The following is a 57,671-nucleotide window of genomic DNA, read 5'->3' as shown; positions in this document are numbered from 1 at the left end:
CCATCGCCTCCTTGCCACCGCCGCTGCGGCCACCCTGGCCGCTACCCTGGCTGGCTGCGCACACCAGGCTCAGGCCCCAGCCACCCAAGCCCAGGCCGCGCAAGCAGGCACAAAGGCCCAGCCCCAAGTCGTGCGCCAGGCCATTGCCCCTGGCCTGTATGAGCTGGCCTACTCGCCCAAATTCAATGCCGTGTTCGTCAACTCCTCGGGCGGCTTTGGCAAGGATGCGCCGGCCTCGCGCCTGCTGCGTCTGGACCCGCAAACCCTGGCCGTGCTGGACGAAATCCCGCTTCAGCGCCGTGGCTTCGGCATGGCGCTGGACGAAGACGCTGGCCGCCTCTACATCGGCAACACCATCGACTCCTCCGTCACCGTCATCGACATCGCCAGCGGCAAGACCTTGGGCGTGGTGCAGCTGGCCAAGAAAGTCCAGGCCCCAGGCCGCGACGGCAAGATGCAAGAGCGCTATGAGCACCGTTTCCGCCAACTGGTGCTGGACAAAGCCAATGGCCGCTTGTTCATGCCCGGCATGGACTCCAAGAACAGCGCCCTGTACGTTGTCGATACGCGCGCGCTGAAGGTGGAAAAAGTCATCCCCGGCATGGGCTTTACCGCCACCGGCATTGCGCTGGATGAGGCTGCGGGCAAGGTCTATGTCTCCAACCAGCAGGGCCAGCTCTTCACCGTTGATGCGCGCACGCTCAAGCTGGAGAAAAAGCACGAGATCGCCCTGGATCAGCCGCTGAACCTGGCCTTCGACGCGAAAAGCAAGCGCCTGTTTGCCGTCGATCAGGGCCTGGACGCCTTCAACCAATCGCGTGAGCGCGCCGGCCTCAAGGACTACGTCTCGCGCGGCCGTGGCGACCGCATCGTCGCGCTGGACCCCAAGAACGGCTCGCTGCTGGCCAGCCAGCCCACCAAGGGCAAAGGCCCCGTCACCTTGCTGGCCGACGCCGAGCGCGGCCGCCTGTGGGTCACCACCCGCGAAGGCGCCAGCGTGGAAGTGTTCCATCTGAAAACCTTCCAGCCGCTGCAGCGTTTTGACCTGCCCTCGCACCCCAACAGCCTGTCGCTGGACGCGCAAACCGGCGCTGTGTACGCCACCGTCAAGAACGGCAAGAACGATGCCAAGGGCAGCAACGAAAGCGTGGTGCGCCTGAGCTTCTAAGAACCTCCTGTTCAAAGCCGCCTGCAGCCCAGGCCCTGCGCCTGGGCTGCAGGGCGCACAACACCGGCGCGCGCAAGGCAAGCCTGGCGCGCGCCGACTTGCGTCTGGCCAGCGCGTCGTGGAAACAGGGCTGGCGCGCGCTCAATGCCCGCTATCGGGCGGCTGCTTGCGCTGCGCATCGGCCGGCGCGGCCGGCGGCCACAGCAGCGCCATGGGGCCGGCGCGCAGTTGCCTGAACAAGGCCTGCAGCAGCTTGCCCAGGCTGGGGATTTCCGTATCGCGAGCGCGCAACGCCACGCGCAGCGCCAGGAAGAAGCTCAGCCACAGATTGACCATGCCAATCAGCAGCACATACAACAAGCCCAGCGCAAAGACTTTGGCGCCCAGCTCGGCACTGCTGGCCGCGTAGCTGAGGTTGGCCGATGAGAAGGCGATGTGCCGGATGTCCAGCGGCAGGTGCAGCAAGTGGCCGATGTAGGGCGTCACGCCCAGCAGCACACCGAAGTAGAAATTGCCGTGCAACGCGCCGAAATGCTCGTGCAGGTAATTGGCAAAGCGCTGCTGGCGCGCCGGCCCCAGCCAGCGCAGCGCAGGGTGCGCCGCCAGGCGCTCGCGCAACCGCACGTAATCGGCCCGATTGTCGTAATAGCCGGAGATGATGCCAGCGCAAAACAGCCACAGCGCGGCGATGGCCGCATACCACAGCGCAGGCACGGGCTTGAGGGCCTTGAGCTGGTAGGCCACTTCATCGGCCGTGAGCAGGGCCTGGCCTGCATGGCGCTGGTACAGCCATGCCACGCCAGCGGCTACGAGCATGGCCAGGCACACATTGCCCAGCACGGCCACGCTTTGTGAGCGGTGCACGCTGATGAGCAGCTCGGCCAGGTGCTTGGGCAGGTTGCGGCTGTTTTGGCCCTGCTGCACGCTCTCAGCGATGCTGGCCGCCGTCATGGCCGGCTGCTTGGTGGCGATGGTGAAGCCCAGCATGTGCACGATGGCAAAGCCGATGCCGTAATTCAGGCTGATGAGCAGCGTGCTCCACAGCGGCGCGAGTTGCCAGCGGCCAATCTCGATCTTCAGCAGGGCCATCAGGGCAATCAGCACCCCCGCGCCAGCGGCCGAGCGCAGCATGTGCCAATACTCCTGCCCGGTGGTGGTGATGTAGTGCTCGCCATGCTCGCTTTTGCTGCTGCTGATGCTCTTGCTGAGCATGCTGGCGCTGTTGCGCACGAATTCGCGGATGCTGCGCTGCTCCAGCCCGCTGTTGATGATTTGCCCCAATTGCACCAGCCAGGCGCGGGCGCTGCGCTCCGAACGCTCGCTGGTGAGCATGGTGAGAATGCCTTCGAGCCGATCCAGGCTTTGACCCAGGCGTTCGAGCAAATGGGCCGTGCTCAGCGAAGCGCCGCTTTGGTTGCCCAAGCGGCGCAGGTGGGCGACCTGCTCGCGGCTCTGGTCCAGCATCACATCCAGCTGGGCTGTGTCGGGCAGCTCGCGCCCGGCGCGCTCGGCCTCGACCAGGTTCTGCACTTCGCGCTGCAGGCTGAGAAAGGCCGAGTCCACCTCCAGCAGGCGCGGATTCAAACGGATCAGATCCGGGTTGAGGTCTTCGCCCGCAACCCACAGCGCCAGCATTTCCGCCGCGCGCAGCAACTGGTCGCGCACGTAGTGCTGGCTGGCCTCGCGCTGCTGCGCGCTGCCCAGCTGCTCGTACAGCCGCAGCCAAAGACGTGGCGCAATGCTGTTGAGCCAGTCCAGATCGCTGGGGCGAAGCACGGTCTGCAGCACATCTTCGAGCACGTCGGGCTGGCGCGGCGGCGGGTTGATGCGGTCGTACAGGCGGCGCCGAAGCTCGCGCCCGAAATCCTGGCGTGAATAAATGCCGGTCTGCACAAAGCCCGTGGCCAGGCGTGAGCTCTGCAGCCACTGATGGAACAGGCCGGCAACGTGTTCGTTGATCTCGGGCTGCTGCTGCAACGCATCGAGGAAGTCGCGCAGCGCATCGCCGGCCTGCTCGGCGTTGCGGCGCAGCTGCTGCACCAGCAGCTGCAGCACGCTTTGAAAATCGGCGCAGCCGGCAAAAGGCGTGAGCTCAGGCAGGGGCATGGGTGGGCCTTGCGGTCACGGATCGGGAAGAGTCAAAAAGCGCCCAGTCAGCGCCCAGCGGAAAAAACGCCGCAGCCAGGGCTGCGGCGCATGGATGGGGCGCAGGCCAAGGCAGCCCGCCGCACAGCATCACTGGGCCACGCAATCGGCAAAGAACTGCTTGCTGCCGTCGGGCTGCACCTGCACGACCAGGCCATGGATGTCGGTCTCAAAGCCTGGCAGTTGCTGCGCGAATTCACGCGCGAACTTCAGGTAATCGACGATCTTGCGGTTGAAGACTTCGCCTGGAATGAGCAGCGGAATGCCCGGCGGGTACGGCGTGACCAGGCCCACGGTGATGCGGCCTTCGAGCTCGTCGATGGGCACGCGCTCGGTCTTGCGGTGCGCGATGTGGGCGTAGGCATCGGCCGGGCGCATGGCGGGCTTGAGGTCCGACAGATAGATCTCCGTGGTCAGGCGCGCAATGTCGTACTTGGCGTAGAGCTGGTGCACGTGCTGGCACAGATCGCGCAGGCCCATGCGCTCGTAGCGGCGGTGCTGGTGGCTGAACTCGGGCATGATGCGCCACAGCGGCTGGTTCTTGTCGTAGTCGTCCTTGAACTGCTGCAGGGCGGTGAGCAGCGTGTTCCAGCGGCCCTTGGTGATGCCGATGGTGAACATGACGAAAAAGCTGTACAGGCCCGTCTTCTCCACCACCACGCCGTGCTCGGCCAGGAACTTGGTGACGATGGCGGCGGGGATGCCGGTCTTGTCGAACTTGCCATCCAGATCCAGCCCCGGCGTGACGATGGTGGCCTTGATCGGATCGAGCATGTTGAAGCCGTCGGCCAGATTGCCAAAGCCGTGCCAGTTGCTCGATGCCTTGCGGCTCTTGCTGCCGTTGCTGCGGATGATCCAGTCGGCCGAGCGGCCCACGCCCTGCTCGGCCAGCGCCTCGGGGCCCCAGACTTTGAACCACCAGTCGTTCTTGCCAAAGTCCTGCTCGACTTTGCGCATGGCGCGGCGGAAGTCCAGCGCTTCCTGCAGGCTCTCCTCCACCAGCGCCTGGCCGCCGGGCAGCTCCATCATCGCGGCGGCCACGTCGCAGCTGGCGATGATGCTGTACTGCGGGCTGGTGCTGGTGTGCATCAGATAGGCTTCGTTGAACAGCGCGCGATCGAGCTTTTGCTCCTGCGAGTCCTGCACCAGCACGTGGCTGGCCTGGCTGATGCCGGCCAGCAGCTTGTGGATGGATTGGGTGGAGTACACCACGCTGGTCTTGGGCCGGGCGCGCTTGCGGCCCATGGCGTGGTAGGTGCCGTAGAAGGGGTTGAAGGCCGCGTGCGGCAGCCAGGCTTCGTCAAAATGCAGGTTGTCCACGTAGCCATCGAGCATTTGCTTGATGGTTTCGGTGTTGTAGAGCACGCCGTCGTAGGTCGATTGCGTCAGCGTCAGCACGCGCGGGCGCACCTTCTTGGCATCCACGCCCTTGAGCAGCGGATGCGCCTTGATCTTTTTCTGGATGCTGGCCGGCTCGAACTCGCTCTTGGGAATGGGGCCGATGATGCCGTAGTGGTTGCGCGTGGGCTTGAGGAACACCGGGATCGCGCCGGTCATGATGATGCTGTGCAGGATGGACTTGTGGCAGTTGCGATCGACCACCACCACGTCGCCGGGCGCCACCGTGTGGTGCCAGACGATCTTGTTGGACGTGCTGGTGCCGTTGGTGACGAAAAAACAGTGGTCGGCGTTGAAGATGCGCGCAGCGTTGCGCTCGCTCTCGCCAATGGCGCCGTTGTGGTCCAGCAGCTGGCCCAGCTCCTCCACGGCATTGCACACGTCGGCGCGCAGCATGTTCTCGCCGTAGAACTGGTGGTACATCTGGCCGATGGGGCTCTTCAAAAAGGCCACGCCGCCCGAGTGCCCCGGGCAGTGCCAGGAGTAGGAGCCGTCCTCGGCATAGTCCAGCAGCGCCTTGAAGAACGGCGGCTGGATGCTCTCCAGGTAATTCTTGGCTTCGCGGATGAGATGGCGCGCGACGAACTCGGGCGTGTCCTCGAACATGTGGATGAAGCCGTGCAGCTCGCGCAGGATGTCGTTGGGCAGGTGCTGGCTGGTCTTGGTCTCGCCGTGGATGTAGATGGGCACCTCATCATTGCGGCGGCGCACCTCGCCGATGAAATCGCGCAGCTCGACAATGACCTCGGCCTCCTCATCGCCCTCGCTCTCGATCAGCTCCTCATCGTCGATGGACAGCACAAAGGCGCTGGCGCGGCTTTGCTGCTGGGCGAACTGGCGCAGATCGCCATAGCTGGTGGCGCCGACGACCTCGAAGCCCTCTTTCTCGATGGCTTCGGCCAGGGCGCGGATACCCAGGCCCGAGGTGTTGTCGGAGCGGTAGTCCTCGTCGATGATGACGATGGGAAAGCGAAATTTCATGAGGCACTCCAGACTGGCTGCGCCAGTTCGAAATGGAAAACGAATCGGGGCACAATGCCCCCGGCCAGTGCCGCTGGCCGAGCGAGCCGCGCAGTGTAAAGGAAACCGCAGGAAACGCCCGGCCCATTGCAGCGGCTCGCCCATTCATGGCCGTGCGAACCCTCCTGCAGCCCTTCCCGCATGGGCACACACTGGCCTGCCGACGCTCCAATTACCCCTATACGATGGACCAGACACCCGCACCGCCGCCAGACCAACCCCAGGCGGCTGCCGCCCAGCCCACGCGCCAGGCGCTGCTGCGGCAGGCTCAAAGCCTGCCGGGCCTGCCGGGCGTGTACCGTTTCTTCGATGCACGCGAGCAGCTGCTGTACGTGGGCAAGGCCAAAAGCCTGAAAAAGCGCGTCAGCAGCTACTTTCAGAAAGAGCATGGCGGCACGCGCATCGGCCACATGGTGGGCCAGATTGCGAGGCTGCAAACCACCGTGGTGCGTTCCGAGGCCGAGGCCCTGCTGCTGGAAAACAACCTCATCAAGACGCAGCACCCCAAGTACAACATCCTGTTTCGTGACGACAAGAGCTACCCCTATCTGAAAATTTCCGGGCACAGCCAGGCGCGCGGCCAAACGCGCAGCGCGGCTGCGCAAGGCGCGCAGGGGGAGGCAGCGCAACCGCTGCAGGCGCAAGACTTCCCGCGCATCAGCTACTACCGCGGCGGCACGGATCGCCGGCACCACTACTTCGGCCCCTACCCCAACGCCTGGGCCGTCAAGGAAACCATCGAGCTGCTGCAGCGCGTGTTCCTGCTGCGCACCTGCGAGGACACGGTGTTCGCCCACCGCACCCGCCCCTGCCTGTTGCACCAGATCAAGCGCTGCTCAGCGCCCTGCGTTGGCCTGATCAGCGCCCAGGCCTACCAGGCCGACGTACAGCAGGCCCAGGCCCTGCTGGGCGGCCAGGCCGATGCGCTGGTGCAGCAACTGCAGCAGCGCATGATGCAGCACGCCCAGCAGCTCGAATACGAGCAGGCGGCCGCCGTGCGCGATCGCATCGCCTCGCTCTCGACCGTGCTGCAGCAACAGGCCGTGGAAACCATGGGCGATGCCGACGTGGACATCATCGCCGTGCAACGCCAGGGCGGCAAAGCCTGCGTCAACCTGGCCATGGTGCGCGGCGGCCGCCACCTGGGCGATCGCGCCTACTTCCCCTCCCAGCTGGAGGCCGCGCTGGCTCTGCACGATGACGCCGATGCCGATGGCGCCGAAACGGCCGACATTGACATGCCGGAGAGCGCCGCACCTCACAATGCAGCCCCAGACACTGCCCCCCCAGCCACGGCCGACGATGCCGCATCAGGCTCCGCTCCAGAAACCAGTGTGGATGCCTTGGCAACGGACAGCGCCGAGCAAGCCATCCTCGCGGCCTTCATCGCCCAACACTATCTGAACTACCCGGCACCAGCGCTGCTGATCACCAGCCACCCGGTCGCGCCACAGCTGCTGGCCCTGCTGCGCCAGCAAGGCCAGCGCACGCTGCGCAACGTGGTGCAGCCACGCGGCCAGCGCAAGGCCTGGCTGGAAATGGCGCAAAAAAATGCCCAGCTGCAACTGGCGCGCCTGCTGGGCGAGGAAGGCTCGCAAAAAGCCCGCACCCGAGCCCTGGCGCAGGCCCTGGGGCTGGCGCTGGACGAAGCCCAGCTCGACGACTGGCGCATCGAATGCTTTGACATCTCGCACACCGCTGGCGAAGCCACGCAAGCCTCCTGCGTCGTCTTCCAGCAGCATCGCATGCAAAGCAGCGCCTACCGGCGCTACCACATCAAGGGCATCACCGGCGGCGACGACTACGCTGCCATGCGCCAGGTGCTCACGCGGCGCTACGGCAAACTCGCCCCGGCCCAGGCTCAGCCACTGGCGGCCGATGCCGACGCGGCCGCCAGCGCCGGCATGGCGCGCCTGCCCGACCTGGTACTCATCGACGGCGGCCGCGGCCAGGTGGCCGCAGCGCGCACAGTCTTCGAGCAACTGGGCCTGAACCCCAGCCTGCTGGTGGGCGTGGAAAAAGGCGCCGGGCGCAAGGTCGGCCTGGAAGAGCTGGTCTTTGCCGATGGCCGCCCCAAGCTCAGCCTGCCGCCCAGCAGCGCCGCGCTGATGCTGGTGGCGCAAATCCGCGACGAGGCGCACCGCTTCGCCATCACCGGCATGCGCGCCCAGCGCGCCCGCGTGCGCACCGGCGGCAGCCGCCTGGAAGACATCCCAGGCATCGGCCCCAAGCGCCGCGCCCGCCTGCTGCAACGCTTTGGCGGCGTGCAAGGCGTGGCCCAGGCCAGCGTGGAGGACTTGATGACCGTCGACGGCATTTCCAGCGAGCTGGCGCAAAGCATCTACCACACGCTGCGCGGATAGAGCGGGCCGCCCCAGGGCCTGCAAGCCAAGCGCATGCACCAAAGCCACTGATAATACGCAGCCATTCGATGCCACAGCACTGCTCAAGATCGATTGGCGCGCCCATTCACCATGTCATTGACCCTCCCCACCCTGCTGACCTTGAGCCGGATCGCGGCAATCCCCGGCATCGTGCTGGTGTTCTACCTGCCCACAGGTATCACGCAGGCCAACACCATCGCCGCCGCGCTGTTCGTGCTCTTTGCCCTGACCGATTGGCTAGACGGCTATCTGGCGCGCCGCCTGGGCCAGACATCGGCCTTTGGCGCCTTTCTCGACCCCGTGGCCGACAAGTTCCTGGTCTGCTCCACCGTGCTGCTGCTGGTGCACCTGCAGCGCATCGACGTCTTCGTCGCCCTGATCATCATCGGCCGCGAGATCGCCATCTCCGCCCTGCGCGAATGGATGGCCCAGATCGGCGCGGCCGCCAGCGTCGCCGTGCATATGCTGGGCAAACTCAAAACCTCGCTGCAAATGCTGGCCATCCCCTTTCTGCTCTACGACGGCCTGCTGCCGCCGGGCTGGCACAGCCGGCTGCCCGGCCAAATCCTGCTGTGGATGGCCGCCGGCCTGACCATCTGGTCCATGGTCTACTACATGCGCAAGGCCTCTTTGGCCATCCGCACCCGCCTGGGGCAGTAGAATCCGCCCCGCAAACCGGGCAGGCCAGCCCATCACACTGCGATGTGGCAGGGTTAATCCCAGGCTGGCGGGCCCGTCCCATGCTTGACACAGAGATAGGGGCATTGCTCTAATCGCCGCTTTCGGCATCCGGCCGGGCAGCGCGGTCACTGCATGGCATGTAAAAGCCACGCGCGTCTGAGAGCCTTTGCCACGCTGCAACCAGTGCACCAGCGTGCAGCGCCACAATCAATCAACGTCCGCCATCCGACCCGGCCCGGCGGTTTTCATTTCATCCAGAGAGGCATACCGTGAACAAAACAGAACTGGTCGAACACATCGCCGCCCAGGCAGACATCTCCAAAGCTGCCGCCGCCCGCGCGCTGGAAGCCACCATCGGCGCCATCAAGACCACCCTGAAAAAAGGCGGCACCGTGTCGGTCATCGGCTTCGGCACCTTCGAAGTCTCCAAGCGCGCCGCCCGCAAAGGCCGCAACCCGCAAACCGGCGAGAGCATCAAGATCAAAGCCGCCAAAGTGCCCAAGTTCCGCGCCGGAAAAGCCCTCAAAGATGCTGTAAAATGAGCGCTTTGCGGTGGGGTGCTTAGCTCAGTTGGTAGAGCGGCGCCCTTACAAGGCGTAGGTCAGCGGTTCGACCCCGTTAGCACCCACCAACACCCACCCGATCTCAACAAAAAAGGACTTGGATTTTCTCCAAGTCCTTTTTTATTGTCCATTCGCGGGTTGGAAAGGCAATCCAGCAGTCCTCTCACAGCCCGGGCTTTGGCGCGAATCAGCCCCAACTCTCGCAGCCAGGCGCGCAGCCCGGGCCTTGCACAGTGCCCACAAGATACAAGGCACCAACGAGCCAGCCAACCTGCCTCAGCCCAGTCTCACAAGCGCCACAACCGCAAACCCCCAACAGGCAGGATCGAGTCCGAAGTTCTAGCACAGCCTGACTCTGGCTTGCACTCGATGGTCATGGCCCGCCCTGAACATTCACTCATGGTCGATGGTGGGCGCCCTTCCCAATTTTCTGGGTGATGACGCTCATCATTTTCTTGGCCTTATCGGAAAGCCCCTCCCCCTTCTTGGCAATCAACTCGTATTCCTTACGCGCCAAATCCAATTTTCCTTGATCAAAAAGCGCATTTGCAAGATTGAATCTAAGACCACTATTTTCAGGTCTTATCAAGAGCCCCTTCCTGAAAAATCTCTCCGCCATCTTGCACCTACCCATTTCGCCATACACATTTCCAACGGCCATCAAGGCATCGACATCCCCAGGCCATGATTTCAGCGACCGCTTAAAGGCTTTGATGGCCAGCGCATGATCTCCACTCTTCAGAAAAATACTACCCAGTACATACCAAGAATGATTTGCATCAAATCTATAAACGCCCTTCAACCCAAACCCTTCTTCCAGCATCATGCTTTTAACAGCCAAAGCGTACTTTCCATCACCAATCATCCTATAGATCAAATCCATTTCTTTGTTGTAACCAACCTCATCCATTTTTGCCTCACAACGATAACTCTCAAATCATGATGCAAACCAATCCACAATCACCCAAAACCCAGAGATTAAAAATTCACAACACACCAGCAAAAAATCCATCACTTGGCAAAAATACAACCCTCATCAACAACACCCATCAATCATCCAAATCAATCAAAAAGTTCACATCAGCCACAACCTCATCATCCTCATCCAAATAACGCTCAAACCAATTATGATGCCGAATCAATCTATCAGGAATAAAATCAATGCCACCACAGCTTTTCTTACAGCATAAACTCTTGTTTGACTCAGCCAGATCAAAAACTACCACAGGATATCTTGAAACCAACCCATCATCAGCAACATAAATAAACATCAAGCCGTCAGCATTCATAAAAAAGCCCAAATACTTACAATAACCACCATAAACCAACCCAAAATCATAAAAATCACCACTCAACCATTCCGAGTAAAGTTTGAGTGAATCAAGCCCCATCAACATGAATTCATTCTCAATGAACCTTGCTCTATTTCTCACTTCGCACCTCCTCCGCCACTTAAAACAAACGCACACCCTATCAACACCCCTTATTGAAATTGACTTTTATAATCTACCCCTCTCAAATTACAAAATTATTTTATGACAGCATCTTAAAGCGCTCACCCTACATCACCTCATGATCGACTTTCAGAAAACCCAACATGCAAAGCCATGTATCTAAGAATTGGAGCCAGATGGATAAACATAATAGAGCAAACCGCCTCCTCACCCTCCAACATTTTTCTTAAAAAATAAATATCATCAAACAATTGACCGACAGCACACCCCTCAGGCTCCCTTTTAAGATCATACCGCTCATTCTCATGAATATCCCAATAAAAATCCTCATTCAAAACAAATTCAGAACAACCCATTTGCTCAAATTCATCGAATATCTTATTAGCCATTTCGCGCAATTCGCTGATCTTGATTCCATCTTGCATCTCTCATACTCTCCATCCCAACCCATGAAGGTTCAATCCAATTTTTCATCGATACAACACAATCCATCCAATCAACCCACATGACCCCAAAAACCAAACCCCATTACAACCCCGTCTCCGACCTCTTTAGCCTAAATGCAGAAAAATCCTTGGCCTCCACAAAAAAATCAAACAACAACACCTCAAACCCCAAATCAATCAGCCTATCAGCCAGAGAAAACACCAATGCAGTTGACCTCCCCTTACCAATTTCTAATTGAGCAAGCTCCAAAAACTCCCCATCCCCAATAAAAACAAGTCCCTGCCCACCCAAAACAAAAAACTTCAAAACATCAATACAAGCAGATGAATCAAATCGACACTTTGCGACAAAAATCAGCCATCCATCAACCGAAAAAATATATTCGTCAACCACCTCAAATTCATCAATATCAAAATATCTCCCCATCAACTTGGAAAAACAGCTTCGTCTATTGACAGAATTATCATAAAGCATAAAAGGAAAAACCAAAAATGCAGTACCAACTCCACAAAAACAATCAAATTGTTTCTCGCAAAAATATGCTTCATGACTCAACGGGATGCCATCTCCCCACAACCTAACCTCACGCACGTCGCATTCGCAAGAAAGCCTTAGCGTCTCTCGACTCAAATTCAACTCTCGAACCCCGAGAAGTTCAAGAAACTCAATATTCACGACTACTCCTTGCAAATCAACGACAAACCAAATATTGCACCGCACAAAAATACAATCTGATTTACAGCAATTCAGTCAAAAGCATACAAGATCTCGAAAAAAGCCATCACTAAACATTTTTTATTCACATCAACCTGACAGCGACTGCAAAAACCATGAAATTCCAGCAACTATTAACTTTTAACTCACCCATTCAACGAAAAATGAACACAGACTCGCTGAAACATTCTCTCTGAATCAATCAATTATTAATGAGCAAACATTCCCATCATAAGGCGCAACTACTGGATATCATACTTTTTTGCAAATCTCGATACAACCACCGCCATCACATGCAAAACAAAATAAGACAGGGCTACACAGGCAAGACAAATCAACAAGCAAACAAAAAACTCCTTTTGTCGGAAAATGAATGAAACAACCAACATCAACAGGAGAAAGAACCACTCGACAAACAAAAGCAAATCCACAGCAGGAGCATGCTTCTTGCTTCTCATCAGATAAAGATAAGCTCTGACTGGAACCCACATATTCCAAAAAGATTTCAGGACCACAAAAAATCCAGCCATTTTAAATAAAATCATCCACACACCCTTACAAGAAACAAATCCTCCAGCCAACCAGACATTTCAAATCGCAATCCCCGACATATTTCAGGCTCATGTTGCTTCGAAAGAAATTTCGCCATCGTCAGCAGCTGCTCACAATTAATTCTCAAGCAGACCAATATCAGCATCGTAACGAAGGATCTTCGTCACTTCTCTACAGGATACACGCCTGCGAGAAACCCCATCCACCTTAGCCCGAGAAGGCGCTTATCCCATCTTGATTTTTTTGGAAATTATGCACCCTTATTAAAGCAAGACAAAAGCCATCGCAATCCAAAAAATCATCAATATTTTCAATATCCAAACAAGATTAATCATCATTATGATGATTTCAGATTTCTCACAACGCCTTTGCAACAGCAATCGAAATTTATGCATGCTTCTATCCAAACCCACGTCTAGCGGCCCAGGCTTGCCAAGCCTGACATAAAGATCAGGAAAATCCCTGCGGATGGCAGCACAAACATAGAAATCCACAGCTGTCTGAAAAACAGCAATGGCAATAAAAATTATTAAAAAATAAAAATTTTCATAGCATTCAATCACAGTAATCTTCAGGTATTTTTTTCACAAAGATCGCCCCAAGAGTTCGCTCAAACGTTCTATCCAATGAAACCCTTCAACCAATCTCAGCCTCTCAATTCAGCACACATAGATTGTCTTTACAAGTCCGTCTGGCGCACCACCTGAAAACACTTTGCATTACGGCATTGGGGCATAGTCAAAAATCCACGGGGCAGCCAAGTAGATATCCGCTTTTTGCATCAATGACAAAAATTCCACAGCCTGTGAAGCCTGCCTTTGCATTTCTGGTAAAAGATCTTCCCATAGTACATCTTCATGGGTTGTCATCTCAATATAAAAATCCAGCAAATCATTTTTCGTCAACTTTCCTTCAATATATCTAAGAAACAAAAAACCCTCAAAGCAACTTTTATACTCAGCACGAGAACAATTTTTTTGCAAATCTTCTGCCAAATCGCCATTAACTTCATCAAACAAGGAATACCTTCCCTCTTTGCTCTTTATCAACGACAGGCAAACCAACCATGGTTTTGGAACTTCGCACTGAAGAATCAAACCATCCGCCCATGACACAATTTCGTTGTATGAAAAATATTCCGCCTGAAGTGCGTCGTATAAAAAACAGCAAAACCTCTCCAAGAAATCATTCATCCCCACACTCCCAATGACTACTTACCTTGCAAAAATATTCAATGACTAAAGCTCTCCACACCAATAAGAACCCCCCACCCGATTTTCCACAAAAAGAAACCAACCAAGTATCTCAGCTTATCTATCAGAGCTATTTTATTCATCTCTAAAACAATCCCCAAAAAAACATAATTCATAAAACAAGCATGCATTAAAATTTTGAGAAAATTTAGGAAAAGCCGGGCAGGCAGTTTTCACAGCAATCAGGAAATCATTCTTTTCATAGTCGCTGCGCGCTCCGTAGTAATTCCAACATAGACCTTATCTCTTTCATACAAAGAAAATATATATTCAATCAGAAATTCTTCGTCAAAGCCATCCACAATCAGTCTTTGCCTCATACCAAAAGGATAATTTTCAACCCCATAAACATCAATCAAGAATCTTTCCAATTCAGGAGCATCAATGTCATAACAACAAAAATGTTGATTGCCCCCAAACACCTTCCCCACAAAATCCTCAACCTCCAAGCAGCTTTCAGAAATCATTGAAAACCTTACGTCCGGCCCATCCAAATACTCTGAATCAACCCACACCTTAACAGCAAATCTCTTCATCATCGCCTTTGAAAGTCTTATCAACAAAACCCAGCCTCTGACATCTAGATACTTTGTCAAACCCTCAACCTGCATGACATCCGGCTCAAATCAAAATTTCTAGAAACCCATTCAAAATCAGAGCCATTACCTCACTCCTCTTGAATAGAAACCGATCAATTCCCTAGCGATTCACGCAACGATCTTGAAAACTCTTCCACCAGCCCTTCAAAATAGCCAGGCTCAAGCAAAAAATCATACAGCAAACCATCAATCGGACTTAAGCATATAAGCCTTTGTTTTTTAACCAATCCATCGTCAAATAAAATTGCAGGATATTTTTCAGAATACGACGAAGGAAAACATTCATTGAGATGGAAGAGCTTCTTCATTTTATAAAGAAGAGCTGATAGAGTCTCCGCAGCATCGCCTTTTTGTTCGTTTTTAGACACACTTCCATAAACAAATTCAAATAGTTTCGAAGATGAACTTCCATCCAAAAAACCCATGACTCTTTTATCTCTATTTTTCGAGAATTCATTTAATTTACTCCCCAACTCCAGCAAACTCACCCGCTTACCATAATCACCAATTTCAATTTCTCTAAATTTAATACAAAAGCCTCCGACAGCGCCATCCCTGCTGGCAATTTTATATTTGATCTTCAAATCACCCAACCCAATTTCTCTTTCTATTTTTGTCTTTTTTATGCTTTCCTTTTTTATTGATTCACTTTCTTTGTAAGCCCTATATGGCAAGGACTCAACAAAAGAAGAGGAAAAATCGCAGATCAATTCTTCAAAATATCCAAAATCAAGCAAGATTTCGTGCGGCACCCTATCTCTCCAAGCACCCCAAATAAATCTTTGCTTCTTCATTGAAAGATCATTGAATAAAATTCCAAAGAATTTATCCAAAAAAGAATAAGACAGATGATCGTCCAAATGAAATATCTTACCCATACGATAAAGATCGAGTAATGGCGGGCTTTCGCAGCTTTCACACCTTCCATCTGGAGTGATGAATGTCATTATTTGGAAGTAAATAAAATTGAGCAAGCTTTCTTTTGACTCACCATCCAAAAATCCAATGAATCTTTTGCTGCCTTTTTGCGAGAAGTCATTCAGCCAGTCGTGCACATCGTTCAGGTTGACAACATCATCATAGTCGCCAATCTCCACCCCGTCATGCATAAAGCAAATATTCCCGCAAAGAAAATCCATGCTACTTATTATTTTATATTTGATCTTCAGCGGGCCTGGGCCAATGATTTTCTCGACATTCATATTATCAACCAAAATATTCGTGCGCGAATGCTGACACACGGAGTTAAAAATATATTTTTATATCGTAGAAGCGTGCGGCAGCGTCATTAATGGCAGGATCATTTTCTCCCGTCGGACCACTGTAGCTCAAGAGCTCTGGTACGAATAGTTGTAGATGACGATGCGATTGGAAAGACCCGGTGGACCACTTGGACTGTAGTGGCCCGTATGTCAATCGCAGTCGCGCAGCGGGTGTGGGGCCAGTGGTTGCTTCCCGCATCCCAATGACGAAGTCTCGCCGCGCGCAGGCATTGCATTCAGTGGCCCAAATGCGCAAGGGAGTGGAGGCGAAAAAAAAGGAGCCAAATGGCTCCTTCTTGATAAGATCGCGCGCCCTGCTGGGGCGCGCAAGATGAAATTTTTGAAATTTGGAGCGGGAAACCGGTCTCGAACCGGCGACCTCAACCTTGGCAAGGTTGCGCTCTACCAACTGAGCTATTCCCGCATAATCCTCTAAAGCGCTTGCTTTGTCGGAAAGCGCGCATTCTAGCACAGGTTTTTGCCGTGGCGGGCAAGCTGCCGCACAATGCGCGCCTTCATGTGGAGCCTGCATCTGGGGCCTCTACCATCGCTGCGCACATTGCGCACACCCTCAGCGCTGCCACGCAGCAAGCAGCGCTGCACGCACCCTCACAATCATTGTTCAAGGCTTGCCAAGTCTCTTCGCCCCATGGCCCAGCAGAAAACCGCCCGCACGTCCAAACTTGCCCGCCAGCACAGTGGCAGCCCGCGCTCGCAGGCAGGGGGCCAAGATGCCGAACCCCGCCAGAGTATGCGGCTGGACAAGTGGCTGTGGTGCGCGCGCTTTTTCAAGACCCGCTCTTTGGCTGTCGAGCAAATTGACAAGGGGCGGGTGATGGTCAATGGCGTGGCAGCCAAGCCGGCGCGTGAGGTGCATATTGATGATGTGCTGTGCATCGGCCATGGCCCACAGCAGCGGGTGGTGCGCATTTTGGCCTTGAGTCAGCAGCGCGGCCCTGCGCCCCAGGCGCAGCTGCTGTATGAAGAAACAGCCGAGAGCGTTGCCGCGCGCGAGCGCCAGGCGCAGTTGCGCCAGCTGGCGCCAGAGCCAGCCAGCGGGCTGCGCCATGGCCGGCCGACCAAGAAAAGCCGGCGCGAGCTGGACCAGCTGCAGCAGCATTGGGGGCGCACGCCTGCAGCCCTGGATGCACGCTGGTCTGCCAGGCTGAGCGATGAATGACGGCCACGCCTGCTGCCGGAGCAAGCTACCGAGGCAGCGTCTGCTGCGCCTATCCAACACGCTCCCCAGGGCCGTGACGCCGCCGGCCCCTGCCCCTACAATCACAGGCTGATTGCGCCGCTAGGCCTCGCCCGACTGGTTCTGCCCGGCGGTGATTGCCGCGCACCACGTGGCCCGGCCTGTGGCCCATCACCAGCAATATCCGCCCCACCCCCATCAGCCTCTGGATACACACCATGAACCGCTGTTCCCGCCCCCACGCCATCCGCAGCCCCCGCGCAGCGTCTTGGCTGATTGCGCTGTCCTTGTTGTCTGCCGCAGCCCTGCTGGCCGCCCCAGCGGCCCAGGCGCAGCATGCCCCTTTGCAAACGGGGCACAGCCCCCAAGCCGCCCGCACCTTCCCCCAATCTGCGCTGTACGGCACGTTGGTCATCATGGATGCCTCATCGGCGCGGCTCAATGGCAAGCGCATTGGCCTGGCCCCTGGCTTGCGCCTTTACAACCAGCACCATCACATCGTGCCCGCAGCGCAACTGGCCGGTCAGCGCCTGCGCGTGCGCTATCAGGTGGAAGTGGCCACCGGCATGGTGCAGACTGCCTGGGTGCTGCGCGATGCGGAGATGCCGCCCCGGCGCTTGTTCGGCCTGTTCGGGCCGGCCACGCAGGATCCGCACGAGGTGCAGCCCGGGCCGCTGGGCGTGGGCACGGCCAAAAATGCGCTGCGCCCGGCCTCGGCCAGTGGCGCGCACAGCGGCTACGGCACCATCACTGGCCACGGCACGGCCACGATGCGCTGAGCACGCCAGCTGGCGCACCCTGTTGAGGGTCGAGCGCTTTGCCGCATCCCTTCCCGGGCGGCATCATGGCGGGCTCGCCCCTTCCCCCGGCCTAAAGCCCGCATGCCCCATTGCGCGCAAGCGTCCGGCCATCCACTGCCCCACAGTCAAGCGCCGCGCGCATCCTCATGGATGACTGGCGCTGACTTCAGCAGTCTGACAGCGCCACCCTGGCCCTGCCCCAAATCGCCGCCCCCGATCCACGCCCGCTGACACCGGGGCTGATCCCGTTCCGCATCCGACGCATTCATTGCCCAGGCTCGCGGCTTGGGCCCGCTGCTGAGAGCCCCCATTCGGGGGATCGCCCGATCGGAAAAGCGCTCATTACCTGTTCCATTGCCTTGCCATGAAAAAGAAAATCTTCATCAAAACCTTTGGCTGCCAGATGAACGAGTACGACTCGGACAAGATGGCCGACGTCATGCACGAAGCCCAGGGCTACGAAAAAACCGATCGGATGGAAGACGCCGATCTGATCCTGTTCAACACCTGCTCGGTGCGCGAGAAGGCGCAGGAGAAAGTCTTTAGCGACCTGGGCCGCGCACGCCTGCTGAAAAAGCCTGGCGCCAAAATCGGCGTGGGCGGCTGCGTGGCCAGCCAGGAGGGCGAGGAAATCATCCGCCGCGCGCCCTATGTGGACGTGGTGTTCGGCCCGCAAACCCTGCACCGCCTGCCGCAGCTGCTGGCCGAGCGCGAAGTGCAGGCCCGCCCTCAGGTGGATATTTCCTTCCCCGAAATCGAGAAGTTCGACCACCTGCCGCCCGCGCGCGTGGAAGGCGCCACGGCCTTTGTCTCCATCATGGAGGGGTGCAGCAAATATTGCAGCTACTGCGTCGTGCCCTACACGCGCGGCGAGGAAGTCAGCCGCCCGTTCGAGGACGTGCTGATCGAAGTGGCCGATCTGGCCAGCCAGGGCGTGAAAGAAATCAACCTGCTGGGCCAGAACGTCAACGCCTACCGCGGCCCCATGGGCGAGAGCGGCGAGATCGCCGACTTTGCCCTGCTGCTGGAATACGTGGCCGAAATCCCCGGCATCGAGCGCATCCGCTACACCACCAGCCACCCCAACGAATTCACGCCCCGGCTGATCGCCGCCTACGAAAAAATCGACAAGCTGGTCGATCACCTGCACCTGCCCGTGCAGCACGGCTCGGACCGCATCCTCATGGCCATGAAGCGCGGCTACACCGCCATGGAATACAAAAGCACCGTGCGCAAGCTGCGCGCCATCCGCCCCGATCTGGCCATGAGCAGCGACTTCATCGTCGGCTTTCCCGGCGAAACCGAGCAAGACTTTGCCAAGCTGATGAAACTCATCGACGACATCGGCTTTGACAACAGCTTCTCCTTCATCTACAGCCCGCGCCCGGGCACGCCCGCGGCCAATCTGCACGACGACACGCCGCACGAAGTCAAGCTCCAGCGCCTGCAAACCGTGCAGGCGGCCATCAACGCCAACATCCAGCGCATCAGCCAAGAGCGCGTGGGCAGCGTGCAGCGCCTGCTCATCGAAGGGCGCTCCAAGCGCGACGCCAGCGAGCTGATGGGCCGCACCGAATGCAACCGCGTCGTCAACTTCCCCGCCCCGCAGGGCGTGGACAGCGCCGCGCTCATCGGCCAAATGCTGGACGTGCGCATCACCGAAGCCATGACCTACACCCTGCGCGGCCAGGCCCTGGTCGAGGAGCACGCCTGATGGCCCAAGCCCCAACCCCCAACCCCATCGACACCCCAACCGCCCCCGCCGCGCCAACGCCCAGCCTGGTGGGCCGCCTGCCAAGTGGCCCGCTGGACATCGTTGGCGACGTGCACGGCGAATGGGATGCCCTGCAAGCCCTGCTCACGCACCTGGGCTACGACCGCCAGGGCCGCCACCCGCAAGGCCGCACCCTCGTGTTCGTGGGCGATTTGTGCGACCGTGGCCCCAACACCCCGGCCGTGCTCGACTGGTTTGGCGAGGTTTATGAAGCCGGGCGCTGCGCCGCCGTGCTGGGCAATCACGAAGTCAACCTCATCCGCGAAGACGCCAAGGACGGCGCGGGCTGGTACTTCGACGCGCGCACCGAGCGCGACCGCGCCAAATACGCCCCCTTCGTCATCGCCTCGCCCGCCCAGCGCGAGCGCCACGCCGCGCTGTGCAACCGCCTGCCCGTGGCGCTGGAGCGCGAAGACCTGCGCGTGGTGCACGCCGCCTGGCAGGCCGCGCCCATCGCCGCCGCGCGCGGCTTTGCCCTGGGCACGGCGCGCCGCCAGTACGACCGTTTCGAAGAACAAGCGGCCGAACAGGCGCGCAGCGGCTCGCTGCAACGCCGCATCCAGCAAGAGCGCGCCGCTTGGCCGCATGACCTGGAAGATGGCCGGCACCAGCCACCGCTGCTGCGCGCGCACGGCGAGCGCGAGCTGCTCAAGCAAACCCACAATCCCCTCAAAATCCTCACCACCGGCGTCGAAGCAGCCGCCGCCCAGCCCTTTTACGCAGGCGGCAAATGGCGCTTCACCGACCGCCAACCCTGGTGGAACGCCTACGACGAGGCCACGCCGGTGGTCATCGGCCACTACTGGCGGCTCTTTGACGCCCCCGGCCCCGGCGCGCACGCCGAAAGCGCGCTGTTCGCCGGCATCCCCGGCAACGCCTGGCACGGCAAGCGCGGCAACGTCTTTTGCGTGGACTTCTCCGCCGGCGCGCGCTGGAGCGAGCGCCTGCAAGGCCAGCACGACCCGCGTCAAAGCCGCTTTCACCTCGCCGCCCTGCGCTGGCCGGAGAAAACCCTGGTCTTTGACACCGGCGAGAGCTGGGCGACCGTGGCCGCGCCTGCCCTATAACGCCCCTCCCCAATCAAGGCTTGTTCACACCATGCAACGCGATCTCCTTACATCGTGTGAACAGGCCTGGCCCCCACCCTGCGCATACAATGCGCGCTGCCATGCCGCCTGGCGCCAGTGCGCCGGCCTGTTCATTACTTTCACCAGCGCTCAGCGCCTGCCGCCCGCAGCGCCAAGGACAACACCATGACCCAGGAAAACGACAAGGATTCGCGCATTGCACTGTTTCTCGTCTTCACCCTCATCGGCCTGATCGTCGCGGGCGTGCTGTGGTTTGCCACGGCCGGCGCGCTCAAGCGCAGCAAACCCGTTGTTGAGCAGCCTGTGGTTCAGCCGCAGGCCACCCATGCCTCCGTCGGCCCTGGCGGCGCAACAGTCGTGCCAGGCACCCTCGCTTCGGTCAGCCCGGGCAGCGCCCCTGTGGCCGTTGCGGGAGATACCCCAAGAGTCGAGCTGACTGGCTCCATGGCCACCTTCCTGTTCGCGCAAGACAGCGCCGCCGCACCTGGCAGCGCACAGGCCGGGCCTATCCTGGCCCCGCTGCTGGAGCGCCTGCGCGCAGGCGGCAAGCTGCACATCCTGCCGTTCAATGGCACCCAATCCCACACAGCAACCAATGCCCTGCTGCCCAAGCAGCGTGGCCACCAGGTGTATGAGCTGCTGCGCAGCCTGGGCGTGCCCGCATCGCAGCTGCTGCTGGCCGAAGTGCAAAGCGACCCCCTGAGCGCCGACTGGCTGCAGGCCCAGCGCGTGGAAGTGGTGGTACTGCCCCAGCCAGCCCCCGCCAGCGCCGACTCCCCAGCAACGCCTGTCGCCCCTGCGCCCACTCCCGTAAACCCTGTGCCAGCGCCCATCGCCGACGTACAGACCCCCTCGCCTACCGTACAGCCGCCTGTGGCCCAGCCCAGCAGCACGGCCCAGGATGGCCCGCGCGTGGCCGTCGAAGGCGGCGTGGTCAAGTTCTACTTTGGCGTGGCCAGCGATGCTCTGGCCGATGGCGCTGCCCAGGCGCTGGCCGAAGTGGTCACCGCCGTGGCTGCAGGGCAAAGCGCAGTGATTTCCGGCTACACCGACCCCACGGGCAATGCCGCCTTCAATGAAGAGCTGGCCAAGAAGCGCGCCCAGGCCGTGCAGCGCACGCTGCTTGAGCTGGGCGTGCCCCAGGAGCGCATCACCCTGGAGAAGCCTCAGTCTCACACAGGCAGCGGCGACAACGCCGAAGCCCGTCGCGTCGAGGTACGGCTCGCCCCCTGAACGCCGCAACTTCAACCTCCACCCAACCCAAACGCCGCGCAATGCCTGTTGTGCGGCGTTTTTTCTTGTCACACACTACCATCACACAAAGCTCACAGCGCCTATTCGCCAGGAGCGCACTTTTCAAAATCCCAGTGGCGCCAAGATGACTGGTATTCAAAGACCACTGTTACACTTGCAGCCCATTGCTTTTTTCTGCAACAGCCGGAGGAGATCCATGGCATCTAGACATATTGGCGCACTTGGCATGCTGGCCATTGGCGCTGCATTGCTCCCTATCACAGGGGCCCATGGGCAGGAAAGCCCATCACCACTGCCCCCGCACATCTACGAGCAAGGCGATTTCCGCGTGGTCTATCAAGCCCCTTGGCAAGACCTGCTGGAGAAGTTCAAGCTGTTCGACCATGTCACCTCTGGCTTTGCTGGCGGGGAAATTCAGTGGTACTACAACGATGCCAACCGGCCCGCTGCCTATGCCTCTGCCAACGAAGCCATTGCCGCGCTGCAAAACGGCATGCAGCAATGGCAGACGGTGTGCAATGTGCGCTTCGTCTACAAAGGCACGACCACCAATCTGCCGGGGCTGGCACTCGATGGCAAATTTGATGGCCAAAGCACGATCGGCTGGCACGACCCAGGCAACAACAGCGTTGCGGGCACAGGCGGCGTGGGTACGTCAAACGGCCAGGCCAAAGAAGGCGATGTCTGGCTGTCTTCGCGCTACCGGGCCAGCAACAAAACCATCATCCATGAACTGGGCCACATGATGGGCATTGCCCATTCCGATGTGGATGGTGTCGTGATGTCCGGCCCGCCGCTGACGAGTTACTCCCCAAACCCATCCCAGACTCTGCAGCCCGACGACATCGCAGCCTGCCACCATCTCTACGGCGCGCCCTCGACTGGCACGGTGATTGCCGCAGTGGCGCCCACGGTGCTGAATTTCGGCAATGTGGTGCAAGGGCAAACTTCTGCCGCCCAAACGGTGACCTTGACTAATCAGGGCACGGCCGATTTGACGCTGACGCAAGCGCCCAGCGTAGCCGCGCCTTTTGCCATTGCCGCAACCGGCACGACCTGTGCGGCCAACACCACCCTGGCAGCCAGCCAGAGTTGCACAGTCGCCGTGACGTACACGCCTACGGCACTGGGCGGCTCATCGGGCTCGCTGACCTTCAAGCACAATGCCTCGCCGGCAACCACCACCGTGCCACTGAACGGCACTGGGGTTGCTGCCCCAACGCCAGTCGTGCAGCTGACGCCCGATCCCGTGAATTTCGGGGCCGTCACCGTGGGGAGCAATGCCCAGCAAGACGTGACGGTGCGCAATAGCGGCAACGCGCCCTTGAACCTGACGCAAATCACTGCCCCAGCGCCCTTCAGCGTCATCGGAGGCAGCTGCGCTGTAGGCACTCCCGTGGCCGCAGGCAGCACCTGCACCGTGCAGCTGCGCTTTACGCCTGCCAGCGCAGGCAATGCACAAGAGCTGCTGCGCATCACGCACAATGGCACACCCAATGTCAGCGAATTGTCTTTGAGAGGCCAGGGCGTCAATGCCGCGGCCCCCAATGCGCAGTTGAGCACCAGCGCGCTCAACTTCAGCGGTATTGCGCTCAACAGCACCTCGCCAGCGCAAACCGTCACGCTGACCAACAATGGCACGGCTCCGCTGCGCTTGGGGGCAGCGCCTGCAGTTGCCGCCCCCTTCCAGATCACCGGCGGCACCTGCACAGCCAACATGAACATTGCCCCTGGTGACAGATGCACCATCAGCGTGGTCTTCAAGCCCACGACCGCAGGCCCAGCCAATGGCTCGCTGAGCATTGCCCACAATGCCGCCGGCAGCCCATCAACCGTGGCCCTGCGCGGCGTGGGCCAGGCTGCGCCAGCGCCCAATGTGCAGCTCTCGCCCACCACGCTGGATCTTGGCAACACCACAGTGGGCGAGAGTTCGGCAGTCCAGACCGTGACCTTGACCAACAACGGCACAGGCCCGCTGACCTTGGGGGCAGCACCCACCGTATCCGGTCCCTTCGAGATCGCCGCTGGCAGCACCTGCACCGCCGGCGCAAACATCGCCGCAGGCGGCAGCTGCTCCATCGACGTGGTCTTCAAGCCCACGGCCGCTGGCCCAGCCAACGGCACGCTGAGCATTGCCCACAATGCCGCAGGCAGCCCATCGACCGTGGCCCTGCGCGGCTCGGGCCAGGCTGCGCCAGCACCCAATGTGCAGCTCTCGCCCACCACGCTGGATCTTGGCAACACCACAGTGGGCGAGAGCTCGGCAGTCCGAACCGTGACCTTGACCAACAACGGCACAGGCCCGCTGACCTTGAGCGCTGCACCCACCGTATCCGGTCCCTTCGAGATCGCTGCTGGCAGCACCTGCACCGCCGGCGCAAACATCGCCGCAGGCGGCAGCTGCTCCATCGACGTGGTCTTCAAGCCCACGGCCGCTGGCCCAGCCAACGGCACGCTGAGCATTGCCCACAATGCCGCAGGCAGCCCATCGACCGTGGCCCTGCGCGGCGCGGGCCAGGCTGCACCAGCGCCCACTGCGCAGGTCTCGGTCGGCCATTGGGGGTTTGGCGTGCTCGCCGTGGGCAATGAATCTGCACCGGCCTCCATCACCTTCACCAACAGTGGCACGGCGCCGCTGACCCTGACGAGCCCGCCCTCGCTGACAGGCCCCAATGCCACAGCCTTCGTGCTGGATGTGGGCAGCTGCAACGTGGCAACGCTGGCTCCCGGTGCAAGCTGCACGGTGCAAGTGCGGTTCAAGCCCACGGCCACCGGCCTGCAAGAGGCTGAACTGCACTTCAGCCACGATGCCGCAGGCAGCCCGACCATCGTGCGCCTGCGTGGCGGCGTGCCGCTGGGCGCAACACCCGTGCCGGCGCTGGCACCGCTGCTGCTGCTGCTGCTCTCGCTGGGCCTGGGCGCCACCGGCCTGCTGCAGCGTGGCCTGCGGCGCAAGGCATGAAAATGCCATGAGCCCAGGCGGCCTGCCCGCTGCCAAGCTGGTGTGAAGCCAGCTGGCAGCAGACAGCGCGAAGCGGGAAAACCGCCGCCTCATTCTCATTGAGGCGCGCGAAACCCAAAACGGCCCCGTCCATGGCACAAAGCCATGGACGGGGCCGTTTTTCATCGGCGCCTATGTGCTTGGCAGCGGCAGGCGCGCATCCCCGCCATCGGCGGCAGCAGGCTCCAAAAATTTCACCCCCCGGCACCCGCCTTGTGGGCCTGCGTCTCAGGCGGCAATTGCAGGCGCTGCAGGGTTTGGCGCAGCGGCTCGGGCAAAGGCACGGGGCGGCGGCTGTCGCGATCGACATAAACGTGCACGAAATGCCCGCGCGCGGCGCACAGCGCCTGGCCTTCGGCAAAGATTCCCAGTTCATAGCGCACGCTGGAGCGCCCCAGGTGTGCGGTGCGCAAGCCCACGTCAATGGCCTGCGGAAAGGCCAGCGGCGCGAAGTAATTGCACTGGGTCTCAATCACCAGGCCGATGACGCTGCCTGCATGGATGTCCAGCACGCCCTGGTTGATGAGGTAACGGTTGACGGCGGTGTCGAACCAGCTGTAGTAGACGACGTTGTTGACGTGGCCATAAATGTCGTTGTCGCTCCAGCGCGTGTCGATGCGCTCGAAAGCGGCAAAGGCGCTGCGCGGCAAAGGCTCAGGCCGAGAGGCTGAAGAAGGCGAAGGGGTGCTGGCAGTGTGCATGGTCGGTCTAGGAGAAAAAGAAAACGATGGTCAGGAAAAGCGGCTGCGACGCAGCACGCTGGCCAGGGCAGCCAGCAATGCACAGCCGGCAGCCAATGCAAAAGCGGTTTGCGGCCCACCCAGATAGTGCGGCGGCGGCCACAGCGTGAACACGCCGGCGGCCAGCGCCGCGCCCAGCGATTGCCCCGTCAGACGGGCCGTGCCCAGCATGCCGCCTGCGGCGCCGCTGCGCGTGCGCGGGCCGGCCGTGAGGATGATGTGATTGTTGGGCGACTGGAACAAGCCAAAGCCCGCGCCGCACAGCCAAGCCGCGCAGCCCAGTGCCCACAACGGCGCATGCAGCGGCAGCAAGGCCAGCAGCAGCAACCCTGCCGCCAACACCAGCATGCCCAGCGCGCCCAACACCGCGCCGGGAAAGCGCCCGATGCTGCGCCCGGCCCACGGCGCCACCAACGCAATGGCCAGGGGCCACATGCTCACCAACAAACCCGTCTGCCACGGCGCATGGTGCAGGATGCTCAGGCTCAGAAACGGCAGGGCAATGAAGCTGAGCATTTGCGCCGCAAAAGCCATCACCGAGGCGCACATGGACAGCGCAAACACCGGAATGCGCAGCAAATCCAGCGGCAGCAGCGGCTCGGGCAGCCGGCGCTGGCGGCGCACGTGCCAGATCCACAGCAGCAGACTCAAGCCCAATACAGCCGCGCCCAGGCGGCCATGCCAGCCCCAGTGGCCATGCGCCAGCCAGTGCGACAAGCCATGCGCGGCCAGCGCATCCACGGCCCAGAACAGCAGACCGAAGGCCAGGATGTTGAGCAACCAGTCCAGCGCCGAAAACGGCGTGCGCCCGCTGCACTGGCCCACCGGCAGATGGCGCCGCCCCAGCAGCACCACGGCCAGCGCTAGCGGCACGCCCAACGCAAACAGCCAATGCCAGGACAGCAGCGACAGCACCAGCGAGGCCAGCGCCGGGCCTGCCACGGCGGCCATGGCCACGGTCATGGCATTCAAGGCAATGCCACGCCCCAGCAAGGCGCTGGGATAGACCTGACGCACCAGCGCGGCATTGACGCCCATGACAGCCGCGCCGGCCACGCCCTGCGCCGCGCGGCACAGCACCAACAGCCACAACGCTGGCGCCAGCGCGCACAGCAGCGCGGCGCAGGCAAACAGGCCCATGCCCCACAAATACACGCGGCGGTAGCCCAGGCGCTCGCCCAGCGAGGCCATGGGCAGCAGCAGGCCCAGCACGGCCAACTGATAACCCGTGACGACCCAGACGGCCGAGGCCGCTGGCACATCAAAAGCGCGCGCGATCTTGGGCAGCGCCAGCGTCACGATGGAGCCATCGAGCACCACCAGCACCAGGCCCAGCAGGATCACGACCACGGCCTTGCGCCGCTGCACTGGCGGCAGGCCATCGGCCTGTTCGGCCGTGGCCTGTGGGGCTGCGGTTGTCGTGGGCGCTGGGGGGTGCAGAAGATCGGCGGCGGGCACGGTAAGAGCCTGTTCAAAGTCTCGGCGCGAGTGGGCAAGAAGCGGTTTGGGCTGGGCTGCAAAGCGCCGCCTTACACACATCTCGCAGCCATGACTCTCTGGGGCCTATAGCGGCTTTGCGGGCGCCGCAAAGCGCCTAAATCCCCTGGATCGCCTGCCGTGCAGAGATTTTCAACGGGTTCTCCGCAGGCTGCGAAGTCAGTGGCTGCGCTGGCGGCGATTATCACGGCCATGGCACCTGGCCTGCCGGCCCCAGACCCGTGTCGCTGTCGCACGCGGATCATGGCCGATGGGGCGAAGAATCACGAAATAATGCGCCCTTTGCACAGGCTCTGATCCCAGCTTCACGGCACAGAAAGGACACGCACGCATGACCACCGAATCCCTGCTCCAGCTGTTGCGCCAGACCGTGGGCGAGGCCCACGTGCTCACCGGCACCGGGCTGGAGCGCTACGAGCGCGACTGGCAGCAGCGCGTGCATGGCAAGGCCCTGGCTGTGGTGCGCCCGGCCAGCACGGCCGAGGTGGCTGCCGTGCTGGCTGCCTGCGCCCAAGCGCAGGTGGCGGTGGTGCCCCAGGGCGGCAACACCGGGCTGGTGGCAGGCGGCGTGCCCGATGCCTCGGGCACGCAAGTGGTGTTGAGCCTGCAACGCATGCAGGCAGTGCGCGCCATCGATGCGCACAACATGACCATGACGGTCGAGGCCGGCTGCACGCTGCATCAGGTGCAACAGGCTGCCGCTCAAGCCGGCCTGTTGTTCCCGCTCAGCCTGGGCTCGGAGGGCAGTTGCACCATCGGCGGCAATCTGGCCACCAACGCTGGCGGCACGCAGGTGGTGCGCTATGGCAATGCGCGCGAACTCTGCCTGGGTCTGGAAGTCGTCACCGCCCAGGGGCAGGTCTGGGAGGGGCTTTCGGGCCTGCGCAAGGACAACACCGGCTACGACCTGCGCGATTTGTTCATCGGCAGCGAAGGCACGCTGGGCGTCATCACCGCCGCCACGCTGCGCCTGTACCCGCAGCCGGTGGCGCAGCTGACGGCCTGGGTGGCGCTGCCCGACCTGCAGCAAGCCAGCGCCCTGCTGCAACTGGCGCGCCAGCAGCTCGATGCGGGCCTGAGCGGCTTTGAGGTCATGAACCAGTTTGCGCTGAGCCTGGTGGCCAAGCACCTGCCGCAGCTGCGCCCGCCAATGTGGCAAAGCCAGCCTTGGTGCGTGCTGCTGGAACTCTCGGACAGCGAGTCCGAGCAACACGCCCGCGCGCGTTTCGAGCAGCTGCTGGAGGCGGCGCTTGAGCAGGGCCTGATCAGCGACGCCATCGTCGCCGCCAGTTTGCAGCAGGCCCAGGAGCTGTGGCACGTGCGCGAGGGCATCACCCTGGCGCAAGCGCAGGAGGGGCAGAACCTCAAGCACGATGTGTCGATCGCCATCTCCGCCATCCCGCAGTTCGTGCAGCAGGCCAATGCCGCGCTGCTGCAGGCCTGGCCCGATGTGCGCATCCTCACCTACGGCCACCTGGGCGACGGCAACCTGCACTACAACGTGCAGCACCCGCAGGGCCAGACGCCAGCGCAGTTCAATGCCCGCCACGGCCAGGCGATTTCCGAGACGGTGTACGCGCTGGTGCGGCGCTTTGGCGGCTCCATCTCGGCCGAGCACGGCATCGGCGCCCTCAAGCGCGATACGCTGCCCCAATACAAATCCCCCGTGGCGCTGCAGCTCATGCGGGCCATCAAGCAAGCGCTCGATCCGCAAGCACTCATGAACCCCGGCAAGGTGCTGGCCTGGCCAACGGCCTCACAAGGCGGCCAAAGCGCCCCAAGCGGTGCAGAATAGCGCTTGCCGATAAGCCCCCGCCCTGCTCGCCCGCTGGCTAGCCCGACATTGGCAAAACGCTCGCGGCGGCAGGGCCATTCACTGTTTTTGGGAGAACCGAGCATGAAAAAAAGCGTGTATGCCATGAAACCCCGCGCCGCCCTGGCAGCCGTAGTGGCCGCAGCCCTGCCGCTGCTGATGGCCTGCCAGAGCGCCCCGACCACGCCTACAGCGCAAGACCTGGCGGCCAAGACCCAGGCGCTGGCGTCACCGGTGCCGGTGCTGGCGCTGGACGCCAAGGGCCAGGCCATCATTGCCTACTTTGGCGCAGCCGATACGCCTCAGGAAGGTCAGCTGATGCAAGCGCCGCAGGAGCGCGGCTTCTACCGCATTTATCTGGGCAAGAACAACGCCGGCCAGCACCTGATCCAGGACATGTACCAGTCCAACGGCGCTGCGCAGACAGATGCCTTCGCCGTCGAGGCCAGCGCCAATCTGCAGGAGTGGGAAGTCATCGCCCAGGAGGGCGAGATCGTCTACTACCGCCCCAGCGGCGAAGTGCGCGGCCGCACCGGCTACCGCGGCGGCCAGTTGCACGGGCGCGATGTCTACTACAACAACGATGGCTCCGAGCGCTCGCTGTTCAGCTGGCGCGATGGCCTGCTCGAAGGGCCCTTCTTCGCGCGCGAGCCGGGCACGCAGCGCAGCGTCAGCGGCATGGCGCAAAACGATGAAATCGTCGACATCGGCGGCACCGACGCCCAGGGCGCGCCCCTGACGCCCGAGCAAGCGCTGGATTTGCTCGAAACCTCGCTGCACGAGTGGCACAAGGACATCTTCGAGTAAGCGCCAGCCAACGCCCCGTCAAAGCCATACGCCTGGCACGCCAAGCTCGCCCAGTGTGCGTGCCAGCGCGATGCTTTGATGCTCTCCCGTGCCATCCAAAGCATTGACTGACATCAAACAGGCCATGAATTCGCCCACCCCGACCTTCGCCCCCATGCCCGATGCCCAGGGCTTCTTCGGCCCCTACGGCGGCCAGTTCATCCCGCCCGAACTCAAACAGGCGATGGACGAGATCGACCGGGCCTATGAAGACATTCGACAGCGCAAGGATTTCCAGCAGGAGCTGGCCGAGCTGTTTGCCGATTACGTCGGCCGCCCCAGCCCCATCTTCCACGCCAGGCGCCTGTCGGCGCAGCTGGGCGGCGCGCAAATCCACTTGAAGCGCGAAGACCTCAACCACACCGGCGCGCACAAGATCAACCACTGCCTGGGCGAGGCGCTGCTGGCGCGCTTCATGGGCAAGAAGAAGGTGATCGCCGAAACCGGCGCCGGCCAGCATGGCGTAGCGCTGGCCACCGCCTGCGCCATGGTCGGCATCCCCTGCGAGATCCACATGGGGCAGGTGGATGTGGAAAAGGAGCATCCCAACGTCACCAAGATGCGCATCCTGGGCTGCAAACTGGTGGCGGTGACGCGCGGCGCGGCCACCTTGAAGGAGGCGGTGGACAGCGCCTTCGAGGAATACCTGAAGAACCCGCAGGACTATCTGTATGCCATCGGCTCGGTGGTCGGACCGCATCCGTTTCCGAAGATGGTGCGCGATTTCCAGGCCATCATTGGCCGCGAGGCGCGCGCGCAGTTCCTCGCCAAACATGGCCGCCTGCCCGACTTTGTCACCGCCTGCGTGGGCGGCGGCTCCAACGCCATCGGCATGTTCACCGCCTTTCTGGACGATGCCGATGTGCAGTTGGTGGGCGTCGAGCCCGCTGGCGAGGGGCTGGACAAGCCTGGCCGCCATTCGGCCACGCTCACGCGCGGCCATCCGGGGCACATCCACGGCATGGCCTGCTATGTGCTGGAAGAGGCCGAAGGCGTGCCGGCGGCGGTGCATTCGATTGCCTCGGGGCTGGACTATCCGGGCGTCGGCCCGCAGCACAGCTACCTCAAGGACATTGGCCGGGTGCAGTACCAGACCGCCAGCGATGAGGAAGCGCTGCAGGCCTTCATGACCCTGTCGCGCGTCGAGGGCATCATCCCGGCGCTGGAAAGCGCGCACGCAGTGGCCTGGGCCATGCGCAGTGCGGCCACGCTGCCTGCCGATCGGCACATCCTGGTCAACCTCTCCGGGCGCGGCGACAAGGATGCCGACTACGTGGCCGACAAGCTCGGGCTGTGACACGCATCAGCCAATGCCATGAACCCGCCTGCGCGGCCACTGAACACACAGCGGCCGCGCATTTTTTTGCCTGCCTGACGAGCATGGCTGCGCGCAGAAACTGCGCAGCCCGCTCAACAACCCTGCCCCTGGCCACGCCCGGCACTTAGAGTGTGTTATGCACACACCCACAACAACAGCGCAGCCGGCAGCAGCGTGCGCCACCGGCACAGACAAGGAGGATTCATGACCACAGCCCATGCCGCCCAGGCCCCTGCCCCTACGCCGCCTGGCAGCAAATTCCCCATCCCCATTGGCCTGCTGGCCGCGCTGGCGGCGCTGCTGCTGGTGTTGGCCCTGCCCACGCCCGAGGGGCTGTCCACTGCCGGGCACCGCATGCTGGCCGTGTTGCTGTTTGCCGTGGTGGTCTGGGTCAGCGAAAGCGTGAGCTACGAAGTCAGCTGCATCGGCATCGTGGCGCTGATTGCGCTGCTGGTGGGCTTCTCGCCACAGGTCAAGCTCGACGCGGCCAAGGCCTTCATCGCCCAGGATCCGCCGGCGCAGCTGATCACCACCAGCAAGGCCATGGGCATGGCGCTGGCGGGCTTTGCCAGCCCGGCCTGGGCGTTGGTGGCCGGCGCCACCTTTCTGGCTGCGGCCATGAGCCACACCGGGCTGGATCGGCGCATTGCCTTGCTCATTCTCAACATCGTGGGCACCAGCACACGGCGCATTTTGCTGGGCGTGATCGCGGTGACCATCGTGCTGAGCCTGCTCGTGCCCAGCGCCACGGCGCGCGTGGCCTGCATCGTGCCCATCATGAGCGGCATCGTCGCCGCCTATGGGGTGGACAAGCGCTCGCGCATTGCCGTGGGCATCTTCATCATGGTGGCGCAGGCCACCAGCGTCTGGAACGTGGCCATCCAGACGGCGGCGGCGCAAAACCTGCTGACCATTGGCTTCATGCAAACGCACATCGGCCAACAGGTCTCGTGGTTCGATTGGCTGATTGCCGGCGGGCCCTGGTCGATCGCCATGTCGGCGGTGCTGTACTTCACCGTGCTCAAGTTCATGCCGCCCGAGGCCGATGAGATCCCCGGCGGCAAGCAGGCCATCGCCCACGAGCTGCAGGCCCTGGGCCCCATGCCCGGCAACCAGCTGCGCCTGCTGCTGACCATGCTGGCGCTGCTGTTCTTCTGGGCCACCGGCGGCGGATTGCTGCACCGCATCGACACCACGACCGTCACCGCCGTGGGCCTGACGCTGCTGTTGCTGCCGGGCATCGGCGTGATCCACTGGAAGGAGGTGCAAAAGCGCGCGCCCTGGGGCACGATCCTGGTGTTCGGCGTGGGCATCAGCCTGGGCACGGCGCTGCTCAACACGGGCGCTGGCCGCTGGCTGGGCGACTGGGTGGTGCGCGCCGCAGGGCTGCAAAGCCTCTCGCCGTTCATGATCTTTGCCATCCTGGCGGCGTTTTTGATCCTCATCCACCTGGGCTTTGCCAGCGCCACGGCCATGGCCTCATTGTTCATGCCAATCATGATCGTCATGTTCCACACCATCGGCCAGGACAACGCCGCCCTCACGCCGCAGGTGCAGCTGGGCCTGTCGATGCTGCTGGGCTTCGTCATCAGTTATGGCTTCATCCTGCCCATCAACGCGCCGCAGAACATGGTCTGCCTGGGCACGGAGACCTTCACCGCCAAGGAGTTCGCCAAGGTCGGCATCGTGTTGACCATCGTCGGCTACCTGCTGATGCTGCTCATGGCGATGAGCTACTGGCCACTGCTGGGCTGGCTGTAAGCCGCCGCGCCGACACAGGCGCACCCCAGTCGCGCCGCGCTGCCAGCCAGGCGCGGCCACTTTTGCCGCCCAGCCCTTGAAAAGTCGCCCCAATGCCCCCAAACGCATGGGGACTGCGCAAATCATTTGCCAACTTGCTGCATGCAGCCCCTAGGGCGGTGGTGCATTGCAAGCCATTTTTCTTGACTTGTCGCGCCGCATGCGGTGCGCTGTTTTTCTTTTGTCTGCCATGTCCATGCCACACGATCCCCATTCGCCCCTTTCTGCTTCCCATGCAGGCCAGCCCGAGGCCGATCTGCCCGAGGGTGCAGACAATGCCAAACCAAGCGACATGGGCGAGCCCGCCGACGTCAACGAAGAGCTGGCCGGCCTGTACGCCGAGATCGAGCAGCTCAAGTCCAACGCCCAGCAGCTGCAGGCGCTGCAAAGCAAGAATGCTGAGCTCTCTGACCAGTACCTGCGCGCCAAGGCCGATGCCGACAACGCCCGCCGCCGCGCCGAGGACGACGTGGCCAAGGCGCGCAAGTTCGGCATTGAATCGTTTGCACAGGACTTGCTGGCCGTGGCCGACAGCCTGGACGCTGCGCTGGCCATTGAAGCGGCCAGCGCCGAGCAATTGCTCGAAGGCACGCGCGCCACGCAGCAGCAGCTGCTGTCGGTGTTCGAGCGCCACAAGCTCAGCCCCATCGCGCCAGAGCTGGGCAGCAAGTTCGACCCCAACCTGCACCAGGCCATCAGCGCCGTGCCGGCCGAGCAGGAAAGCGGCACCATCGTCAGCGTGCTGCAAAAAGGCTATGCCATTGGCGAGCGCATCCTGCGCCCGGCCCTGGTCACCGTTGCGGCCTAAGAGCCTGTTAAAAATCCCGGCGCGAGTGGGCAAGAAGCGGTTTGGGATGGGCTGCAAGGCGCAAAACGCAGCCATAGCTGGGGCTATGGCGAGGCTTTGCAACGCAGCAGAGCGCCCAAATCCGCTCTCTTGACCGCCGTGCAAAGATTTTGAACAGGCTCTAAAAGCCTGTTCAAAGAAGCTGGCCACCGTCCAGGCCAGGCCGCCCCAGGGCACATTTTTCTGCAGGCCGGCCCTTGAAGCCAGGGCGGCCGACCCTAGATAGCGCTCAATGCGATCCTTTGCGGATCCCGAAAATCAATCCAACAGGAGTCCAAACACATGGCAAAAATCATTGGCATCGACCTGGGCACGACCAACAGCTGCGTGTCCGTGATGGAAGGCAACAGCACCCGCGTCATCGAGAACAGCGAAGGCGCGCGCACCACGCCGTCCATCGTCGCCTACCAGCAAGATGGCGAAATCCTCGTGGGCGCATCGGCCAAGCGCCAGGCCGTGACCAACGCGGCCAACACCATCTACGCCGTCAAGCGCCTGATCGGCCGCCGCTTTGAGGATGCCGAGGTGCAAAAGGACATCGACAAGATGCCCTACAAGATCGTCAAGGCCGACAACGGCGACGCCTGGGTCGAAGCCCGTGGCGAGAAGCTTGCGCCCCAGCAGGTCAGCGCCGAAATCCTGCGCAAGATGAAGAAAACCGCCGAGGACTTCCTGGGCGAGCCTGTGACCGAAGCCGTCATCACCGTGCCGGCCTACTTCAACGACGCCCAGCGCCAGGCCACCAAGGATGCCGGCCGCATCGCCGGGCTGGAAGTCAAGCGCATCATCAACGAACCCACCGCTGCGGCCCTGGCCTTCGGCCTGGACAAGGCCGGCAAGGGCGACCGCAAGATCGCCGTGTACGACCTGGGCGGCGGCACGTTTGACGTGTCCATCATCGAAATCGCCGACGTCGATGGCGAGAAGCAGTTCGAGGTGCTCTCCACCAACGGCGACACCTTCCTGGGCGGCGAGGACTTCGACCAGCGCATCATCAACTACATCATCGATGAGTTCAAAAAGGAGCAAGGCGTTGACCTCTCCAAGGACGTGCTGGCCCTGCAACGCCTGAAGGAAGCGGCCGAGAAGGCCAAGATCGAGCTGTCCAACAGCACGCAGACCGACATCAACCTGCCCTACATCACCGCCGACGCCTCTGGCCCCAAGCACCTGAACATCAAGCTCACGCGCGCCAAGCTGGAGTCGCTGGTGGACGATTTGATCGAGCGCTCCATCGAGCCTTGCCGCGTGGCCATCAAGGATGCGGGCGTGAAGGTTTCGGACATCGACGACGTGATCCTGGTGGGCGGCCAAACCCGCATGCCCAAGGTGCAGGAGAAGGTCAAGGAGTTCTTCGGCAAGGAGCCGCGCCGCGACGTCAACCCCGACGAAGCCGTGGCCGTGGGCGCAGCCATCCAGGGCCAGGTGCTCTCGGGCGACCGCTCCGACGTGCTGCTGCTGGACGTCACCCCGCTGTCGCTGGGCATTGAAACCCTGGGCGGCGTGATGACCAAGATGATCACCAAGAACACCACCATCCCGACCAAGCACGCGCAGACCTTCTCCACCGCCGACGACAACCAGCCGGCCGTGACCATCAAGGTCTACCAGGGCGAGCGCGAGATGGCCGCAGGCAACAAGCTGCTGGGCGAATTCAACCTGGAGGGCATTGCCCCCGCGCCGCGCGGCACGCCGCAGATCGAGGTGAGCTTCGACATCGACGCCAACGGCATCCTGCACGTCTCGGCCAAGGACAAGGGCACGGGCAAGGAAAACAAAATCACCATCAAGGCCAACTCCGGCCTCTCCGAGGACGAAATCCAGCAAATGGTGAAAGACGCCGAGCTCAACGCCGCCGAGGACAAGAAAAAGCTCGAACTGGTGCAGGCCAAGAATGAAGGCGAAGCCGCGCTGCACGGCGTGCGCAAGTCCCTGGCCGAGCATGGCGACAAGCTCGACGCCGCCGACAAGGAGGCCATCGAGAAAGCCGCCGCCGACCTGGAAGCAGCCCTCAAGGGTGACGACAAGGACGCCATCACCAGCCAATCGGCCGCGCTGATGACGGCCAGCCAGAAGCTGGGCGAGAAAATCTACGCCGATGCCCAGGCCGCTGCCGGCGCAGGTGCCACCGCCGATGCGGGCGCAGCCGGCGCAGGCACCAAGGCGCAGGACGACGATGTCGTCGACGCCGAGGTCAAGGAAGTCAAGAAGGACTGAGCGGCAAGTCCCTTCGGCTGCTTTGCCATGCGCGACGCACCTGCAGCGCCCGTGGTTCTGGACACCAACGTTTGGTGGCCGGGCTGCGTTCGCCGCATGGTGCGTCGTTCCGCTTGTTGGAACTGCTGCAGCAGAACCGCTTGCGGCCTGCGGTCTCTGTACCGCTGGTGCTGGAATACGAAGCCGTGCTGCTGCGGCATCTGCCCCAGTTGGGTCTGAGCCAGGCGCAATTGCATGCTTTTCTCGACTACCTGTGTGCACGCGGCCAGCACACCACCATCCACTATCTTTGGCGCCCCCATGCCAAGGATGCCAGTGACGATCTGGTACTGGAGGTGGCCCTGGCGGCGCAGGCGCAAGCCATCGTCACTTTCAACACACGCGATCTCCAGCCTGCCGCCCAGCTGGGCATCGAAGTGTTGACCCCGCAGCAATGGCTGCAACAGCTCAGTGAGGAACCGCCATGTCTGCCCTGAACGTTCATCTGCCTGAATCCCTGCACGCCATGGCGCGCCAGCTGGCGGCGGAAGAAGGCATTTCGGTGGATCACCTGATCGCCCTGGCGCTGGCCGAAAAAATCTCCGCCCTCAAGACCGAGGATTACCTCCAATCGCGCAGCCGACGCGCCTGCGAAGACCAATACCAGGCCGTGCTCGATGCCGTCCGCGCACAGGGCAATCGCCCCTTGCCCGACGACGCGCTTTGATTTCTCCCCTGCGATCCCCATGTCCAAACGCGATTACTACGAAGTGCTGGGCGTTCCCAAAAACGCCAGCGACGACGAAATCAAAAAGGCTTACCGCAAGCTGTCCTCCAAGTACCACCCGGATCGCCACCAGGGCGATGAGGCCAAGGCCAGCGCCGAGGCCCGCTTCAAGAAGGGCAAGGAGGCCTACGAAATCCTCTCCGATCCGCAAAAGCGCGCCGCCTACGACCAGTACGGCCACGCCGGCGTGGACCCGAACATGCGCGGCGGCTTTGGCGGCGGCGCCGAAGGCTTTGGCGGCTTTGCCGAGGCCTTTGGCGACATCTTTGGCGACATCTTCAACCAGCGCCGTGGCGGCGGGCGGCAGGTCTACAAAGGCAACGACCTGAGCTACGCCATGGAAATCACGCTGGAGGAAGCCGCCCGCGGCAAGGATGCGCAGATCAAAATCCCCTCGTGGGAAGACTGCAGCACCTGCGAGGGCAGCGGCGCTCGCCCTGGCACCAAAGTCGAGACCTGCTCGACCTGCCACGGCAGCGGCATGGTGCAGATGCGCCAGGGCTTCTTCAGCGTGCAGCAGACCTGCCCCAGCTGCCACGGCAGCGGCAAGCGCATTGCCGAGCCCTGCTCGGCCTGCCACGGCCAGGGCAAACTCAAGACGCAGAAAACCCTGGAAATCAAGATCCCCGCCGGCATCGACGACGGCATGCGCATCCGCTCCAGCGGCAATGGCGAGCCGGGCAGCCACGGCGGCCCGCCGGGCGATCTGTACATCGAGGTGCGCGTCAAGCCGCACGACATCTTCGAGCGCGACGGCGACGACCTGCACTGCACCGTGCCCGTGAGCATGACCACCGCCGCGCTGGGCGGCGAGATCGAAGTGCCCACGCTGGAAGGCAAGGCGGCCATCGACATCCCCGAAGGCACGCAGCCGGGCAAGCAATTCCGCCTGCGCGGCAAGGGCATCAAGGGCCTGCGCTCGAGCATTGCCGGCGATCTGTACTGCCACATCCAGGTGGAGATCCCGGTCAAGCTCACCGAATTCCAACGCAAGACCCTGAAGGAGCTGGACGACTCGCTGAAAAAAGGCGGCGGCAAGCATTCGCCCAGCAGCCAGTCCTTTGCCGACAAGTTCAAACGCTTCTTCGGTGGTTGATGCCATGGCCATGGCGATGGGCCTGGGCGGCAGCGCAGCGCCGCCCGCAAAACATTGCAAAGCATCGCCCGCGGCAAGGTAATTGGGGCGGCCTAGTCCGCACAAAAGGTGGCAATTTGGGAAAGCCTGCGCGAATCTCCCCTGGCCAGTGCCAGTGTGCGCGGTGGATTGAGCGCCATTCACCGCAAATTTGAAGCATTGCCGTGGCTTCGAGGCCGCAACCATTGCGCTACATTTGGCGGCAGGCCCTCATCCACATCCCTGCCATGCCTGAATTCGTCGACACCTCGCCCCCCGGCGTCTGCATCTTCTGCAAGCTCGCCGCTGGGGAAATCCCTGCCGCCCTCGTCTATCAAGATGCGCTGACCCTGGCTTTCATGGACTTGGGCCAGGTCACGCCCGGCCATGTGCTGGTGGCCAGCCGGCGCCACGCCGTGGACTTGTTCGAGCTCACACCCGAGGAATGCGCCGCCGTGATGCAGACCAGCCAGCGCGTGGCGCGCGCCGTGCAAAAAGCCTTCCAGCCCAGCGGAATGACACTGCTGCAGGCCAATGGCCGCAGCGGCGGGCAGACCGTGTTTCACTTCCACATGCACGTCGTGCCCCGCCACGAGGGCGACGGCGTGGGCCTGATCTGGCCGCGCCAGGAGCCCGGCCACGAGGTGCTGCAGGACTACGCCAGCCGCATCCGCGCCGCCATGGCCTGAAAACACTCGCGCCGAGTGTTCAGCGCGCTGGCCGCTGCCAGCGCTGCCAGTGCTGGTCCAGCCACTGTAGGTATTCGGGGCTGGCGTCGAGCATGGGCTCGGAGTGCTCGATGCGCTCCTGGCTGCGCTGCGCCAGGGCCTGCACGGCTGCCGGCATGGCATCCAGCCGCGCCTCGGGTGGCAGCTCTGTGGCGGCGGCCTGGCCTTCGCCCGGCTGCGACTGCAGGGCGCGCTCCCATTGCTGCACCAGCGCGCTGGCTTGCGCAAAGGCTTGGCTCAGGCCCAGGCCAGCCGCCGCGGGCTTGGCCAGCACTTCCTTGAACAAGGCCCGGCCAAAGTAGGTGAACTCGTTTTCATCGGCGCAGCCGAACGAGGCGCGGTCGGCGCGCGAGGCCGTGATGACCAGCGTGTGCGGATCGCGCAGCGCCGGGATGAAGCCGCCCGAGTAGCATGCCGAGACGATGACCACGCGGTGGCGGATGCCCGATTCGCGCAGCAGCTGGCCCAGCGTGGCCGCCGGCAGATCGCGCAGCGGCATGCCGCGCATCTGCAGGCTCAGCTCATGGTCACGCGAGCCGTGGCTGGTCAGAAACAGCAGCAGTACGTCGCGTTGCACGTCCATGACCTGGGCCAGCGCCTTGAGGCTGCGGCGCAGGCTTTCCTGCGTGGCCAGCGGCGTCTGCGCCACGCCGGTGCGGCTGTTGACCAGCGCCAGCGAGCGGCCCTGGGTGCCATAGCGCGAGTCCAGCAGCTCGCGCACATAGGCCGCTTCGCGGCGGAACACTTCCTCTGTGCCGTCGCCTGCGACCACCAGCGCATACAGATCGACCTGCTGCGGATCCTGCGGGCGCAACTGCGCGAAGGCGCGCGCCAGCAGTGCATTCTGGTTGTACAGCGCCGTGTCGATGTTGGCCTGCCACTGCTCGGGCGTGTTGGGCGCGGCATCGCCGCCCTGCTCCCCGCCCAGCCAGCGCCCGGCGCGCCACTGGCCCTTGAGCTGGCGCTGGCCATCGGCCTGCGGCTTGGCCAGGCGCAACGTGCCCTGGCCGTGCATCAGGCCCTGCCTGAACTCGCCCCGATAGACCGCGCCATCGGCGCGGCGCAGCGTGCCGCTGCCGTGCGGCAGACTGGCATGCAGCTGGCCCTTGTAGTGCGCGCCGTCCGGGTAATGCACCACGCCACGGCCCTGAATGCTGCGCCCCCCTTCGGCAAAGCGCCCTTCGATGCGCGTGCCATCGGGCAGCACGATGCGCCCTGCTCCGGTGGGCATGTCCTCCTCAATCTGGCCTTCGTAGCGCACGCCGTTCTGGTCGATCAGCGCGCCTGGGCCATGCGCCTTGCCCTTCTCGAAGCGCCCTTCGATGCGCTGCCCGCCTGCCAGCTCCAGCACGCCCTGGCCATGCGGCAGGTCATCGGCGAACTCGCCCGTATACACCTCGCCATCGGCATAACGCAGGCGCCCATGGCCCGACAACATACCAGCGCGAAACTGCCCTTGGTAGCTGCTGCCATCGGGCCAGCTCAGCTGGCCATGGCCCTCGAACAGGCCTTGCTCGAAAGCGCCTGTGTAGACCATGCCGTTGGGCCACTCCAGCCGCCCCTGACCGTGCAGCAGGCCTTGGCGCAGTGGCCCGTAGTAGCGCCCGCCATCGGGCGTGCGCGCATCGGGCGTGCTCGGCTTGGCCAGCGCCACGCCCCCGGCCAAGCCCAATGCCAGCGCCACTGACAGCGCAGCCACGATGCGCCTGGCCTGCCCACCACATCCGGCCACGACACGGCCGGCCCTTGCACGGTTTGTTTCCCACATGCTGTTGCACCTCTTTGATTGCTGGCCTGCCCCGGCCTGGCCATTGCTGGCGCAGATTGTGGCACGCCGCCCATTCACGCCCATTCACGCATGGACACGCCCAAGCCGGCCCAGTGCGGGAATGCGGCCTCGCGGTCGCCATCGACACGGCCCGCGCTCAGCGCTTGCAGCGCCTGCGCCCGCCCTGTCATCACCCAACCCATGCCTGGCTGTGCAGGCAGGCCGTCAAGCCAAGGCCTTGTAGAGCATGTGCGCGCCCAGCCCGTACAACACCACGGCCAGCACGCGCTTGAGTCGAGCCACGGGCAGGGCATGGGCGGCCCTGGCGCCCAGCGGGGCCATCAGCACGCTGCAAGAGGCAATGACCAGCAGCGCCGGCAGCCAGACATAGCCCAGCGACAGCGGCGGCAGGCCCGGCACGCCCTGGCCGCCCAGCACATAGCCCACGGTGTTGGCCAGCGCAATTGGAAAGCCCAGCGCAGCGCTGGTGGCCACGGCGTTGTGCACGGCCACGTTGCACCAGATCAGAAACGGCACGCTGACAAAGCCGCCGCCCGCGCCCACCAAACCAGAGAGAAAGCCGATGATCCCGCCCGCCCCCAGCAGGCCGGCCGTGCCGGGCAGTTGCCGGCTGGCCGCCGGCTTGCGGTCGAGCAACATCTGCGTGCCGGAGAAGAACACGAAAGCCGCAAAAATCAGCGCCAGGCCAGGCCCTTTGAGCAAGGCAAACACCCCCAGGCTGGCGACCATGGCCCCCAGCACAATGCCTGGCGCCAGGCGCCGCACCACGCCCCAGCGCACCGCGCCGCGCTTGTGGTGCGCGCGCAGGCTGCTGATGGAGGTGAAGACGATGACGGACATGGCAGTGGCAATGGCCATCTTCAGGGCCAGGCCAGGCTCTACCCCGCGCGAGGCCAGCAGTGCCGAGAGAAACGGCACCATGATCATGCCGCCGCCAATGCCCAGCAGGCCAGCAAGAAAACCGGACACCAGGCCCAGCAAGGCCAGCGATGCAATGAACCAGGGCTCCAAAGGCATGGTGTTGTTGCTTTCGTTCTTGTCAGCAGGTCATGGCGCGCGCGCGGGGAAAGCCTGGAGGCGATGCGCTCAGGGCCTGCTCAGGATCTTGGTGCGAGTGGGCAAGACGCGGTTGGGATTTGGGCTGCAAGACGCCCTGCGTTGCGCACATCTTGCAGCCCCGTCTGGTGCGCATGGCAAGGCTTTGAGGGCGCTGCAGACCGCCCTAACGCTCCATTACCGAGCGCGCAGGGATTTCGAGAATCGGCTCTTGCTCCGTCAGCCACCCATCGCCCTGCGCACGGCATCGGCGGCCGCGTCCTCATCGCTGGGGGCGGCCTGCGGCTGCTCGGCCTGAACAGGCCTGGGCTGTTCGGCGCCAGCCTCGGGCTGGGGCTGCTGCAAGCCAGGCAACAACAAATCGCCGCTGCCGCTGTCCGCCGCGGCGCCGTTGTCTGCTTGGCCAGCGCCTGTATCAGCGCTCTGGCTGAATGGGTCGTTGATGCTTGGGCTGAAAAGATCATTAGCTCCACCGGCCCCGTCGCCATAGCCCTGGCTGAACGGGTCGTTGGCGCTGCCGCCATCGCCATAGCCCCCGGTGCCGAGGGCGTCGAGCATTTGCGCGCCAGCGGCTTCCAGATCCACCTCAACGGGTTTGTCCAAACGGCCCGTGACCAGGCCAGGGAAGGCCACCAACATGCCGACCATGAACAACTGGATGAACAGGAACGGGATGGCGCCGCGGTAGATCTGCATGGTCGTCACCGGCTCCACCACCTGGCGCGTGACGCGGTCCACATAGGGTTTGTCAGGCGCGACCGAGCGCAGGAAGAACAGCGCAAAGCCAAAGGGCGGGTGCATGAACGAGGTCTGCATGTTCATGGCCAGCAGCACGCCAAACCAAATCAGGTCAATGCCCATGGACTCGGCCACCGGCGCCAGCAGCGGCACGACGATGAAAGACAGTTCGAAGTAATCCAGAAAGAACGCCAGGAAGAACACCAGCACGTTCACCACGATCAAAAAGCCCATCTGGCCGCCAGGCAGCGCAGACAGCAGGTGCTCCACCCACAGCGGGCCATCGGCAGCCTGGAAGACCATGCTGAACGTGGTTGCGCCGATCAGGATGAACATCACGAAGCTGGTCAGCCGCGTCGAGGCCGCCAGCGCCTGCTTGAACAGCGCCATGTCCAGGCGGCGGCGCAGCACGCCCAGCACGATGGCGGCCATGGCGCCCATGGCGCCGCCTTCGGTGGGCGTGGCAATGCCCAGGAAGATGGTGCCCAGCACCAGGAAGATCAGCAGCAGCGGCGGAATCAGCACGAAAGTCACGCGCTCTGCCAGTTGCGACAGCAGGCCCAGGCCCAACAAGCGGTTGACGCTGGCAATGACGAAGGCCACGAAGGTGCCGCCACACAGCGCAGTAACGATTTTTTCGTCCAGCGGCACGTCCTGCACCGGCTGGCCGCTCCACCAGGTGTGCAGCTGCGCCATCTGCGAGGCCAGCAGCAGCGACACCACGGTCGACAGGCCCAGCAGCACCATCAGTGAGGGATAGCCAGAGCTGCCATTGGCCTCGCGGTAGGTGCGCGCCTCAGGCGGCAGCGCCGGCACGCGCTCGGGCTTGAAGATCGCCAAAAACAGCACCCAGGCCACATAGCAGCCCACCAGCATCAGCGCCGGCATCATCGCGCCTTTGTACATATCGCCCACGCTGCGATTGAGCTGGTCGGCCATCAAAATCAGCACCAGCGAGGGCGGAATGATCTGCGCCAGCGAGCCCGAGGCGGCAATGGCCCCGCTGGCCAAGCGCCGGTCGTAACCGTAGCGCAGCATGATGGGCAGCGAGATCAGGCCCATGGAAATCACAGAGGCGGCCACCACCCCGGTCGTGGCCGCCAGCAGCGCGCCCACGAACACCGCCGCCAGCGCCAAGCCGCCACGGATCGGGCCGAACACCTGGCCGACCGTCTCGATCAAGTCCTCGGCCATGCCGCTGCGCTCCATCACCAGCCCCATCAGCGTGAAGAACGGCACGGCCAGCAAAGTATCGTTGGCCAGAATGCCCAACAGGCGCTGCGGCAGCCAGGCCAGGATCGAGGACGGAAACACCCCCAGCTCGATACCGATGAAGCCAAACAACAGCCCGCAGGCCCCCAGGCTGAACGCCACCGGAAAGCCCAGCAGCAAGAACACCACCAGCCCCGCAAACATGATCGGGGCGTAATTGCTCGCAATGAATTCCATGCTCGTGTACTCCGGCTGCGCAATCAGGACTGGGGCTGGCCCGCTGCAGGCTGCGCCCCCTGCTCTTCTTGCGTTTGCTGGCGCAGCGCCTCGGCCAGCTCCTGTTCGGCCGTGGCCTGACTCAAGCGGCCCATCGGGTCAGGGCCCTGGCCGCGCAAAAAGGCAATGCGCTTGATCAACTCTGACCAACCCTGCAACATCAGCAGCGTCACGCCCACCGGAATGGCCAGCCACACTGGCCAGCGCACCAGGCCGCCGGAATTGCCCGAAGTCTCACCCGACTGGTACATCTGCAGCACCACCGGCCAAGTCAGGTAAATGATCACCAGGCACAGCGGCGTGAGAAACAACGCAAAGCCCACGATGTCAATCCAAACCTGCACCTTCTTGGGCAAGCGGCTGTTGAGCACATCAATGCGCACATGCTCACGGTGCAGCAGCGTATAGCCGGCCGCAATCAGAAACGACCAGGCGAACAAATACCACTGGATCTCCAAAAACGCATTGGAGCTGACCCCCAGCAACTTGCGCACCAGCGCATTGACGGCGCTGATCAGCGTGGCCACGAAAATCAACCAGATCGCATAGCGGCCAATGAAGGCATTGAGCCAATCAACGCCCCGTGAAAAAAGCAGCAGCAGGTTCATCTCTGTAATGGGCTGTGGTGTGAAAAAGCCAGGCCAGCACCGCACCGGCCAGGCCGCGCGCCAGGCGGCCATTTTGAAGAGGCGCGATTGTACGAACTCCCGCCCTGGCCGAGCCGCCCGGCAGGCGCGATACCGTGAAAGCCCTAACCCCAATCCTTCGCAATGGTTGAGACGCTCACGCCTGCCGCGCAGCACCTGGCCTTGGGGCAGGCCCTCACAACAGGAAATAGGCCCACAGCGACACGACGGCCGCAGACAGCAGGTTCAGCACTAAGCCAACGCCCATCATTTCCTGCTGACGGATCAGCCCCGAGCCAAACACGATGGCATTGGGCGGCGTGGCCACGGGGAGCATGAAAGCGCATGAAGCGCCAATACCAATCACCATGACCAGCATCTGCCTGGGCATACCCAGCTCAACGGCAACCCCAGCAAAGACGGGCACCAGCAAGGCTGCCGAGGCCGTATTGCTGGTGAACTCCGTCAGAAAAATGATGAAAACGGCCACCACAGCCACAACCACCAGCGGATGGGACTGGCCAAAGGTCATGGCCACGGTCTAGCCCAACGCGGCAGAGGCGCCGGAATTTTTCATCAACGTGCTCAGCGCAATGCCGCCGCCAAACAGCATGAGCACGCTCCAGTTGGTGTGCTCGACCACGTCGCCCCATTGCACCGTGCCCAGCAGCACGACCGCCACGGCCGCAGCCAGGGCAATGAAACTGTCGATCGAGGCAATGCCGGTGGCCTGCTGGATGGCGCTGCCCATGATCCAGGCTGCGGCGGTGACGAGAAACACCATCACGGTGAGCACTCGCTGCGCCGTCCAGGCAATGCACTCCTGCTGCCGGGCATCGACGCGCTGGCTGAAATCGGGGTGCAGCACCGCATACAAGGCCAACAGAATGGTGGGCAGCAACAGCAGCATGATGGGCAGCCCCAGCCTCATCCAGCCCCAGAAGTCCAGGCCCAGGGCCCGCGCCGCAATGCCGTTGGGCGGCGAGCCCACATAAGTGCCCATGCCACCGATGCTGGCGCAGTAGGCAATGCCCAACAGCACGAAGACAAATGTCTTGCGCTGCCTTTCGTGGTCGATGTGTCCCATCAGGCCCAAGGCCAGCGGCAGCATCATGGCAACGGTGGCCGTGTTGCTGATCCACATCGAGAGAAAGGCGGTTACAGCAAAAAGCAGCAGCACAGCCACACGCATATTGCCGCGCGAGAGCGAGATGACCCACAGGGCAATCTTGCGATCGAGTTTTTGGATGTGCAGCGCCGTGGCCAGGGCAAAGCCACCGAAGAAGACGAAGATGATCGGGTCGGCAAAGTGAGCCAGCACCGAGCCCGTGCTCATATCCGGAATCCTGAACAGCAACGCCAGCAGCGGCACCATCAGCGCGGTGACGGTGATGTGCAAGGCCTCGGTGAACCACAGCACGGTCACAAAACACAGAATGGCCAGGCCACGATTGGCCATCTCCTCGTAGGGCAGCACGTGATAGAGCCCGAACGCCAGCAGCGCCGCAGCCAAAGTGATGTACAGCCCGCGCGGGCTGGCCGGCGAGCGGGCTGCGACCGCCACGGAATCGGTGGCCGCATCAGCAGCCGGATGGGAAACGCGCTGGTGCATGAACTGCTCCTGATTTTGTCGTCACAACCACGATCCTCAATGCTCTTCGCGCCTGGGGCAAGTGGAGTTTTGCAGGAAGCAACCGCCATCCGGCCAGGCGCCCTCCTCTTGCGCAACGGCACAGCACCGCAGGCGATTGCGGGATTTCCACTACGTGGTTGATGGCGTGGAACTACGAATGGATGTGCGTAGTCGCGCTGGCCATACTTGTCGGCAAGCCCAAGAAGCATTTGACTGACAGGAGCATGGCATGCACAACGACAAGCCCGTGGCCATCATTGGCAGCGGCCACACCCCCTTCGGCCGGCTCGGCACGGACAATCTGGAAAGCCTGATCGTGGCCGCCGCCCGCGAAGCGCTGACTGATGCAGACATTCCGCCAGCCGACGTGGACCAGATTTACCTGGGGCATTTCAACTCCGGCATGGTCAGCGATGGCTTTGCCTCCTCATTGGTTCTGCAAGCGCATGAGGATTTGCGCTTCAAGCCCGCTGCCCGCTGCGAAAACGCCTGCGCTTCGGGCGCAGCGGCCATCTTTGCAGGCCTGAATGCCATCCGCAGCGGCGCAGCGCGCGTGGTGCTGGTGGTTGGGGCTGAGAAAATGACTTCCCGCACCACGGAGGAAGTCACTGCCGCCTTGGCTGGCGCTGGCTACCAACACGATGCGGCCGAGCGCGGTCTGAGCTTTCCACAGCTGTTCGCGCTGGCGGCCCAGGCCTATGGGCAGCGCTGGCAAGACCCGCTGCCGGCCATGGCCGCCATCGCCGCCAAGAACCACCGCCACGCGCTGCGCAACCCGCTGGCGCAAATGCAGCGCGAGCTCAGCGAGTCGTTTTGCAACACCGTCTCCGACAAGAACCCGCTGATTGCGCCGCCACTGCGCATGACGGATTGCTCCTTGATCACCGATGGCGCTGCCGCCATCGTTCTGGCCGCCCCGGACGTGGCCGCCCAGGCCAAGCGCTCCGCCCTGTTTCGCGCCGCTGCGCATGTGAGCGATCGCCTGCCGCTCAAAGGCCGCGACCTGGTGGCTTTCGAAGGCCCACGGCGTGCCTTCGCCCAGGCCTATGCACAAGCCGGCGTGGGCTTGGATGCGCTGAACTTTGCCGAGGTGCATGACTGCTTCACCATTGCCGAGCTGCTGATCTACGAAGCCATGGGCCTGGCGGCCCCCGGCCAGGCTCCGGCACTGCTGGCCGAGCGCGCCACAGAGCGCGGCGGGCGCCTGCCGGTGAACCTCTCGGGCGGCCTCAAGGCCAAGGGCCACCCTGTTGGGGCCACGGGCGTTTCCATGCACGCCCTGGCCTTCCGTCAGCTGACCGGTCAGGCTGGCGACATGCAACTGCCCCGCGCCGACCTGGGCCTGGTGTTCAACATGGGCGGCGCGGCTGTGGCCAGCTACGCCACGATTTTGCAAACCGGCCGCGCCTGAGTGCGCTCCAAAGCCTGCTTGCGCCACAAGAAAACACAAGGAGCACCACCGCATGAACATCGCCAATTGGCTGTATCAGACGGCGCGCCTGCAACCGCAGGCGCCAGCGCTGTACATGGGCAACAGCTTGCACGCCAGCTATGGCCAGTTCGCCGCCCGCGCCGCTGCCTTGGGACGCTGGATGGCGCAGGCCTACGGCGTGCAGCCGGGCGAGCGCATTGCGCTGTTCATGCCCAACCGCTGCGAGTATCTGGAAATCGCCTATGCCGCTTGGTGGCTGGGCGCTGTGGTGGTGCCCATCAACTACAAACTGCACCCCCGCGAGGCAGCATGGATTGCCAGCCATGCCCAGGCCCGGCTGCTGTTTGCTGACGAATCTACGGCCCTGGCTGGCTCGGACAGCAGTGAGCAGGACGTGCCGCCGCCGCTTTGTATTGCCGTCGATGGGCCCGAATACCGCCAGATCGTACAGGCCGCAGGCGATGCCCCGCCCGGCCCGGAGCACGCGCCGCACACGCTGCCCGGCCAAGCGCTGGCCTGGCTGTTCTACACCTCCGGCACCACCGGGCGCCCCAAGGGCGTGATGCTCTCGCACGACAACCTGGTGGCCATGTCGCTGTGCTACCCCACGGACGTGGACGCCATCGACCACCGCGACGCCCTGCTGTACGCCGCGCCCATGTCACACGGCGCCGGGCTGTACAACTTCATCTTCGTGCGCCACGCGGCCCGGCACATCGTGCCCGCCTCGCGCGGTTTTGACGCGGGCGAAATCCTGGCGTTGGCCCGCGCGCATGGCGCACTGTCGCTGTTTGCCGCCCCCACCATGGTCAACCGCCTGGTGGCGCACGCCAGCGAGCGTGGGGAAACTGGCGTCGGGTTGAAGACTGTGGTTTATGGCGGCGGCCCCATGTACCTGGCCGACCTGGAGCGGGCGCTGCAGGTGCTGGGCCCATGTCTGGCGCAAATCTACGGCCAGGGAGAAACACCCATGACCATCACCGCATTGCCCAAGTCCATCGTGGCCGATGGTGCACACGAGCATGCCGCTGCACGGCGCTCCTCGGTGGGTGTGCCGCACGCCTGCGTGCAGGTGCGCGTGACCGATTCTGCCTGGTGCGCTGACGGCACGCAAAGCGATCCGCCTGCCCTGCCCACAGGGCAGGCCGGAGAGGTGCTGGTGCGCGGCGCCACGGTGATGCAGGGCTACTGGCGCAATCCGCAGGCCAGTGCACAGGCGCTGCAAAACGGCTGGCTGCGCACGGGCGACATTGGTCGTTTTGATGCCGATGGCTTTCTCACTCTGACTGATCGCAGCAAAGACGTGATCATCTCCGGCGGCAGCAACATCTACCCGCGCGAGGTGGAGGAAGTGCTGCTGCGCCACGACAGCGTGGCAGAAGTCTCCGTCATCGGCTGCCGCAGCGCCGAATGGGGCGAGGAGGTGGCCGCGATGGTGGTACCGCAGCTGGGCGCGCCGCTGCAACCGGCCGAGCTGGATCGCTGGTGTCGTGCCAGCCTGGCCGCCTTCAAAGCGCCCAAGCGCTACTACCTGTGCGAGGCCTTGCCCAAGAACAGTTACGGCAAAGTGCTCAAGACACAGCTGCGCGAACAGTTGCCCAGCTTGCAGCCCATGGACTGGCTTTGAGCAGGCCTTTGCGGCAGCGCTTTCGCTGCACCGCCTGCAGGTTTTGAAAGAGCAAGGAACAGACCATTTCTCACAACGCACCGCCCCAAGGTGCACCATTCATCCAAGGAGACACCACCATGCAACGCCGCCAGTTCCTGCGCGCCTCATCGGCCGCTGCCGCTACGTTGGGATTTCCTGCCGTCTGGGGCAGCGCCCGCGCGGCCAAGACCATCCAGCTCAAGTTCGACTCCTACATCTCGGAGTCGGCCGGTCCATCGCAGTTGGACGAGTGGTTCCTCAAAGAGCTGGAGCAACGCACCAATGGCGAGGTCAAGGTGCGCCGCTACTGGGCCCAATCTCTCAACAAAGTGGGCGAACACCTCGCGGCCGTGCGTGACCGCACCTCGGAGATGTCGCTCATCTCCCCTGGCTACTATCAAGCCCAGTTGCCCGTCACGCGCGGCCTGGAGTGGTACTACCGCATGAACCGCGCCGATGCGTTGCAACTGGTGTGCCGCGACCTGTACCAGCAATTCGAGCCGCTGCGCCGCGAATGGGAGGAGCGCTACCGCGCCAAGGTCATGTACTGGACCAACTGGTACTACGCCCCCCTGGTCACGCGCGAACCCATCCGATCCATTGCCGACATCAAGGGCAAGCGCATTCGCGGCTATGGCGTGGCCAACGACGTGATTGAACGCCTGGGCGGCACGGCTGTGCCCATGGCTGCACCCGAGGTGTACACCGCGCTCGAGCGCGGCGTGCTCGATGGCGTGTATGGCTTTGACTTCATCACTGCAGTAGCCTACAAGCTGCACGAAATCGCGCCGCACTTCACCGCCATTGGCGATGGGCCGCATGGCCCCTCGGCCACCATCATCAACAAGCGCGTCTGGGATGGCTTCCCGGAGCCGGTCAAGGCCGTGTGTGATCAGATCGTCAGCGAGATCTACGGCGGCAAGTACACCGAAATCTTCGACAAGGCCGCACGCCAGTACGTGGCCACCGCCAAGAAGGAAGGCGCCATCTTCAGCACACTGCCCGAGGCCGAGCAAGCCATGGCCCGCCAGCTCATCCAGCCCGCGCAGGTCAATGCCTGGCTCGAGCGCGTGGCCAAGCCGGCCAAGATTGACGGCTCGGCCATGCAGCAACTCATCGAGGCGGCCATCGCCAAGCACGATCCGGCCGGTCGCTTGCTGCGCTTTGACGAGCTGGCCGCACAAGGCTGAAAACAGCACAGGCCACGACCATGACCACTCCCATGCACACAGCGCCACAACCGCACCCCCAGCCGCAATGGCTGGTGCGCGGGTTGCGGCTGCTCTCGAACGCCAGCGGCCTGTGCGCCGTGCTGGCGCTGCTGTTCATGATGCTTGGCACCACACTCGATGCCTTCTCGCGCGGGCTGTTCTCACACCCAATCTCAGGGGTATTCGAGCTCTCCGAGCTGAGCATGGTGGTGCTGGTCTTTCTCGGCCTGGGTTGGACGCAGCTGGATCAAGCCCACATCCGCGTGAGCCTGATCCAGCGTTGGTTGCCCGCTCGCGTCAGCGCCCTGCTCGATGCTCTGGCCTGGCTGATGGCCGCGCTGGTGCTACTGGCCCTGGCCTGGCCTGCAACGCAAGGCGCCCTGGAGTCGTTCGAGATCCGAGAGTTCCGCTGGGGTTATGTGGAAATGCCCATCTGGTGGGCCAAGGCCCTGTTGGCGCTGGGCCTGTGGTTTGGCACGCTGCAAATGCTGTGCTGCGCCTACTGGCGCCTGCGCGGCTGGCATTTGCCCGCCCAGGTCCAGGCCACGGACGTCGCCCATTGAAGTGAAGAAAGTGAAAGGCCCTCCATGGACCCTTACATCGCCACCTGGATAGCCATTGCGCTCATCTTCGTGCTGATGGCGCTGGGCGTGCCAGTCTTTGCCGCATTGGGCGCGGCCGGCATGGCCGGCATCGTCATGGTCGAAGACCTGCCCTTTTTGCTCAACCGGCTCAAGTCGTTTTCCTATACGCAAAGCGCCTCCTACCTGCTGACCGTCATCCCGCTGTTCATCCTGATGGGTGCTTTTGCTCACCATGCCGGCATTGGCGCACGCCTGTTTCAGGTGGCGCGCAGCTGGGTGGGCCACTGGCCAGGGGGCCTGGCCATGGCCAGCGTGCTCACCAGCGCCGGCTTTGCCTGTACCTCCGGCTCCAGCGTGGCCACAGCCGCCACAGTGGGCGCTGTGGCCATTCCAGAAATGAAAAAGTCCGGCTATGACCCGCGCCTGGCAGCAGGCTCCATTGCCGCAGGGGGCGTACTGGGGGTGCTGATTCCGCCCAGCGTGCTGCTGATCTTCTATGCCGCGTTGACCGAGGTCTCCGCCGGCGCCATGCTGATCGCAGGCATCGTCCCTGACCTTCTGACCACCTTGGTGTTCATGGCTGGAATCTGGCTGATTTGCCGCAGCGGCATGGCCAGCCAGGCCACGCTCGCGCCTCACACCTGGGGGCAGCGCGTACGCAGCCTGCGCCACGGCTGGCAGGTGCTATTGCTGTTTTCCATTGTGCTTGGCAGCATCTACCTGGGCTTGGCCACGCCCACCGAGGCTGCAGCCATTGGCGCATGCGCTGCGCTCATCATGCTGCTGTGTGCACGACAGGCCCGCAGCCGCCTGCGGCAAGCCTTCAACGCCAGCTGCCGCAGCGCCATCACCACCACGGTGATGGTGATGTTCACCATGATCGGCGCTGGCATCTTCAGCTACTTTCTCAGCCTGGTACAGCTGCCGCAGGAGCTGGCCGCGCTGGTCAGCGACTCGGACATCCCGCCCATGCTGGTGGTGGCGCTGCTGCTGCTGATCTACCTGCCGCTGGGCATGTTCCTCGATGCCTTCTCCATGCTGGTCATCACTCTGCCCATCGTGTTTCCCACCGTGGTGTCGCTGGGCTTCGATCCGATTTGGTTCGGCATCCTGGCCGTCAAGATGTGTGAGATCGGGCTGATTACCCCTCCAGTGGGGTTGAACGTCTTCGTCATCGCCGGCATCGACCGCGACACCCCACTGACACAAATCTTCCACGGCGCATGGTGGTTCGTAGCCATGGAGTTCGCTACTATCTTGCTCTTGTTTTTCTTTCCAGCCGTGGTGACTCTTCTACCCCAGAGCATGCTGCAGCAAGGCTGAACGCCTGCCCCAAAGCCATCGCTATTCGTGATGGCTCTTTGGGGCAGGATCTGAGTGCCAGCCATGACCGCGCAGGGACAAATCAGTTTTCATGACACGCTCCAATAAAGCGCCCATGCGCCAGAACGACACCATCTTGCTGGCTTTCAACGAGTCGCCCGCCCCACAGCTCATCCTGCGCAACCGCGTCATGGCCGACTGCAACCATGCCTTTGCGCGCCTGTTCGGCTACCACCGCGAGGAGCTCATTGGCGAACCCATTCTGCGGCTGTACCCATCGCTGGCCGACTACGACCTGATCGGCAGGCGCTGCCTGCAAGCGCTGCAACGCAACGTCTACTACGAGGACGAGCGCTTCATGCAGCACAAGAGCGGGCTGATTTTTTGGACGCGAGCCAAAGGGGTCACCCTCAGCCCTGCAGCCCCTTTTGAGCTGATGATCTGGAGCTTCGAGGGCATACTGCGCAACGCCACCCGCACCACCGACCTGACGCCGCGCGAGCGCGAAATCTCCGCCCAGGTCGTCAACGGCATGAGCTGCAAGCAAATTGCCGCCGCACTGAAAATCTCACACCGCACCGTAGAGGCGCACCGCGCGCGGCTGATGAAAAAGCTCGGCGCCAAGAACACCGCTGAGCTGGTCTCCAAGATCATCCTGGTGCAGCAGTCCTGACGCTCTTTATTGCGTGTGTTGAAACCCAAAAAGCAGGGCTTTCCCTCAGCAGAAATCGGCCGGCTTTTCACTAGAATCCAGAGGCTTTTTTGTGACCCCGCCTGGCTGACCAGGCATTGACCTCTGATCGGAGAAAAACACATGGATCGTCGTTCCATTCTCAAAGGCGCTGGCATTGCCGGCGTGCTCGCTGCGGGCGTGGCGCCTGCCGTTCACGCGCAAAGCACTGTGCGCTGGCGCCTGGCTTCGAGCTTTCCCAAGTCGCTGACGACGCTGTTTGGCGCGGCCGAGAAGATGGCCGCCGAGGTCAAAGCCCTCTCGGGCGGCAAGTTCGAGATTTCCACCCACCCCGCTGGCGAGCTGATGCCGGCCTTCGGCGTGGTCGATGCGCTGCAGGGCGACACCATTGAGATTGGGCAAACCGCCGCGTATTACTTCACCGGCAAGAGCCCCATTTTTGCCTTCAGCTGCGCCATTCCGTTTGGCCTGACCACGCTGCAGATGAACGCCTGGAAGGACCACGGCAATGGCCGCAAGTACCTCGATGCCTTCTTCGAGCAGTACAACTTCTTCACCGCCAGCTCTGGCAACACCGGCACGCAAATGGGCGGCTGGTACCGCAAGGAGATCAAGTCGGTCGAGGATTTCAAGGGCCTGAAGATGCGCCTGGGCGGTGGCCTGTTCGGCGAGGCCATGGCCAAACTGGGCGTGGTGGCGCAAAACATTCCTGCTGGTGACATCTACACGGCGCTGGAGAAGGGCACGCTCGATGCGGTGGAGTTCGTCGGCCCGCTGGACGACGAGAAGCTGGGCCTGAACAAGGTCGCGCCCTACTACTACGCACCGGGCTGGTGGGAGCCCAGCGCCGAGCTGGAGTTCTTCGTGAACCTGAAGAAGTTCAACGAGCTCTCGCCCGAGTTCAAGGCCATCCTCAAGGCCGCCATGCGCGTGGCTGCGGCCGAGACCACTTCGCTGTATTCGGCCAAGAGCGCTGGCGCGCTGAAGAAGCTGGTGGCCGAGAAGACGCAGCTCAAGCGTTTCAGCAAGGACATTCTGGACGCTGGCTTCAAGGCCTCGATGGAAGTGTTTGCCGAGCACGAGGCCAAATCCGAGGAGTTCAAGAAGATCTACCAGGATCTGCGCACCTTCCAGCGCGACCAGATCCTGTGGAACATGGCCTCGGAGTTCCCCTACAACCAGTACATCAACAGCGTCAAGATCTGACGCATACCACGGCGGGCGCATCATGCCCGCCCGCCACCCAAACAAAAAGCCAGCGCGATGCTGGCTTTTTGTTTGGGCAACCAATGCACAGTGTGCAACGTGTGTCAGGCCCTGGCCATCACTATGCCGTCACGATGCCGCCGCCACGGCTGCGGCGGCAGGGTCTGCGGCCAGCCAGGCGCGGATCTGGCGTTCAATGCCGTGCTCGTCCAGACCGCATTGCGCCAGCAGCCTGGCAGGATCGCCGTGCGCGATGAATTGATCGGGCAGGCCCAGCTGCAGCACTGGGCGCGGCAAACCGGCTTGTTGCAGGGTTTCAAGCACGGCGCTGCCTGCGCCGCCCATGATGCAGCCCTCTTCCACTGTAACGAGCACATCGTGGCTTTGCGCCAGCTGCAACAGCAGGGCTTCGTCCAACGGCTTGGCCCAGCGCATGTTGGCCACGCTGGCATCGAGGCGCTCGGCCGCAGCCAGCGCCGGGTACAGCAGCGTGCCAAAGGCCAGGATGGCAATGCGCTGCCCAGGCTTGGCCTGGGCGCTGGCCTGGCGGCGCAGCTCGCCCTGGCCATAAGGCAGCGGCTGCAGGTCGGCCAGGGGCTCGGCGCCCACGCCAGCGCCGCGCGGGTAGCGCACGCATACGGGGTGATTCTGCGCGTAAGCAGTGCTCAACAGTTGGCGGCATTCGCGCTCGTCGGCCGGGCAAGCCATGGCCATGTTGGGGATGCAGCGCACGTAGGCAATGTCGTAGGCGCCAGCGTGCGTGGCGCCGTCGGCGCCAACCAAGCCGGCGCGGTCCAGCGCGAACACCACCGGCAGGTTTTGCAACGCCACGTCGTGGATGAGCTGGTCGTAGGCGCGCTGCAGAAAGGTGGAGTAAATGGCCACCACGGGCTTGAGGCCCTCGGTGGCCAAGCCGGCGGCGAAGGTCACGGCGTGCTGCTCGGCAATGCCCACGTCGTAATAGCGCTTGGGAAAGCGCTGGTGGAACTCCACCATGCCCGAGCCTTCGCGCATGGCGGGCGTGATGCCGATCAGGCGCTGGTCTTGCTCGGCCATGTCGCACAGCCACTGGCCAAAGATCTGCGTGAAGGTGGGCTTGGGCGGCGTCTTCGGCTTGACGATGCCCACCGAGGGGTCGAACTTGGAGGGGCCGTGGTAGGCCACGGGGTCGGCCTCGGCCAGTTTGTAGCCCTGCCCTTTCTTGGTGACCACGTGCAAGAACTGCGGGCCTTGCAGATGGCGCAGGTTTTCCAGCGTAGGGATCAGCGAATCCAGGTCGTGACCGTCGATGGGGCCGATGTAGTTGAAGCCGAATTTCTCGAACAGCGTGGCCGGCACGACCATGCCTTTGGCCTGCTGCTCAAAGCGCCGCGCCAGCTCCAGCAGCGGCGGCACGGGCTTGAGCACCGTCTTGCCCACGTTCTTGGCGGCGGCGTAGAACTGCCCGCTCATCAACTGGGCCAGGTAGCGATTGAGCGCCCCCACCGGCGGGCTGATGCTCATGTCGTTGTCGTTGAGCACCACCAGCAGCCGCCCGCCTTCGGCCACGCCGGCGTTGTTCAGCGCCTCGAAGGCCATGCCGGCGGTCATGGCGCCGTCGCCGATCACGGCCACGGCCCAGCGGTCCTCGCCCTTGAGGGCTGCGGCCTGCGCCATGCCCAGCGCCGCCGAGATGCTGGTGCTCGAATGCGCCGTGCCGAAGGTGTCGTACTCGCTTTCGCTGCGCAGCGGAAAGCCCGACAGGCCGCCGAGCTGGCGCAGCGTGGCCATGCGCTCGCGCCGGCCGGTGAGGATCTTGTGCGGATAGGTCTGGTGGCCCACGTCCCAGACCAGCCGATCTTCGGGCGTATTGAACACGTAGTGCAGCGCGATCGTCAGCTCCACCGTGCCCAGGTTGGAGCTGAGGTGGCCGCCAGTCTTGGAGACGCTCTCGAGCACGAAGGCGCGCAGCTGCCCAGCCAGCTCCTTGAGCTGCTCGCGCGGCAGGCGACGCAGCGCGGCCGGGCTGTCGATGCCTTGCAGCAGCGCATAGGGATTGTCGGCGCTGCCTGGCTCTGAGGCAGTGGAGGGGCTTGCGGGGCTGCCGGTATCGCTCATGATGTCTTGCTCTTGTTGTACTTGCGTTGCTGGGCTGCGCTCGGCGCGGCGGGGGAATCACTCATCGGTTCGTCGGGGCAGCTTGACCTCAGTGGCTGCGCTGCACCACCCAAGCCGCCAGTGCACGCAGCGCAGCCACATCGGGCAGACCTGCCTCATCCAGTGCGGCCTCGGCCTGCGCGTGCAATTGTCGCGCCAAGGCCTGCGCGGCCTGCACGCCCAGCAGCGACACGTAAGTGGGCTTGTTGTCGGCCGCATCCTTGCCGGCGGTCTTGCCCAACACGCTGGAGTCGGCCGTCGCATCGAGCACGTCGTCCACCACTTGGAAGGCCAGACCCAGTGCCTGACCATAGCGCCCCAGCGCCTGCAGAGCCTGCACTGGGGCATCGGGCACGCAGTGCGCCCCCATCAGCACGCTGGCCTGTAGCAGCGCGCCAGTCTTGAGCTCGTGCATGTGCTGCAATTGCTGCTGATCCATGGGCTTGCCCACGTGCGCCAGGTCGATGGCCTGGCCGCCGGCCATGCCGGCCGGGCCAGCCGCACGCGCCAGCAGCGCGCACAGGCGCGCCTGCACCGCTGGCGCAATGGCCGCGCCATGCGGCGTGCTCACGGCATCGTCCGCCTGGGGGGTGAGCAGCTCGAAGGCCAGGGCCTGCATGGCATCACCTGCCAGCAGCGCCGTGGCCTGGCCGAACTGCACGTGCACCGTGGGCTTGCCACGGCGCAGCACGTCGTTGTCCATGCAAGGCATGTCGTCGTGCACCAGCGAATAAGCGTGGATCAGCTCGATGGCGCAGGCGCTGCGCAGCGCAGCCTCCTGCCAAGCGGGCTGTTCATCGGCGCGGCCAGCCGCCACGGCCTGCTGCGCGGCCAGCACCAGCAAGGCGCGCAGGCGCTTGCCACCGCCCAGCACCGCATAGCGCATGGCCTGGCTCAAGTCCGTAGGCGCAGCCAGCGGCACGAAATGCTCCAGAGCCTGCTCCACCCATTGCGCATGCCGGGCCAGCCATTCAGGAAAGTCCTGCTGAGCACTGACGGCCCGGCCTGGCGCAGCGGCCAGGCGGGCATGGGGCGTGGGGGCGGATGAGGTCAAGGCAATGGGTCTCCGAAAAACGCTTGCGCCTAGGCGGCGGGGCGGGCTCAGTCCTCTTGCTCGCCCAACGGGCGCACCAGCTGTCCGTCCAGGATCTGCACCTGCGCCTGCACCTGCTGCAACCGTTCGCTGCAAAAGGCCAGCAGCTGCGCGCCGCGCTGGTAGCCTGCCAGCAACTGCTCCAGTGGCAGGGCGCCCGATTCGATCTGGCCCAGCAAATGCTCCAGCTCTTGCATGGCCGCCTCGTAGCTGGCGGGCTCATTCTTCTTGGACTTGGCAGCGTTCATGGCACAGAAAAAGAAAACACCAGGCGGGCCTTGGGCGGGCACGCACGCCGAGCGAACGAAAACGGCGGATTTTAAGAGCTTGCTCAAAGTCTTGGCGCAATCGGGCAAAAAGCGGTTCGGGATGGGTTGCAGGGCGCCGCCTTGCGCACATCTCGCAGCCATGGTCCCAGCCATGGCAAAGCTTTCAACGCTGCAGGCCGCCCCATTTGCTTTTTTGCCTGCCGTGCGCCAAGACTTGGAACCGGCGCTCTACAGCGAGCGCCATAGCCTGGCCTGCAATGGCAATTCACGTAGGCGCTGCTCAAGCATTCAGCGCGCTTTTCCCTCC

46 protein-coding genes, 2 tRNA genes and 1 pseudogene (1 of these 49 only partly in view) are annotated in these 57,671 nt (G+C 62.7%); 28 read left to right on the top strand and 21 right to left on the bottom strand.

What is annotated here, in order from left to right; all coding sequences use genetic code 11:
• On the top strand, window positions 1–1,168 hold the 3' portion of the coding sequence (locus tag CK620_RS10400; protein ID WP_095550235.1) for a YncE family protein. It extends 11 nt beyond the left edge of the window; the window shows 1,168 of its 1,179 coding nt (coding positions 12–1,179); its start codon lies off the left edge, out of view; it ends in the stop codon at window positions 1,166–1,168.
• Between the two features lie 141 nt (window positions 1,169–1,309).
• On the opposite strand, the gene CK620_RS10395 is transcribed toward CK620_RS10400, so the two are convergent.
• The gene (locus tag CK620_RS10395) at window positions 1,310–3,274 is read right to left on the bottom strand and encodes a site-specific recombinase (protein WP_095550234.1); all 1,965 of its coding nucleotides are present in this window, start codon (window positions 3,272–3,274) and stop codon (window positions 1,310–1,312) included.
• Between the two features lie 129 nt (window positions 3,275–3,403).
• On the bottom strand, window positions 3,404–5,692 hold the full coding sequence (locus CK620_RS10390; RefSeq protein ID WP_095550233.1) for an arginine/lysine/ornithine decarboxylase: 2,289 nt from the start codon (window positions 5,690–5,692) through the stop codon (window positions 3,404–3,406).
• 224 nt (window positions 5,693–5,916) lie between these two features.
• On the opposite strand from CK620_RS10390, the gene CK620_RS10385 reads away from it, so the two are divergent.
• The 4 genes from CK620_RS10385 to CK620_RS10370 all read left to right on the top strand — a co-directional run bounded on the left by CK620_RS10385 (window position 5,917) and on the right by CK620_RS10370 (window position 9,427).
• Window positions 5,917–8,094 (top strand): excinuclease ABC subunit UvrC, encoded by a 2,178-nt coding sequence (locus CK620_RS10385; protein ID WP_095550232.1) that lies wholly within the window; start codon window positions 5,917–5,919, stop codon window positions 8,092–8,094.
• Window positions 8,095–8,205: 111 nt separating this feature from the next.
• The gene (pgsA, locus tag CK620_RS10380) at window positions 8,206–8,775 is read left to right on the top strand and encodes a CDP-diacylglycerol--glycerol-3-phosphate 3-phosphatidyltransferase (protein WP_095550231.1); all 570 of its coding nucleotides are present in this window, start codon (window positions 8,206–8,208) and stop codon (window positions 8,773–8,775) included.
• A gap of 290 nt (window positions 8,776–9,065) precedes the next feature.
• Complete coding sequence (locus CK620_RS10375; protein ID WP_095538367.1) at window positions 9,066–9,338, top strand: HU family DNA-binding protein; 273 nt, start codon at window positions 9,066–9,068, stop codon at window positions 9,336–9,338.
• A 13-nt stretch (window positions 9,339–9,351) separates the two neighbouring features.
• Window positions 9,352–9,427: transfer RNA gene (locus tag CK620_RS10370), tRNA-Val, on the top strand.
• A 329-nt stretch (window positions 9,428–9,756) separates the two neighbouring features.
• On the opposite strand, the gene CK620_RS10365 is transcribed toward CK620_RS10370, so the two are convergent.
• The 8 genes from CK620_RS10365 to CK620_RS10340 form a co-directional block, all read right to left on the bottom strand.
• Window positions 9,757–10,269: a tetratricopeptide repeat protein gene (locus CK620_RS10365; protein ID WP_095550230.1), complete on the bottom strand. Its 513-nt coding sequence runs from the start codon at window positions 10,267–10,269 to the stop codon at window positions 9,757–9,759.
• A 139-nt stretch (window positions 10,270–10,408) separates the two neighbouring features.
• Complete coding sequence (locus tag CK620_RS13880) at window positions 10,409–10,756, bottom strand: hypothetical protein (protein ID WP_143326060.1); 348 nt, start codon at window positions 10,754–10,756, stop codon at window positions 10,409–10,411.
• Between the two features lie 173 nt (window positions 10,757–10,929).
• Window positions 10,930–11,238, bottom strand: a complete 309-nt coding sequence (locus CK620_RS13875; protein ID WP_143326058.1) for a hypothetical protein — start codon at window positions 11,236–11,238, stop codon at window positions 10,930–10,932.
• 103 nt (window positions 11,239–11,341) lie between these two features.
• Window positions 11,342–11,935: a hypothetical protein gene (locus CK620_RS13870; RefSeq protein WP_143326056.1), complete on the bottom strand. Its 594-nt coding sequence runs from the start codon at window positions 11,933–11,935 to the stop codon at window positions 11,342–11,344.
• 1,310 nt (window positions 11,936–13,245) lie between these two features.
• Window positions 13,246–13,719, bottom strand: a complete 474-nt coding sequence (locus tag CK620_RS13865) for a hypothetical protein (RefSeq protein ID WP_143326052.1) — start codon at window positions 13,717–13,719, stop codon at window positions 13,246–13,248.
• 242 nt (window positions 13,720–13,961) lie between these two features.
• Window positions 13,962–14,390 carry a hypothetical protein gene (locus tag CK620_RS10345; RefSeq protein ID WP_095550226.1) on the bottom strand — a complete coding sequence of 143 codons (429 nt, stop codon included), beginning with the start codon at window positions 14,388–14,390 and terminating at the stop codon, window positions 13,962–13,964.
• Between the two features lie 80 nt (window positions 14,391–14,470).
• Window positions 14,471–15,580, bottom strand: coding sequence for a hypothetical protein (locus CK620_RS13860; protein WP_143326050.1), 1,110 nt, complete (start codon window positions 15,578–15,580; stop codon window positions 14,471–14,473).
• Between the two features lie 408 nt (window positions 15,581–15,988).
• A tRNA-Gly gene (locus CK620_RS10340) sits at window positions 15,989–16,064 on the bottom strand.
• A gap of 327 nt (window positions 16,065–16,391) precedes the next feature.
• On the opposite strand from CK620_RS10340, the gene CK620_RS10335 reads away from it, so the two are divergent.
• From CK620_RS10335 to CK620_RS10305, 6 genes are all read left to right on the top strand, one after another.
• Window positions 16,392–16,820 (top strand): RNA-binding S4 domain-containing protein, encoded by a 429-nt coding sequence (locus CK620_RS10335; protein WP_095543443.1) that lies wholly within the window; start codon window positions 16,392–16,394, stop codon window positions 16,818–16,820.
• Between the two features lie 236 nt (window positions 16,821–17,056).
• The gene (locus CK620_RS14090; RefSeq protein ID WP_179290628.1) at window positions 17,057–17,617 is read left to right on the top strand and encodes a hypothetical protein; all 561 of its coding nucleotides are present in this window, start codon (window positions 17,057–17,059) and stop codon (window positions 17,615–17,617) included.
• A gap of 385 nt (window positions 17,618–18,002) precedes the next feature.
• A complete protein-coding gene (gene miaB, locus CK620_RS10320) occupies window positions 18,003–19,352 on the top strand; it encodes a tRNA (N6-isopentenyl adenosine(37)-C2)-methylthiotransferase MiaB (RefSeq protein WP_095550224.1) in 1,350 nt (449 codons plus the stop codon).
• A complete protein-coding gene (locus tag CK620_RS10315) occupies window positions 19,352–20,479 on the top strand; it encodes a metallophosphoesterase (protein ID WP_095550223.1) in 1,128 nt (375 codons plus the stop codon). Before miaB ends, CK620_RS10315 begins: the two co-directional genes overlap by 1 nt.
• A 186-nt stretch (window positions 20,480–20,665) precedes the next feature.
• A complete protein-coding gene (locus CK620_RS10310) occupies window positions 20,666–21,733 on the top strand; it encodes an OmpA family protein (protein WP_143326047.1) in 1,068 nt (355 codons plus the stop codon).
• 217 nt (window positions 21,734–21,950) lie between these two features.
• On the top strand, window positions 21,951–24,716 hold the full coding sequence (locus CK620_RS10305; RefSeq protein ID WP_179290627.1) for a choice-of-anchor D domain-containing protein: 2,766 nt from the start codon (window positions 21,951–21,953) through the stop codon (window positions 24,714–24,716).
• 233 nt (window positions 24,717–24,949) lie between these two features.
• Here the strand turns inward: CK620_RS10305 and CK620_RS10300 are convergent, their stop codons facing one another.
• Entirely contained in the window at window positions 24,950–25,456 is a 507-nt protein-coding gene (locus tag CK620_RS10300; RefSeq protein WP_095550220.1) for an acyl-CoA thioesterase, read from the bottom strand.
• 30 nt (window positions 25,457–25,486) lie between these two features.
• Window positions 25,487–26,953, bottom strand: a complete 1,467-nt coding sequence (locus CK620_RS10295) for an MFS transporter (protein WP_238946095.1) — start codon at window positions 26,951–26,953, stop codon at window positions 25,487–25,489.
• Window positions 26,954–27,323: 370 nt separating this feature from the next.
• Between CK620_RS10295 and CK620_RS10290 the strand changes: the two genes are divergently transcribed.
• From CK620_RS10290 to CK620_RS10245, 10 genes are all read left to right on the top strand, one after another.
• Entirely contained in the window at window positions 27,324–28,787 is a 1,464-nt protein-coding gene (locus CK620_RS10290) for an FAD-binding oxidoreductase (protein ID WP_095550218.1), read from the top strand.
• Window positions 28,788–28,910: 123 nt separating this feature from the next.
• Complete coding sequence (locus tag CK620_RS10285) at window positions 28,911–29,612, top strand: toxin-antitoxin system YwqK family antitoxin (RefSeq protein ID WP_143326045.1); 702 nt, start codon at window positions 28,911–28,913, stop codon at window positions 29,610–29,612.
• 124 nt (window positions 29,613–29,736) lie between these two features.
• Window positions 29,737–30,948, top strand: a complete 1,212-nt coding sequence (gene trpB, locus CK620_RS10280; RefSeq protein ID WP_095550345.1) for a tryptophan synthase subunit beta — start codon at window positions 29,737–29,739, stop codon at window positions 30,946–30,948.
• 225 nt (window positions 30,949–31,173) lie between these two features.
• Window positions 31,174–32,730: a DASS family sodium-coupled anion symporter gene (locus CK620_RS10275; RefSeq protein ID WP_095550216.1), complete on the top strand. Its 1,557-nt coding sequence runs from the start codon at window positions 31,174–31,176 to the stop codon at window positions 32,728–32,730.
• Window positions 32,731–33,061: 331 nt separating this feature from the next.
• Complete coding sequence (grpE, locus tag CK620_RS10270) at window positions 33,062–33,577, top strand: nucleotide exchange factor GrpE (RefSeq protein ID WP_095542846.1); 516 nt, start codon at window positions 33,062–33,064, stop codon at window positions 33,575–33,577.
• A 321-nt stretch (window positions 33,578–33,898) separates the two neighbouring features.
• A complete protein-coding gene (gene dnaK, locus CK620_RS10265) occupies window positions 33,899–35,833 on the top strand; it encodes a molecular chaperone DnaK (protein ID WP_095550214.1) in 1,935 nt (644 codons plus the stop codon).
• Window positions 35,834–35,907: 74 nt separating this feature from the next.
• Window positions 35,908–36,309, top strand: a complete 402-nt coding sequence (locus CK620_RS10260) for a PIN domain-containing protein (RefSeq protein ID WP_275250713.1) — start codon at window positions 35,908–35,910, stop codon at window positions 36,307–36,309.
• On the top strand, window positions 36,297–36,539 hold the full coding sequence (locus CK620_RS10255; protein ID WP_095550213.1) for a toxin-antitoxin system HicB family antitoxin: 243 nt from the start codon (window positions 36,297–36,299) through the stop codon (window positions 36,537–36,539). Before CK620_RS10260 ends, CK620_RS10255 begins: the two co-directional genes overlap by 13 nt.
• A gap of 19 nt (window positions 36,540–36,558) precedes the next feature.
• Window positions 36,559–37,695 carry a molecular chaperone DnaJ gene (dnaJ, locus tag CK620_RS10250; RefSeq protein WP_095550212.1) on the top strand — a complete coding sequence of 379 codons (1,137 nt, stop codon included), beginning with the start codon at window positions 36,559–36,561 and terminating at the stop codon, window positions 37,693–37,695.
• Window positions 37,696–37,961: 266 nt separating this feature from the next.
• Window positions 37,962–38,402 carry an HIT family protein gene (locus CK620_RS10245; RefSeq protein WP_095542844.1) on the top strand — a complete coding sequence of 147 codons (441 nt, stop codon included), beginning with the start codon at window positions 37,962–37,964 and terminating at the stop codon, window positions 38,400–38,402.
• A gap of 19 nt (window positions 38,403–38,421) precedes the next feature.
• On the opposite strand, the gene CK620_RS10240 is transcribed toward CK620_RS10245, so the two are convergent.
• From CK620_RS10240 to CK620_RS10220, 6 genes and pseudogenes are all read right to left on the bottom strand, one after another.
• A complete protein-coding gene (locus CK620_RS10240) occupies window positions 38,422–40,140 on the bottom strand; it encodes a C13 family peptidase (protein WP_179290626.1) in 1,719 nt (572 codons plus the stop codon).
• A 143-nt stretch (window positions 40,141–40,283) separates the two neighbouring features.
• Entirely contained in the window at window positions 40,284–40,412 is a 129-nt protein-coding gene (locus tag CK620_RS14410) for a hypothetical protein (RefSeq protein ID WP_275250710.1), read from the bottom strand.
• Window positions 40,413–40,434: 22 nt separating this feature from the next.
• The gene (locus tag CK620_RS10235; RefSeq protein WP_095550210.1) at window positions 40,435–41,247 is read right to left on the bottom strand and encodes a sulfite exporter TauE/SafE family protein; all 813 of its coding nucleotides are present in this window, start codon (window positions 41,245–41,247) and stop codon (window positions 40,435–40,437) included.
• Between the two features lie 258 nt (window positions 41,248–41,505).
• On the bottom strand, window positions 41,506–43,473 hold the full coding sequence (locus CK620_RS10230) for a TRAP transporter large permease (protein WP_095550209.1): 1,968 nt from the start codon (window positions 43,471–43,473) through the stop codon (window positions 41,506–41,508).
• A gap of 23 nt (window positions 43,474–43,496) precedes the next feature.
• Window positions 43,497–44,120, bottom strand: coding sequence for a TRAP transporter small permease subunit (locus CK620_RS10225; protein WP_095538961.1), 624 nt, complete (start codon window positions 44,118–44,120; stop codon window positions 43,497–43,499).
• Window positions 44,121–44,334: 214 nt separating this feature from the next.
• Window positions 44,335–45,597: pseudogene (locus tag CK620_RS10220) on the bottom strand (SLC13 family permease).
• Between the two features lie 403 nt (window positions 45,598–46,000).
• On the opposite strand from CK620_RS10220, the gene CK620_RS10215 reads away from it, so the two are divergent.
• The 7 genes from CK620_RS10215 (at window position 46,001) to CK620_RS10185 (ending at window position 53,866) form a co-directional block, all read left to right on the top strand.
• Complete coding sequence (locus CK620_RS10215; protein ID WP_095550208.1) at window positions 46,001–47,182, top strand: thiolase domain-containing protein; 1,182 nt, start codon at window positions 46,001–46,003, stop codon at window positions 47,180–47,182.
• 52 nt (window positions 47,183–47,234) lie between these two features.
• On the top strand, window positions 47,235–48,830 hold the full coding sequence (locus CK620_RS10210; RefSeq protein WP_095550207.1) for a class I adenylate-forming enzyme family protein: 1,596 nt from the start codon (window positions 47,235–47,237) through the stop codon (window positions 48,828–48,830).
• A 119-nt stretch (window positions 48,831–48,949) separates the two neighbouring features.
• Window positions 48,950–50,041, top strand: coding sequence for a C4-dicarboxylate TRAP transporter substrate-binding protein (locus CK620_RS10205; protein WP_095550206.1), 1,092 nt, complete (start codon window positions 48,950–48,952; stop codon window positions 50,039–50,041).
• A 20-nt stretch (window positions 50,042–50,061) separates the two neighbouring features.
• Entirely contained in the window at window positions 50,062–50,625 is a 564-nt protein-coding gene (locus CK620_RS10200) for a TRAP transporter small permease (protein ID WP_238944995.1), read from the top strand.
• Between the two features lie 24 nt (window positions 50,626–50,649).
• Entirely contained in the window at window positions 50,650–51,969 is a 1,320-nt protein-coding gene (locus CK620_RS10195; RefSeq protein WP_095550204.1) for a TRAP transporter large permease, read from the top strand.
• A gap of 91 nt (window positions 51,970–52,060) precedes the next feature.
• Window positions 52,061–52,642, top strand: a complete 582-nt coding sequence (locus tag CK620_RS10190) for a LuxR family transcriptional regulator (RefSeq protein ID WP_238944996.1) — start codon at window positions 52,061–52,063, stop codon at window positions 52,640–52,642.
• 141 nt (window positions 52,643–52,783) lie between these two features.
• Window positions 52,784–53,866 carry a TRAP transporter substrate-binding protein gene (locus CK620_RS10185; protein ID WP_095550203.1) on the top strand — a complete coding sequence of 361 codons (1,083 nt, stop codon included), beginning with the start codon at window positions 52,784–52,786 and terminating at the stop codon, window positions 53,864–53,866.
• Between the two features lie 129 nt (window positions 53,867–53,995).
• Here the strand turns inward: CK620_RS10185 and dxs are convergent, their stop codons facing one another.
• From dxs to xseB, 3 genes are all read right to left on the bottom strand, one after another.
• Window positions 53,996–55,963 (bottom strand): 1-deoxy-D-xylulose-5-phosphate synthase, encoded by a 1,968-nt coding sequence (gene dxs, locus CK620_RS10180; protein WP_095550202.1) that lies wholly within the window; start codon window positions 55,961–55,963, stop codon window positions 53,996–53,998.
• A gap of 88 nt (window positions 55,964–56,051) precedes the next feature.
• Window positions 56,052–57,056 (bottom strand): polyprenyl synthetase family protein, encoded by a 1,005-nt coding sequence (locus tag CK620_RS10175; protein ID WP_420894224.1) that lies wholly within the window; start codon window positions 57,054–57,056, stop codon window positions 56,052–56,054.
• 47 nt (window positions 57,057–57,103) lie between these two features.
• Window positions 57,104–57,343 carry an exodeoxyribonuclease VII small subunit gene (gene xseB, locus CK620_RS10170; protein ID WP_095542816.1) on the bottom strand — a complete coding sequence of 80 codons (240 nt, stop codon included), beginning with the start codon at window positions 57,341–57,343 and terminating at the stop codon, window positions 57,104–57,106.
• Between the last annotated feature and the right edge of the window lie 328 nt (window positions 57,344–57,671).

This window comes from Vandammella animalimorsus (assembly GCF_002285285.1).
Classification (GTDB): domain Bacteria; phylum Pseudomonadota; class Gammaproteobacteria; order Burkholderiales; family Burkholderiaceae_C; genus Lampropedia; species Lampropedia animalimorsus.
This window is presented reverse-complemented; position numbering and strand designations above follow the sequence as displayed.

Excerpts from the sequence above, each read along its gene's own strand:
- CK620_RS10205 (WP_095550206.1), top strand. The coding sequence starts at position 48,950 with ATGCAACGCCGCCAGTTCCTGCGCGCCTCATCGGCCGCTGCCGCTACG.
- CK620_RS10335 (WP_095543443.1), top strand. The coding sequence starts at position 16,392 with ATGCGGCTGGACAAGTGGCTGTGGTGCGCGCGCTTTTTCAAGACCCGC.
- dnaK (WP_095550214.1), top strand. The coding sequence starts at position 33,899 with ATGGCAAAAATCATTGGCATCGACCTGGGCACGACCAACAGCTGCGTG.
- CK620_RS10235 (WP_095550210.1), bottom strand. The coding sequence starts at position 41,247 with ATGCCTTTGGAGCCCTGGTTCATTGCATCGCTGGCCTTGCTGGGCCTG.
- CK620_RS10275 (WP_095550216.1), top strand. The coding sequence starts at position 31,174 with ATGACCACAGCCCATGCCGCCCAGGCCCCTGCCCCTACGCCGCCTGGC.
- CK620_RS13880 (WP_143326060.1), bottom strand. The coding sequence starts at position 10,756 with ATGTTGATGGGGCTTGATTCACTCAAACTTTACTCGGAATGGTTGAGT.
- CK620_RS10210 (WP_095550207.1), top strand. The coding sequence starts at position 47,235 with ATGAACATCGCCAATTGGCTGTATCAGACGGCGCGCCTGCAACCGCAG.
- CK620_RS10195 (WP_095550204.1), top strand. The coding sequence starts at position 50,650 with ATGGACCCTTACATCGCCACCTGGATAGCCATTGCGCTCATCTTCGTG.
- CK620_RS10315 (WP_095550223.1), top strand. The coding sequence starts at position 19,352 with ATGGCCCAAGCCCCAACCCCCAACCCCATCGACACCCCAACCGCCCCC.
- CK620_RS10285 (WP_143326045.1), top strand. The coding sequence starts at position 28,911 with ATGAAACCCCGCGCCGCCCTGGCAGCCGTAGTGGCCGCAGCCCTGCCG.
- trpB (WP_095550345.1), top strand. The coding sequence starts at position 29,737 with ATGAATTCGCCCACCCCGACCTTCGCCCCCATGCCCGATGCCCAGGGC.
- CK620_RS10200 (WP_238944995.1), top strand. The coding sequence starts at position 50,062 with ATGACCACTCCCATGCACACAGCGCCACAACCGCACCCCCAGCCGCAA.
- CK620_RS10385 (WP_095550232.1), top strand. The coding sequence starts at position 5,917 with ATGGACCAGACACCCGCACCGCCGCCAGACCAACCCCAGGCGGCTGCC.
- CK620_RS10185 (WP_095550203.1), top strand. The coding sequence starts at position 52,784 with ATGGATCGTCGTTCCATTCTCAAAGGCGCTGGCATTGCCGGCGTGCTC.
- xseB (WP_095542816.1), bottom strand. The coding sequence starts at position 57,343 with ATGAACGCTGCCAAGTCCAAGAAGAATGAGCCCGCCAGCTACGAGGCG.
- CK620_RS14410 (WP_275250710.1), bottom strand. The coding sequence starts at position 40,412 with ATGGGTTGGGTGATGACAGGGCGGGCGCAGGCGCTGCAAGCGCTGAGC.
- CK620_RS13875 (WP_143326058.1), bottom strand. The coding sequence starts at position 11,238 with ATGCAAGATGGAATCAAGATCAGCGAATTGCGCGAAATGGCTAATAAG.
- grpE (WP_095542846.1), top strand. The coding sequence starts at position 33,062 with ATGGGCGAGCCCGCCGACGTCAACGAAGAGCTGGCCGGCCTGTACGCC.
- dxs (WP_095550202.1), bottom strand. The coding sequence starts at position 55,963 with ATGAGCGATACCGGCAGCCCCGCAAGCCCCTCCACTGCCTCAGAGCCA.
- CK620_RS10345 (WP_095550226.1), bottom strand. The coding sequence starts at position 14,390 with ATGCAGGTTGAGGGTTTGACAAAGTATCTAGATGTCAGAGGCTGGGTT.
- CK620_RS10230 (WP_095550209.1), bottom strand. The coding sequence starts at position 43,473 with ATGGAATTCATTGCGAGCAATTACGCCCCGATCATGTTTGCGGGGCTG.
- CK620_RS10390 (WP_095550233.1), bottom strand. The coding sequence starts at position 5,692 with ATGAAATTTCGCTTTCCCATCGTCATCATCGACGAGGACTACCGCTCC.
- dnaJ (WP_095550212.1), top strand. The coding sequence starts at position 36,559 with ATGTCCAAACGCGATTACTACGAAGTGCTGGGCGTTCCCAAAAACGCC.
- CK620_RS10395 (WP_095550234.1), bottom strand. The coding sequence starts at position 3,274 with ATGCCCCTGCCTGAGCTCACGCCTTTTGCCGGCTGCGCCGATTTTCAA.
- miaB (WP_095550224.1), top strand. The coding sequence starts at position 18,003 with ATGAAAAAGAAAATCTTCATCAAAACCTTTGGCTGCCAGATGAACGAG.
- CK620_RS10290 (WP_095550218.1), top strand. The coding sequence starts at position 27,324 with ATGACCACCGAATCCCTGCTCCAGCTGTTGCGCCAGACCGTGGGCGAG.
- CK620_RS14090 (WP_179290628.1), top strand. The coding sequence starts at position 17,057 with ATGAACCGCTGTTCCCGCCCCCACGCCATCCGCAGCCCCCGCGCAGCG.
- CK620_RS10300 (WP_095550220.1), bottom strand. The coding sequence starts at position 25,456 with ATGCACACTGCCAGCACCCCTTCGCCTTCTTCAGCCTCTCGGCCTGAG.
- pgsA (WP_095550231.1), top strand. The coding sequence starts at position 8,206 with ATGTCATTGACCCTCCCCACCCTGCTGACCTTGAGCCGGATCGCGGCA.
- CK620_RS10215 (WP_095550208.1), top strand. The coding sequence starts at position 46,001 with ATGCACAACGACAAGCCCGTGGCCATCATTGGCAGCGGCCACACCCCC.
- CK620_RS10245 (WP_095542844.1), top strand. The coding sequence starts at position 37,962 with ATGCCTGAATTCGTCGACACCTCGCCCCCCGGCGTCTGCATCTTCTGC.
- CK620_RS13865 (WP_143326052.1), bottom strand. The coding sequence starts at position 13,719 with ATGAATGATTTCTTGGAGAGGTTTTGCTGTTTTTTATACGACGCACTT.
- CK620_RS13860 (WP_143326050.1), bottom strand. The coding sequence starts at position 15,580 with ATGAATGTCGAGAAAATCATTGGCCCAGGCCCGCTGAAGATCAAATAT.
- CK620_RS10365 (WP_095550230.1), bottom strand. The coding sequence starts at position 10,269 with ATGGATGAGGTTGGTTACAACAAAGAAATGGATTTGATCTATAGGATG.
- CK620_RS10255 (WP_095550213.1), top strand. The coding sequence starts at position 36,297 with ATGTCTGCCCTGAACGTTCATCTGCCTGAATCCCTGCACGCCATGGCG.
- CK620_RS10305 (WP_179290627.1), top strand. The coding sequence starts at position 21,951 with ATGGCATCTAGACATATTGGCGCACTTGGCATGCTGGCCATTGGCGCT.
- CK620_RS10190 (WP_238944996.1), top strand. The coding sequence starts at position 52,061 with ATGACACGCTCCAATAAAGCGCCCATGCGCCAGAACGACACCATCTTG.
- CK620_RS10225 (WP_095538961.1), bottom strand. The coding sequence starts at position 44,120 with ATGAACCTGCTGCTGCTTTTTTCACGGGGCGTTGATTGGCTCAATGCC.
- CK620_RS10310 (WP_143326047.1), top strand. The coding sequence starts at position 20,666 with ATGACCCAGGAAAACGACAAGGATTCGCGCATTGCACTGTTTCTCGTC.